This is a genomic window from Prosthecomicrobium pneumaticum (genome assembly GCF_014199915.1).
Classification (GTDB): Bacteria; Pseudomonadota; Alphaproteobacteria; order Rhizobiales; family Kaistiaceae; genus Prosthecomicrobium; species Prosthecomicrobium pneumaticum.
Genome location: NZ_JACHOO010000003.1, coordinates 277807 through 325590, shown reverse-complemented (window position 1 = coordinate 325590; position 47784 = coordinate 277807). Strand labels below are relative to the sequence as shown.

General features: G+C 70.7%; 47 protein-coding genes, 2 tRNA genes and 1 riboswitch (1 of these 50 only partly in view). Of the genes, 22 read left to right on the top strand and 27 right to left on the bottom strand.

Annotation, left to right across the window (positions count from 1 at the left end):
• Nucleotides 1–240: 240 nt before the first annotated feature.
• From GGQ63_RS08640 to mnmA, 3 genes are all read right to left on the bottom strand, one after another.
• Nucleotides 241–317, bottom strand: a tRNA-Met gene (locus GGQ63_RS08640).
• Between the two features lie 117 nt (nucleotides 318–434).
• A complete protein-coding gene (locus tag GGQ63_RS08635) occupies nucleotides 435–1118 on the bottom strand; it encodes a class I SAM-dependent methyltransferase (protein ID WP_183854708.1) in 684 nt (227 codons plus the stop codon).
• Between the two features lie 27 nt (nucleotides 1119–1145).
• Nucleotides 1146–2345: a tRNA 2-thiouridine(34) synthase MnmA gene (mnmA, locus tag GGQ63_RS08630; RefSeq protein ID WP_183854706.1), complete on the bottom strand. Its 1200-nt coding sequence runs from the start codon at nucleotides 2343–2345 to the stop codon at nucleotides 1146–1148.
• A 309-nt stretch (nucleotides 2346–2654) separates the two neighbouring features.
• Here mnmA and sciP point away from each other — a divergent pair, with 309 nt between their 5' ends.
• Nucleotides 2655–2933 carry a CtrA inhibitor SciP gene (sciP, locus tag GGQ63_RS08625; RefSeq protein WP_183854704.1) on the top strand — a complete coding sequence of 93 codons (279 nt, stop codon included), beginning with the start codon at nucleotides 2655–2657 and terminating at the stop codon, nucleotides 2931–2933.
• Between the two features lie 11 nt (nucleotides 2934–2944).
• On the opposite strand, the gene GGQ63_RS08620 is transcribed toward sciP, so the two are convergent.
• On the bottom strand, nucleotides 2945–4228 hold the full coding sequence (locus tag GGQ63_RS08620) for a chloride channel protein (protein WP_183854702.1): 1284 nt from the start codon (nucleotides 4226–4228) through the stop codon (nucleotides 2945–2947).
• Nucleotides 4229–4361: 133 nt separating this feature from the next.
• Complete coding sequence (locus GGQ63_RS08615) at nucleotides 4362–5063, bottom strand: metal-dependent hydrolase (RefSeq protein WP_183854700.1); 702 nt, start codon at nucleotides 5061–5063, stop codon at nucleotides 4362–4364.
• Nucleotides 5064–5200: 137 nt separating this feature from the next.
• Between GGQ63_RS08615 and GGQ63_RS08610 the strand changes: the two genes are divergently transcribed.
• On the top strand, nucleotides 5201–5803 hold the full coding sequence (locus GGQ63_RS08610; protein ID WP_183854698.1) for a YqaA family protein: 603 nt from the start codon (nucleotides 5201–5203) through the stop codon (nucleotides 5801–5803).
• A gap of 4 nt (nucleotides 5804–5807) precedes the next feature.
• Complete coding sequence (ruvX, locus tag GGQ63_RS08605) at nucleotides 5808–6347, top strand: Holliday junction resolvase RuvX (RefSeq protein WP_183854696.1); 540 nt, start codon at nucleotides 5808–5810, stop codon at nucleotides 6345–6347.
• On the opposite strand, the gene GGQ63_RS08600 is transcribed toward ruvX, so the two are convergent.
• Nucleotides 6326–7927: an acyl-CoA dehydrogenase family protein gene (locus tag GGQ63_RS08600; protein ID WP_343061115.1), complete on the bottom strand. Its 1602-nt coding sequence runs from the start codon at nucleotides 7925–7927 to the stop codon at nucleotides 6326–6328. The genes ruvX and GGQ63_RS08600 overlap by 22 nt on opposite strands.
• 216 nt (nucleotides 7928–8143) lie before the next feature.
• On the opposite strand from GGQ63_RS08600, the gene GGQ63_RS08595 reads away from it, so the two are divergent.
• From GGQ63_RS08595 to dprA, 4 genes are read left to right on the top strand one after another with little or no spacing between them, the layout of a single operon-like run.
• Nucleotides 8144–9091, top strand: a complete 948-nt coding sequence (locus tag GGQ63_RS08595) for an aspartate carbamoyltransferase catalytic subunit (RefSeq protein ID WP_183854692.1) — start codon at nucleotides 8144–8146, stop codon at nucleotides 9089–9091.
• 10 nt (nucleotides 9092–9101) lie between these two features.
• Nucleotides 9102–10403: a dihydroorotase gene (locus tag GGQ63_RS08590; RefSeq protein ID WP_183854690.1), complete on the top strand. Its 1302-nt coding sequence runs from the start codon at nucleotides 9102–9104 to the stop codon at nucleotides 10401–10403.
• Between the two features lie 36 nt (nucleotides 10404–10439).
• Complete coding sequence (gene plsY, locus GGQ63_RS08585) at nucleotides 10440–11051, top strand: glycerol-3-phosphate 1-O-acyltransferase PlsY (protein ID WP_183854687.1); 612 nt, start codon at nucleotides 10440–10442, stop codon at nucleotides 11049–11051.
• A gap of 4 nt (nucleotides 11052–11055) precedes the next feature.
• Nucleotides 11056–12195: a DNA-processing protein DprA gene (gene dprA / locus GGQ63_RS08580; RefSeq protein WP_183854685.1), complete on the top strand. Its 1140-nt coding sequence runs from the start codon at nucleotides 11056–11058 to the stop codon at nucleotides 12193–12195.
• Nucleotides 12196–12232: 37 nt separating this feature from the next.
• On the opposite strand, the gene GGQ63_RS08575 is transcribed toward dprA, so the two are convergent.
• Nucleotides 12233–12412, bottom strand: a complete 180-nt coding sequence (locus GGQ63_RS08575; protein WP_183854683.1) for a hypothetical protein — start codon at nucleotides 12410–12412, stop codon at nucleotides 12233–12235.
• Between the two features lie 239 nt (nucleotides 12413–12651).
• On the opposite strand from GGQ63_RS08575, the gene topA reads away from it, so the two are divergent.
• Together topA and rnr are read left to right on the top strand one after the other, a co-directional pair.
• On the top strand, nucleotides 12652–15327 hold the full coding sequence (gene topA / locus GGQ63_RS08570) for a type I DNA topoisomerase (protein ID WP_183854680.1): 2676 nt from the start codon (nucleotides 12652–12654) through the stop codon (nucleotides 15325–15327).
• A gap of 143 nt (nucleotides 15328–15470) precedes the next feature.
• Entirely contained in the window at nucleotides 15471–17750 is a 2280-nt protein-coding gene (gene rnr, locus GGQ63_RS08565) for a ribonuclease R (RefSeq protein WP_183855403.1), read from the top strand.
• 18 nt (nucleotides 17751–17768) lie between these two features.
• On the opposite strand, the gene GGQ63_RS08560 is transcribed toward rnr, so the two are convergent.
• Nucleotides 17769–18272 carry an HPP family protein gene (locus GGQ63_RS08560; protein WP_183854678.1) on the bottom strand — a complete coding sequence of 168 codons (504 nt, stop codon included), beginning with the start codon at nucleotides 18270–18272 and terminating at the stop codon, nucleotides 17769–17771.
• Between the two features lie 189 nt (nucleotides 18273–18461).
• Between GGQ63_RS08560 and GGQ63_RS08555 the strand changes: the two genes are divergently transcribed.
• The 3 genes from GGQ63_RS08555 to rpmG all read left to right on the top strand — a co-directional run bounded on the left by GGQ63_RS08555 (nucleotide 18462) and on the right by rpmG (nucleotide 20459).
• Nucleotides 18462–18899 carry a DUF983 domain-containing protein gene (locus GGQ63_RS08555; protein WP_183854676.1) on the top strand — a complete coding sequence of 146 codons (438 nt, stop codon included), beginning with the start codon at nucleotides 18462–18464 and terminating at the stop codon, nucleotides 18897–18899.
• Nucleotides 18900–18995: 96 nt separating this feature from the next.
• Nucleotides 18996–20171, top strand: a complete 1176-nt coding sequence (locus GGQ63_RS08550; RefSeq protein WP_183854674.1) for an MFS transporter — start codon at nucleotides 18996–18998, stop codon at nucleotides 20169–20171.
• A gap of 120 nt (nucleotides 20172–20291) precedes the next feature.
• Nucleotides 20292–20459, top strand: coding sequence for a 50S ribosomal protein L33 (gene rpmG, locus GGQ63_RS08545; RefSeq protein ID WP_183854672.1), 168 nt, complete (start codon nucleotides 20292–20294; stop codon nucleotides 20457–20459).
• Between the two features lie 456 nt (nucleotides 20460–20915).
• Here the strand turns inward: rpmG and GGQ63_RS08540 are convergent, their stop codons facing one another.
• Nucleotides 20916–21287, bottom strand: coding sequence for a response regulator (locus GGQ63_RS08540; protein WP_183854669.1), 372 nt, complete (start codon nucleotides 21285–21287; stop codon nucleotides 20916–20918).
• 121 nt (nucleotides 21288–21408) lie between these two features.
• Here GGQ63_RS08540 and GGQ63_RS08535 point away from each other — a divergent pair, with 121 nt between their 5' ends.
• From GGQ63_RS08535 to GGQ63_RS08525, 3 genes are read left to right on the top strand one after another with little or no spacing between them, the layout of a single operon-like run.
• Entirely contained in the window at nucleotides 21409–21708 is a 300-nt protein-coding gene (locus tag GGQ63_RS08535) for a DUF3572 domain-containing protein (RefSeq protein WP_246429690.1), read from the top strand.
• 34 nt (nucleotides 21709–21742) lie between these two features.
• The gene (locus tag GGQ63_RS08530; protein ID WP_183854667.1) at nucleotides 21743–22360 is read left to right on the top strand and encodes a GNAT family N-acetyltransferase; all 618 of its coding nucleotides are present in this window, start codon (nucleotides 21743–21745) and stop codon (nucleotides 22358–22360) included.
• A complete protein-coding gene (locus GGQ63_RS08525; RefSeq protein ID WP_246429689.1) occupies nucleotides 22357–23295 on the top strand; it encodes an aminotransferase class IV in 939 nt (312 codons plus the stop codon). The genes GGQ63_RS08530 and GGQ63_RS08525 overlap by 4 nt, the downstream gene beginning before the upstream one ends.
• On the opposite strand, the gene GGQ63_RS08520 is transcribed toward GGQ63_RS08525, so the two are convergent.
• Nucleotides 23251–23931 carry a cyclic nucleotide-binding domain-containing protein gene (locus GGQ63_RS08520; RefSeq protein ID WP_183854665.1) on the bottom strand — a complete coding sequence of 227 codons (681 nt, stop codon included), beginning with the start codon at nucleotides 23929–23931 and terminating at the stop codon, nucleotides 23251–23253. The genes GGQ63_RS08525 and GGQ63_RS08520 overlap by 45 nt on opposite strands.
• Before the next feature lie 105 nt (nucleotides 23932–24036).
• Between GGQ63_RS08520 and GGQ63_RS08515 the strand changes: the two genes are divergently transcribed.
• Nucleotides 24037–24834 (top strand): sulfotransferase-like domain-containing protein, encoded by a 798-nt coding sequence (locus tag GGQ63_RS08515; RefSeq protein ID WP_210308435.1) that lies wholly within the window; start codon nucleotides 24037–24039, stop codon nucleotides 24832–24834.
• Here the strand turns inward: GGQ63_RS08515 and GGQ63_RS08510 are convergent.
• Nucleotides 24822–25229 carry a flagellar export protein FliJ gene (locus GGQ63_RS08510; protein ID WP_183854663.1) on the bottom strand — a complete coding sequence of 136 codons (408 nt, stop codon included), beginning with the start codon at nucleotides 25227–25229 and terminating at the stop codon, nucleotides 24822–24824. The genes GGQ63_RS08515 and GGQ63_RS08510 overlap by 13 nt on opposite strands.
• Nucleotides 25230–25964: 735 nt before the next feature.
• On the opposite strand from GGQ63_RS08510, the gene ctrA reads away from it, so the two are divergent.
• Complete coding sequence (gene ctrA, locus GGQ63_RS08505) at nucleotides 25965–26666, top strand: response regulator transcription factor CtrA (RefSeq protein WP_183854661.1); 702 nt, start codon at nucleotides 25965–25967, stop codon at nucleotides 26664–26666.
• An 89-nt stretch (nucleotides 26667–26755) separates the two neighbouring features.
• Here the strand turns inward: ctrA and chpT are convergent, their stop codons facing one another.
• A complete protein-coding gene (gene chpT / locus GGQ63_RS08500) occupies nucleotides 26756–27442 on the bottom strand; it encodes a histidine phosphotransferase ChpT (RefSeq protein ID WP_425502068.1) in 687 nt (228 codons plus the stop codon).
• Between the two features lie 255 nt (nucleotides 27443–27697).
• Here chpT and GGQ63_RS08495 point away from each other — a divergent pair, with 255 nt between their 5' ends.
• Both GGQ63_RS08495 and GGQ63_RS08490 read left to right on the top strand, forming a co-directional pair.
• Nucleotides 27698–28270, top strand: a complete 573-nt coding sequence (locus GGQ63_RS08495; RefSeq protein ID WP_183854659.1) for a DUF1134 domain-containing protein — start codon at nucleotides 27698–27700, stop codon at nucleotides 28268–28270.
• Between the two features lie 145 nt (nucleotides 28271–28415).
• Nucleotides 28416–29858, top strand: a complete 1443-nt coding sequence (locus GGQ63_RS08490; RefSeq protein ID WP_183854657.1) for a coiled-coil domain-containing protein — start codon at nucleotides 28416–28418, stop codon at nucleotides 29856–29858.
• Between the two features lies 1 nt (nucleotide 29859).
• On the opposite strand, the gene GGQ63_RS08485 is transcribed toward GGQ63_RS08490, so the two are convergent.
• Both GGQ63_RS08485 and GGQ63_RS08480 read right to left on the bottom strand, forming a co-directional pair.
• On the bottom strand, nucleotides 29860–30657 hold the full coding sequence (locus tag GGQ63_RS08485) for a DUF1194 domain-containing protein (protein WP_183854655.1): 798 nt from the start codon (nucleotides 30655–30657) through the stop codon (nucleotides 29860–29862).
• A 100-nt stretch (nucleotides 30658–30757) separates the two neighbouring features.
• The gene (locus GGQ63_RS08480) at nucleotides 30758–32872 is read right to left on the bottom strand and encodes a GumC family protein (RefSeq protein WP_183854653.1); all 2115 of its coding nucleotides are present in this window, start codon (nucleotides 32870–32872) and stop codon (nucleotides 30758–30760) included.
• Nucleotides 32873–33031: 159 nt separating this feature from the next.
• Here GGQ63_RS08480 and GGQ63_RS08475 point away from each other — a divergent pair, with 159 nt between their 5' ends.
• Nucleotides 33032–33814, top strand: coding sequence for a metallophosphoesterase family protein (locus GGQ63_RS08475; RefSeq protein WP_183854651.1), 783 nt, complete (start codon nucleotides 33032–33034; stop codon nucleotides 33812–33814).
• A 2-nt stretch (nucleotides 33815–33816) separates the two neighbouring features.
• Here GGQ63_RS08475 and GGQ63_RS08470 read toward each other — a convergent pair whose 3' ends face one another.
• The 10 genes from GGQ63_RS08470 to GGQ63_RS08430 all read right to left on the bottom strand — a co-directional run bounded on the left by GGQ63_RS08470 (nucleotide 33817) and on the right by GGQ63_RS08430 (nucleotide 42132).
• Nucleotides 33817–34386 (bottom strand): LbetaH domain-containing protein, encoded by a 570-nt coding sequence (locus tag GGQ63_RS08470; protein WP_183854649.1) that lies wholly within the window; start codon nucleotides 34384–34386, stop codon nucleotides 33817–33819.
• Nucleotides 34383–35591 (bottom strand): glycosyltransferase, encoded by a 1209-nt coding sequence (locus tag GGQ63_RS08465; RefSeq protein ID WP_183854647.1) that lies wholly within the window; start codon nucleotides 35589–35591, stop codon nucleotides 34383–34385. Before GGQ63_RS08465 ends, GGQ63_RS08470 begins: the two co-directional genes overlap by 4 nt.
• Nucleotides 35588–36892, bottom strand: coding sequence for a hypothetical protein (locus tag GGQ63_RS08460; protein WP_183854645.1), 1305 nt, complete (start codon nucleotides 36890–36892; stop codon nucleotides 35588–35590). Before GGQ63_RS08460 ends, GGQ63_RS08465 begins: the two co-directional genes overlap by 4 nt.
• A gap of 57 nt (nucleotides 36893–36949) precedes the next feature.
• Nucleotides 36950–37948 carry an NAD-dependent epimerase/dehydratase family protein gene (locus GGQ63_RS08455; RefSeq protein WP_183854643.1) on the bottom strand — a complete coding sequence of 333 codons (999 nt, stop codon included), beginning with the start codon at nucleotides 37946–37948 and terminating at the stop codon, nucleotides 36950–36952.
• Nucleotides 37945–39183 carry a glycosyltransferase family 4 protein gene (locus GGQ63_RS08450; RefSeq protein ID WP_183854641.1) on the bottom strand — a complete coding sequence of 413 codons (1239 nt, stop codon included), beginning with the start codon at nucleotides 39181–39183 and terminating at the stop codon, nucleotides 37945–37947. The genes GGQ63_RS08455 and GGQ63_RS08450 overlap by 4 nt, the downstream gene beginning before the upstream one ends.
• 15 nt (nucleotides 39184–39198) lie before the next feature.
• A complete protein-coding gene (locus GGQ63_RS08445) occupies nucleotides 39199–39903 on the bottom strand; it encodes a sugar transferase (protein ID WP_183854639.1) in 705 nt (234 codons plus the stop codon).
• A 234-nt stretch (nucleotides 39904–40137) separates the two neighbouring features.
• Entirely contained in the window at nucleotides 40138–40269 is a 132-nt protein-coding gene (locus tag GGQ63_RS22205) for a hypothetical protein (protein ID WP_281380131.1), read from the bottom strand.
• 604 nt (nucleotides 40270–40873) lie between these two features.
• Nucleotides 40874–41266, bottom strand: coding sequence for a GFA family protein (locus GGQ63_RS08440; protein ID WP_183854636.1), 393 nt, complete (start codon nucleotides 41264–41266; stop codon nucleotides 40874–40876).
• 251 nt (nucleotides 41267–41517) lie between these two features.
• Nucleotides 41518–41593: transfer RNA gene (locus GGQ63_RS08435), tRNA-Glu, on the bottom strand.
• A 182-nt stretch (nucleotides 41594–41775) separates the two neighbouring features.
• Nucleotides 41776–42132, bottom strand: coding sequence for a DUF6476 family protein (locus GGQ63_RS08430; protein ID WP_183855461.1), 357 nt, complete (start codon nucleotides 42130–42132; stop codon nucleotides 41776–41778).
• Here GGQ63_RS08430 and GGQ63_RS08425 point away from each other — a divergent pair.
• On the top strand, nucleotides 42122–43195 hold the full coding sequence (locus GGQ63_RS08425; RefSeq protein ID WP_246429688.1) for an RluA family pseudouridine synthase: 1074 nt from the start codon (nucleotides 42122–42124) through the stop codon (nucleotides 43193–43195). The genes GGQ63_RS08430 and GGQ63_RS08425 overlap by 11 nt on opposite strands.
• 147 nt (nucleotides 43196–43342) lie before the next feature.
• On the top strand, nucleotides 43343–44254 hold the full coding sequence (gene rpoH, locus GGQ63_RS08420) for an RNA polymerase sigma factor RpoH (RefSeq protein WP_183854632.1): 912 nt from the start codon (nucleotides 43343–43345) through the stop codon (nucleotides 44252–44254).
• Nucleotides 44255–44283: 29 nt separating this feature from the next.
• On the opposite strand, the gene GGQ63_RS08415 is transcribed toward rpoH, so the two are convergent.
• The 3 genes from GGQ63_RS08415 to GGQ63_RS08405 form a co-directional block, all read right to left on the bottom strand.
• A complete protein-coding gene (locus tag GGQ63_RS08415; RefSeq protein ID WP_183854630.1) occupies nucleotides 44284–45234 on the bottom strand; it encodes an ABC transporter substrate-binding protein in 951 nt (316 codons plus the stop codon).
• 17 nt (nucleotides 45235–45251) lie between these two features.
• The gene (locus GGQ63_RS08410; protein ID WP_183855393.1) at nucleotides 45252–45986 is read right to left on the bottom strand and encodes an ABC transporter permease; all 735 of its coding nucleotides are present in this window, start codon (nucleotides 45984–45986) and stop codon (nucleotides 45252–45254) included.
• Nucleotides 45987–46076: 90 nt separating this feature from the next.
• Nucleotides 46077–46182, bottom strand: a riboswitch (TPP riboswitch).
• Nucleotides 46183–46451: 269 nt separating this feature from the next.
• Nucleotides 46452–47784, bottom strand: the 3' portion of a protein-coding gene (locus tag GGQ63_RS08405; RefSeq protein ID WP_183854627.1) for a hypothetical protein. Its footprint extends 392 nt past the window's final position; only the last 1333 of its 1725 coding nucleotides appear in the window; the start codon falls outside the window, past its right edge; it ends in the stop codon at nucleotides 46452–46454.

Genomic DNA, 47784 nt, shown 5'->3' with positions numbered 1-47784 from the left:
GACGGCCGGCCCAATGAGGACCCGGCCCGGGCTCTGCGCGATGGGTCCCGGGTCTCGGCGCTGCCTCGCGCGGGATGACGGGTGTGCGCGGTAGAACCGGCGCTCGAAGCCGCCCCGCCTCACGATTATGGACCCCGGCACGGAGGCCGGGGTGACGGATGCTCTGAGGTGGAGATGGAGACAGCGAAGAAAAGGTTCACCGGTGCCGCGTCCCGCTCCTCATCCCTCTCCAGGGATCAGTGGTAGCGGAGGAGGGATTCGAACCCCCGACACAAGGATTATGATTCCTCTGCTCTAACCGGCTGAGCTACTCCGCCCCATAAGGGTCGCCGTTACCGGCGCCGGGTGGCGCGCATATAAGGAGGTGGGCCGGACGGTGTCAAGCAAGCCGTCCGGCCGGAGGCGGGGCCGTCCACAGGCGCGGCGCGGCGGTCTCAGACGCGCTCGAAGACGACGAGGGAGAAGAAGCCGAGCGGGCCGATGCGGCGCGTCTCGACATGGCGCAGACGCGGATAGCCCATGATCCGGTCGATGGTGAAATCGGTGTGCCAGCCGAGCGAGGCCGAGAGCGGGGCGAGCGCCTCGCCGAAGGTCTTGCGCCAGCCGCGCTGGTCGGAGAAATGGCTGACGAAGACCACCCGGCCGCCCGGCTTCGTGACGCGGATCAGCTCGCTCATCACCGGCGCCACCTCGGGCACGACGGTGATCACGAACATCGCCACCGAAATGTCGAAGCTCTCGTCGGCATAGGGCAGCGCCGCGGCGTCCGCCTCGTCGAGCGCGTCGACATTTGCGAGCCGATCACGGGCGACGCGCTCGCGCGCGATCTCGAGCATGTCGGGGGAGACGTCCATGCCCGTGATGCGATGGCCGTCGCGATAGGCGGGCAGCGAAATGCCGGTGCCGACGCCGCATTCGAGCACGCGGCCGGGCGGGAGCTCGTTGATATAGGCGATCGCCGCGGCGCGGCCGGCGCGGAAGCCGGTGCCGAACACCCGGTCATAGACCGGCGCCCAGCGCGCATAGGCCCGCCGCACCGACGGCACGTCGACCCGGGCTTTCCGCCGCGGGGGCCGATTCTGCCGGCTCTTCAGCTTCTTGGCGACGTCGTCGAGCATGGCGGATCCCCGTTTCCAATGCGATCGTCAGATGGAGGCCGGCTGCGGCGCGTGGTCCCTGCCAACGCCGGAAGCCGGAGAATCGCTCCGCATTCCCCGCTCGATGAACCCGCCGCCGAGGACACGGGCGCCCGCGCCCTCGCCATCATAGAGAACGCAGGCCTGGCCCGGCGCGACGCCCGTCTCGCCGATCGCCAGCTCGACGAAGGCGCGGCCGCCTTCGCGGAACAGCCGCGCCGCCTGCGGCGGCCGCGTCGAGCGCACGCGCGCGAACAGCTCGATGCCCGCCTCCGGCAGGTCGCCGAGGCGCGAGCCACCGATCCAGTTGAGATCGCGCAGCGCCAGGCGGTGGGTGGCGAGCGCCTCGCGGGGGCCGACGACGACCCGCGCCGTTTCCGCCTCGAGCCGCACGACATAGAGCGCCTCGCCGCTCGCCACGCCGAGGCCGCGGCGCTGGCCGACGGTGAAGCGGAAGATGCCGTCATGGCGCCCGAGCACGCGGCCGTCGACATGGACGACCTCGCCCGGCCTGCCAGCATGCGGCTTCAGCTTCTCGATCACGTCGGAATAGCGGCCCTGCGGCACGAAGCAGATGTCCTGGCTGTCCTGCTTGTCCGCGACCGAGAGGCCGAGCTCGCGGGCGATCGCCCGGGTCTCGGGCTTGGTCAGCCCGCCGAGCGGGAAGCGCAGGAAGGCGAGCTGCTCCGGCGTGGTCGCGAAGAGGAAATAGCTCTGGTCGCGATCGAGATCGGCGGGGCGGAACATCCCCCGTCCGCCGCCGGGAAGCGCCCGGCTGTCGACATAATGGCCGGTGGCGAGCGCCGCCGCGCCGAGCTGGCGGGCGGTCGCCATCAGGTCGGAGAACTTGACCGTCTGGTTGCAGGCGATGCAGGGCACCGGCGTCTCGCCGGCGAGATAGCTCTCGGCGAAACGGTCGATCACCTGCTCGCGGAAGCGCGCCTCGTAATCGAGGACGTAATGCGGGATGCCGAGCGCCTCGGCGACGCGGCGGGCGTCGTGGATGTCCTGCCCCGCGCAGCAGGCGCCCTTGCGGTGCGTCGCGGCGCCATGGTCGTAGAGCTGCAGCGTCATGCCGACGACATCGTAGCCCTGGCGCTTCAGGAGGCCGGCGACCACGGACGAATCGACCCCGCCCGACATCGCGACCACGATCCGGGTATCCTCCGGGCGCCCCGGCAGGTCGAGACTGTTGAGGGTGTGAGCCATCGCGCGGCGGACTATAGCCGCGATCCCGTCATCTTCAAGGCGGGTCCGGTCTTTTGCCGCATCGCACCGGCGCGGCTGCGGACCGCGCGGCGCGACCTCGCCAACCCCATGGCCCGCCCGGGTTCCCGCATCGCGTGCGGTGCAGCGGGGGAGGTGCCGCAGCGGCATCCATGGGGAAGCGCCGGAGCCCCGCCGACGGACCGCGCGGGCGCTAAACCTTGAGGCGAATGAGAGAGTTCCGCTTAGGCAAATTTTAAAAGGACTTCTCTACGTTCGCCCCCATCGGTTCAGGACGAGTGTGAGTGTAGAATGACCGAACAGATCAGGCCGCGGGTCAAATATGTGATCGGACCCGACGGCAGCCCGCTGACGATCGCCGATCTTCCGCCGCGGGACACCAAGCGCTGGGTCATTCGACGCAAGGCCGAAGTGGTTGCCGCCGTCCGGGGCGGTCTCCTGAGCCTCGAGGAAGCCTGCAGCCGCTATACGCTGACCGTCGAGGAATTCCTCTCCTGGCAGCAGTCGATCGACCGTCACGGCCTCGCCGGGCTGCGCACCACGCAATTGCAGAAATACCGCGAACCCTGAGCGGACGCCGGTCAGCCCGGTGCGGCCGGCGGATCGGTGCGGCGGAAGGGCCGCGCCAGCCCGTGATAGAGCCGCTCCGGGCAGACGAGCGCGGCGACGCCTTCCGCGATCAGCGCCGTCGCGATCAGGATCAGCACCATCTGCCGGCTGCCGGTCATCTCCATGATGATGATCACGCCGGTGAGCGGCGCCCGAACGACGCCGACGAAATAGGCCGTCATCGCGATGAGCGCGACAGCGCCGAGCGGGCTGCCGGGAAAGAGCGGCGCGACGAGGCCGCCGAGCCCGGCGCCGATCGACAGCGAGGGCGCGAAGATGCCGCCCGGAATGCCGCTCGCGGCGGTGGCAAAGCCGGCGAGGAGCTTCGCCGGCGCGAACCAGAGCGGCTGCGCCTCCCCCTCGATCAACGCCTTGGCGGGCTCGTAGCCGGTGCCCCAGGTGAGCCCGCCGGTGGCGACGCCGATCGCCGCGACGAGGAGGCCGCAGCCGGCGGCGAAGAGAAGCGGGCGGCTGCGGACCCGGCGGACCAGCGCCGAGCCGCCGCCGAGCACCAATAGCAGCGCGCGCGAGAACCCGCCGCCGGCGAGCCCGCCGATCACTGCGACGACGGGCACGAGATAGAGCGCCTGCCGCAACGGCAGCGCATCGCCGATCGAGCCGAAATAGAGATAGTCGCCGGCGATGCCGAGGCTGACGAGCCCGCCGATCATCACCGTCGCCATGACGAGAAGGGCGAGCCGCTGCTCATAGGCGGCGGCGAGTTCCTCGATCGCGAAGGCGATGCCGGCGAGCGGGGTGTTGAAGGCGGCGGAGACGCCCGCCGCACCGCCGGCGATGACGACCGCGGCCGAGAGCGGCACGCGGAACGCCCGGTGCACGGCGACCATCAGCGCCGCGCCGACCTGGACGGTCGGCCCCTCGCGCCCCGAGGAGGCGCCGAGGGCGAGGCCCGCGACGGTGAGCACGAGCTTCGCCGCGGCGGTCGAGAGCGCGACGAGCGGCGAGCGCTCGGGCTCCGGCAGCGTCGCCGCCACCATCACCTGCGGGATGCCGGAGCCGCGCGCCTCGGGCAGGTAGCGCAGCGTGAGAAAGGCGAGAAGCGCGAAGCCCAAGGGCGTGACGAGGAGCGCGGCGAGCGGAAAGGCGGCGATCGCCCGGGCGAAGCCGCTCTGCGCGAGGTCCGCCGCGGCGGCGAAGCCGAGGGCCGCGAGACCGATCAGCACCGCGCCGACGAGGCTGGCGGCGCGGCGGCGCAGCGTCTCGGCGAGGATGGGATTGCGGGAGAAGAGGATCATCGGCGGGGAGCATCCCGGCGGGGAGGAACGCCCCTTCTAGGCGCCGCCGACGGCGGGGGAAAGGCAGCGCACCGGCTTTCGACCGGGACGGGACGCCGCGGGGGTGTCCCGTCCTTCGCCGGAACCCCGCGGCTCAGAGGTCGACCGGCACGCCGTTGTCGAGCACCAGCACCTTCGCCTCGGCGCCCCGCATGCCCTCGACGAAGCGCTCGGGCGTCGCGTCGATCAGCGGGAAGGTGCCGTAATGGCAGGGGATGACGGTTTCGAAATGGAAGAAGCGGCGCGCCGCCATGGCGGCGACGGTGCCGTTCATGGTGAACCGGTCGCCGACCGGCAGGATGCCGATCTTCGGGGCGTAGATCTCGTCGATCAGCGCCATGTCCGAGAAGATGTCGGTATCGCCGGCATGATAGAGCGTCTTCTCGCCTTCGGCGCGGATCACGATACCGTGCGGATGGCCGAGCGCATGCGAAACGCCGTTCTCGTCGACCGTCGCGGAGGAATGGTGCGCGACCGTATAGGAGACGCGGAAAGCGCCCTGATCGGTGGTGCCGCCGGTGTTCATCGGGTCGAGCTTCTGGACACCTTTGCGGCCCAGCCAGGAGCAGATGTCGGCATCGGCGATGATCTTCGCGCCGGTCTCCTTCGCGATCGCCGCGGCGTCGCCGAGATGGTCGCCATGGCCGTGCGTCAGCACGACATGGGTGGCGCCGGCGCTCGCCGCCCCGACGGTCGCCTTGAACACCGGATTGCCGGTCAGGAAGGGGTCGATCAGGATGACGGCACCGGCGATCTCGATGCGGAAGGCGGAGTGGCCATACCAGGTGAGCTTCATGGCGGGGTCCTTTCTGCGGTCGGAGGAATATGGATCGGCGAGGCGGCGCGGCGAGGGACGGGCCTCGCGTTGCGGCGCGGAAGCGATTGGGCGATAAGGACGGCCGGAACGAGATCGGTCAAGCGAGCGGGTGAGAGATGTCCGTGACGGCGCGGCGCGGCGCGATGCAGCGCCTGTTCGATCGCATCATGCTGATCGCCGCCGGGCGCAATGCGCTCTGGGTGCTCGCGCTCGTCTCCTTCACGGAGGCCTCCTTCTTCCCGATCCCGCCCGATCCGGTGCTCGCCGCGATCGTGCTCGCGCGGCGCGAGCGCTGGCTCGCCGCGGCGCTCGTCTGCACCGTCGCCTCGGTGGTGGGCGGACTGTTCGGCTATGCGATCGGCGCCGGGCTCTATGAGGCGATCGGCCGCCCGGTGATCGCCTTCTATCATCTCGAGGAGGCCTTCAATACCTTCCAGCAGCGCTTCAACGAATGGGGCGCCTGGATCATCGTGGCGAAGGGCTTCACGCCGATTCCCTTCAAGCTCGTCACCATCGCCTCGGGCGTCGTCCATATGGACCTGACCACCTTCACGGTGTCCGCCCTCCTCACCCGCGGCGCGCGCTTCCTCATCGTCGCGGCGCTGTTCTGGGCCTTCGGGCCGCAGGCGCGGGCGATCATCGACCGCCATTTCAACACGGTGATGATCGCGGGTATCCTCCTCATCGTTCTGGGCTTCGTCGCCGTCGTCTATATCTGACCCCATGGCCGCGACGATCCTCACCCTCGACGCCCTTGCGCCCGCTTTGCCGCCGGCGGCGGTCTTGTTCGGCCTCGATCTCGGGACGAAGACGATCGGCGTCGGGCTGTCCGATCTGTCGCGGCGTTTCGCCTCGCCGCTCACCACCATCATCCGCAAGAAGTTCACCGCCGATGCCGAAGCGCTGGCCGCGCTGATCGCCGAGCACCGGCCGGCGGCGCTCGTCATCGGCCTGCCGCTCAACATGGATGGCTCGGAAGGACCGCGGGCTCAGGCGACGCGCGCCTTCATCCGCAATCTCGCGCCGCGGCTCGACCTGCCGGTGGTGTTCTGGGACGAGCGGCTGTCGACGGTCGCGGTCACCCGCACGCTGATCGAGGCCGATACGAGCCGGAAGAAGCGGGCCGGACTGGTCGACAAGATGGCCGCCGCCTTCATCCTGCAGGGCGCGCTCGACCGGCTGCGGCGGATCGCCGAGGACGCGCGCGACGCCGAAGAGGACGCGGCTTCCGCCCGCGACGATCAGAGCTTCGGGCAGACATAATCGACGAAGGCCCGCGCATCGAAGCGCGCGTCGAGCATGCCATAGGTCGCTCGCCAGGGCTTGCCGAGCCGCGATTCGAGGAAGGCGTCGGCGACGACGGTCGGAAAGCGACGGCGGAGCGCCGCAGCCGCGACGGTCAGCCCGAGCTGTTCGACGAGGATGCGCGCGGAGCCCTCGTCGGCGAGCGCGACCGCGCCGGCGGCGCGCAGCACGTTGAGCGTCGAGCGGGCGGCCTGGCCGAGGCCGTCCTCGATCACCGCGAGCACGGCTTCGAGCGGATCGGACGAGCGGCGCAGCACCCGCACCACGTCGAGCGCCAGTATGTTGCCCGGTCCGTCGAGGACGGCGAGCGCCGGCATGGCGCGATAGGCGCGGGCGAGCGGCCCCGCCTCGTCGAGGCCGGCGGCGCCCATCGCCTCGATCGCCTCGGCGATCAGGGCAGGGCCGATCTTGGCCGTCAGATAGCGCACCACCGGCGCCATCAGCCGCGCGAAGGCGGCCTCGAGCGGCTCGTCATGCGCCCGGTCGATCGCCTCTGCGAGGCGGAAGGCGAGCGCGGCGAGCGCCACGACGTCGAGGGCCATGTCGGCGAGCACCCGCGTCATCAGCGTCTGGTCGATCAGCGGAGCGCCGAAGGCGCGGCGATGGCGGGCGAAATGAGCGGCCTCTGCGAGCCCCTGGCGGAGCAGCCCGGCAGCGATCAGCGCGCCGTCGAGGCGGGCGAAGGCCTGGGTGTCCTGAACCGTCACGAGGCCGCGGCCGACCTCGCCGACCGGCAGGCCGAGCGTGCCGGTGAACTCGATCTCGGCGGCGGGGAGCGCGCGGAAGCCGAGCGCCGGCTTCAGCCGGACGATGCGGAACGGGTTGCGCCGGCCATCCGGCGTGAACCGCGGCACCAGGAAGAGGGTCAGGCCCTCGAGCGTCTGCGCGGTGACGAGCAGGCCGTCGGCGGTCGGCGCGGCGACATACCATTTGTGGCCGACCAGCCGGTAGAGCGAATCCCCCGCCGTTTCGGCGCGCGTCGAAGCGGCGCGCAGGTCCGAGCCACCCTGCTTCTCGGTGGTGGCGAAACCGACGATCGCGCCGGTCTTCTCGGCGAGCGGCAGGCTGCGCGGATCGAACCGCCGCGACCGGGCGAGCGGCAGCCAGGCCTCGCTGAGCTTCGGGGCATGGGCGAGCGCGGCGAGCGCGGCATTGTTCGCGATGATGGGCAGGAGATGGCCGGGTTCGACCTGCGCCGCCATCATCAGCCGCGCCGCGCGGGCGACGGCACGGACACGCGCCTCCTCGCCGCCGGCATCCCAGATCGAGGCGTGAAGGCCCGCGCCGACGCTGCGCCGCATCAGGGCGTTCCAGGCCGGATGCGTCTCGATCGCGTCGAGCCGCGCGCCGCCGGCGTCATGGCTGCGCAGGACCGGCGGATTGGCCTCGAGCACACGGCCCAGATCGCGGATCTCCGCCGCCCCCCATTGCTGGCCGAAGGTCGACAGGCCGTCGACGACCGAGGCCGGCAGCCCTTCGACGAGGGCGCCGAGCACGGGATCGGACGACAGCAGGTTGCCGGCGGCGATGGCCGGCACCCGATTCGTCACCTCGTGTGTCTCGAACTCCGGCAGCACGCCGAACCCCCACGCCGCTCATGAATGAGGCCAATGGTCGACGGTCAAGGTTAACAGGGCGGAAATTCGGCCGCTGCGACGGTAAGAAAAGAGGCGAAGACGGACGGAGGAATCCTGTGCCGATCGTCCTCCGCCGCCTTGCCGCCCTCCCCGACTCCGCCTATAGGCGTCGCTTCGATGGACAGCGCATCGAAGACGCGCGGCTTCGCGCATCGCCACCTGCTCGGCATCGAGGGACTGACCCCGGCCGAGATCGTCACCCTTCTGGACCTCGCCGAGGAGGCCGTGGCGGTCAGCCGCCAGGTCGAGAAGAAGAAATCGGTGCTGCGCGGCCGCACCCAGATCAATCTCTTCTTCGAGGCCTCGACGCGGACCCAGTCCTCCTTCGAGATCGCCGGCAAGCGGCTCGGCGCCGACGTGATGAACATGTCGGTCGGCGCCTCCTCGGTGAAGAAGGGCGAGACGCTGGTCGACACGGCGATGACGCTCAACGCGATGAACCCGGACATTCTCGTCGTCCGCCATCATGCCGCGGGCGCCGTGCACCTCCTCGCCCAGAAGGTCGGCTGCTCGGTCGTCAATGCCGGCGACGGTGCGCACGAGCACCCGACCCAGGCGCTCCTCGATGCGCTCACCATCCGCCGCCACAAGGGGCCGATCCACCGGCTGCGAATCGCGATCTGCGGCGACATCCTCCATTCCCGCGTCGCGCGGTCGAACATCCTGCTCCTCTCCGCCCTCGGCGCCGAAATCCGCTGCGTCGGCCCCTCGACGCTGCTGCCGAAGGCGCTCGACCGGCTCGGCGTCGACATCTTCACCGACATGCGCAAGGGGCTCGAGGGCGCCGACATCGTCATGATGCTGCGGCTGCAGCGGGAGCGGATGGACGGCTCCTTCGTGCCGTCGGTGCGGGAATATTTCCGCTATTTCGGCCTCGACGCCGAGAAGCTGGCGCTCGCCGCGCCGGGCGCGCTCGTCATGCATCCCGGACCGATGAACCGCGGGGTCGAGATCGATTCGGAGATCGCCGACGGGCCGCAGAGCCTGATCCGCGAGCAGGTCGAGATGGGCGTCGCGGTGCGGATGGCGGTGCTCGAGGCGCTCGCCCAGCACCTGCCGAACTGAGGACGGGACGATGGACAGCCTCTCCCGCCCGATCGTCTTCGAGAATGCACGCGTCGTCGACCCCTCCCGCGGACTGGACGCGCCCGGCCGCGTCGTCGTGACGGACGGCGTGATCAAGGCGGCGGGCCCCGGCGCGACCGGCACGCCGGACGGTGCCGAGATCGTCGACGCCGCAGGTCGCATCGTGGCGCCCGGCCTCGTCGACGTCCGCGTCTTCGTCGGCGAGCCCGGCGCCGACCACCGCGAGACCTTCGCCTCGGCCGGCCAGGCGGCGGCCGCCGGCGGCGTGACGACGATCGTGACGATGCCCGACACCGACCCGGTGATCGACGATCCGGCGCTGGTCGATTTCATCGCCCGGCGGGCGCGCGACACCGCGGCGGTTCGGGTGCTGCCGATGGCGGCGCTCACCAAGCATCTCGCCGGCCGGGAGATGACGGAGATCGGCCTGCTGCGCGAAGCGGGCGCGGTCGCCTTCACCGACGGGCGGAGATCGGTCGCCAACCCGCAGGTGATGCGGCGCGCCCTCACCTACGCCAGGGATTTCGGCGCCCTGATCGTCAACCAGCCGACCGACGCCGATCTCGTCGGCGCGGGAGTGATGAACGAGGGCGAGACGGCGATGCGCCTCGGCCTGCCGGGCATCCCGAAAGAGGCCGAGATCATCGTCGTCGAGCGCGACGTGCGGCTCGCGGCACTGACCGGCGGGCGCTATCACGCGGCGCAGATCTCCTGCGCTGAATCGCTCGACGTCGTCCGTCGCGCCAAGAAGGCCGGGCTCGCCGTCACCTGCGGCGTGTCGGTCGCCCATCTGACGCTGAACGAGCGGGACATCGGACCCTACCGCACCTTCTTCCGCATGACGCCGCCCTTGCGCGCCGAGGAGGACCGGCAGGCGATGATCGACGGCGTCGCCGACGGCACGATCGATGTGATCGTGTCGAGCCACGACCCGCAGGACGTCGACACCAAGCGGCACCCCTTCGCCGAGGCGGCCGATGGTGCGGTTGGGCTCGAAACGCTGCTCGCGGCGGCACTGCGGCTCGTCCATGACGGCCGCACCGATTTTCTCACGCTTTTCCGCGCCCTGTCGACCCGTCCGGCCGAACTGCTCGGTCTTCCCGGCGGCCGGCTGGCGCCGGGCGCGCCGGCTGATCTCGTCCTCATCGATCCCGACATGCCCTGGATCTGCGCCGCCGAGGGCCTGCGTTCGCGCTCGAAGAACACGCCCTTCGAGGGCGCCCGCTTCTCGGGCCGGGTGCTTCGGACGCTCGTTGCCGGGCGGACCGTCTACCGCTACGCTCAATCCTAGGTCGCGGCGACGCGGGGGCCGCAAGAGGGGGACGCGATGTTCGCATCCGGCTGGACCATACCGCTCGAACAGATGCTGATGGCGCTCGCCTTCGGCTATCTGCTCGGCTCGATCCCCTTCGGCCTGATCCTCACCCGGCTCGCCGGGGCGGGCGACATCCGCCAGATCGGCTCGGGCAATATCGGCGCCACCAATGTGCTGCGCACCGGCCGCAAGGGCCTCGCCGCGGCGACCCTTCTAGGCGATGCACTGAAGGGAACGGCGGCGGTGGTGATCGCCGGCCGCTACGGGCTCGAGCCGGCGCTCCTCGCCGGCTTCGCGGCCTTCATGGGCCATCTCTTCCCCGTCTGGCTGCGCTTCAAGGGCGGCAAGGGCGTCGCGACCTTTCTCGGCGTGCTGATCGGCATCGCCTGGCCGGGCGCGATCGTCTTCGCCGTCGTCTGGCTCGCGGTCGCCTTCGTCACGCGCTTTTCCTCGCTCGGTGCGCTCGCCGCCTCGGTCGCGGTGCCGATCGCCCTCGCCCTGCTCGGCAGGCCGGCCGAGGCGCAGCTCTTCGCCGTGCTCGCGGTGATCGTCTGGATCCGCCACGCCGAGAACATCAAGCGCCTGCTGGCCGGCACCGAGAGCCGGATCGGCAAGAAGGGCTGAGCGGATGACGGCCGGTCCCGCAGAGCCCGGCATTCCCCTCGGCGCGGCGCAGCGCGTCGCCTGGCTGCGGCTGATCCGCTCCGAAAATGTCGGCCCGGCGACCTTCCGCGATCTCCTCAACCATTTCGGCTCGGCGGCGGCCGCGCTCGATGCTCTGCCGCGGCTCGCGCAGCGGGGCGGCCGGCCGATCCGGATCGCGAGTGCGGCCGATGCCGAACGCGAGATCGAGGCGCTCGACCGGCTCGGCGGCCGCTTCGTCGGCATCGGCGAGCCGGACTATCCGCCCTGGCTGCGCGAGGCGGACGGCGCGCCGCCCCTCGTTGCGCTGCGCGGCGGCACGGCCGGGTTGACCCGTCGCCCGGCCGTGGCGATCGTCGGGGCGCGCAATGCCTCCGTCGCCGGCCGCAAGATCGCCATGTCGCTCGCCCGCGGCCTGGGGATGCAGGGCTTTCTGATCGTCTCCGGTCTCGCCCGCGGCATCGACGCCGCCGCGCACGAGGCGAGCCTTTCGACCGGCACGGTGGCGGTTGCCGCCGGCGGGCTCGACCGGCTCTATCCGCCCGAGAATCTCGACCTCGCCGAGCGAATCCTCGCCGAGGGCGGCGCGCATCTCTCCGAGATGCCGCTCGACTGGGAGCCGCGCGCCCGCGATTTCCCGCGCCGCAACCGGATCGTCTCGGGCATGGCGGCGGCGGTCGTCGTCGTCGAGGCGGCGGACCGGTCCGGCTCGCTGATCACGGCGCGCCTCGCGGCCGAACAGGGCCGTCTCGTCTGCGCCGTGCCCGGCTCGCCGCTCGACCCGCGCGCGGCCGGCACCAACCGGTTGATCAAGAACGGCGCCCACCTCGTCACCGAGGCGGCCGACATTGCCGAACTGGTCGCGCCGCAGTTCGGCCGGCCGCTCGCCCCGCCGCCGGACTGGCGCGAAGAGGGCGAGGACGCGCTCGAACGGGCCGACGAGCCGGCGGCGGACGACCGGGCCCGGTTGATCGAGGCGCTCGGCCCCGCCCCGATCGGTATCGACGACCTGATCCGCTTCACCGGACTGTCTGCTTCGACCGTGCAGATCCTGTTGCTCGAGCTCGACCTCGCAGGCCGTATTGCCCGCCATCCGGGGCAGCGCGTCTCGTTGATCGAGCGGTAGCCGGCCGGCACTGCCGACGCGGCAGGCGGACCGCGGCTCAGCGGCGCCCGTGCGGCCCGTCGCCCGGCTGGCGGGCTTCCTGCTCGGCCATGGCGAGCAGATAGGCGAGCATGCCCAGACCCGCGCGGCTCGCCATCATCTTCAATTCGGCCGACAGGCTCGCGATATAGGCCGCAATGGCATGCCGATCGTCGCCGTCGCCGTCCGATATGTTCATCGTCCCCTGCCCCTGCAACCGAGGATCGCAGCGTCGAGGCAGAACTATATCTGATTGTCGTTACGCGATACAACACCTTCAGGTTGCATAGCGCGCAATGCGCGCGGAGCCTTGATTGACAGCCTCCCCGCTTTCCGGGATTGTCGCGCCCGTCGAGGGGTGCCGGGCGATGCCAGGGAGCGCCCCTCTTTCCTCTTTCACCGGCGCGCCGTCGGCGCCGCCGAGAGTTCAAGCCGCACATGCATCTCGTCATTGTGGAATCGCCGGCCAAGGCGAAAACCATCAACAAATATCTCGGTTCGGACTATCAGGTCCTCGCCTCCTACGGCCATGTCCGCGACCTCCCGTCGAAGGACGGCTCGGTGCGTCCGGATGAGGATTTCGCGATGGACTGGGCGGTCGACGGCAAGGCGCAGAAGCGCCTGTCGGACATCGCCGCCGCGGCACGCAAGGCCGACCGCCTGATCCTCGCCACCGACCCCGACCGCGAGGGCGAGGCGATCTCCTGGCACGTGCTCGAAGTGCTGCGCGAGAAGCGGATCGCCAAACCGGTCGAGCGCGTCGTCTTCAACGCGATCACCAAGCAGGCCGTGCTCGACGCGATGAAGAACCCGCGGCCGATCGACGGGGATCTGGTCGACGCCTATCTCGCCCGCCGCGCGCTCGACTATCTCGTCGGCTTCACGCTCTCGCCGGTCTTGTGGCGGAAGCTCCCCGGCGCCCGTTCGGCGGGGCGGGTGCAATCGGTGGCGCTGCGCCTCGTCTGCGACCGCGAGAACGAGATCGAGACCTTCCGGGCCCGCGAATACTGGTCGCTCGTCGCGACCCTCGCGACGCCGCGCGGCGACACTTTCGAGGCCCGGCTGGTCGGCGCCGACGGCAAGAAGATCGGCCGGCTCGATGTCGGCACCGCGGAGGAGGCGCAGGCCTTCCGCGCCGCGCTCGACGCCGGCCGCTATACCGTCGGAGCGGTCGAATCGAAGCCCGCGAAGCGCCATCCCTTCGCGCCCTTCACCACCTCGACGCTGCAGCAGGAAGCGAGCCGCAAGCTCGGCCTTGCGCCGAACCGCACCATGCAGATCGCCCAGCGCCTCTATGAGGGCGTCGAGCTCGGCGGCGAGACGGTCGGCCTCATCACCTATATGCGAACCGACGGCGTCGACATGGCGCCCGAAGCGGTCGCCGCGGTGCGCGACGTGATCGCAAGCGATTTCTCGCGCCGCCACCTGCCCGGCGCGCCGCGCCGCTATCAGGTGAAGGCGAAGAACGCACAGGAAGCGCACGAGGCGATCCGCCCGACCGATCCGCGCCGCCACCCGAAGGACGTTTCGCGCTTCCTCGACGCCGAGCAGGCGCGGCTCTACGAGCTGATCTGGAAGCGGACGATCGCCAGCCAGATGGAATCGGCCGAGCTCGAGCGGACCGTCGTCGACGTGCTCGTCGAAGCGGGCGACCGCCGGCTCGAGTTGCGTGCCAACGGCCAGGTCCTCACCTTCGACGGCTTCCTCGCCCTCTATAACGAGGACAAGGACGACGAAGGCGACGAGGACGAGGGCCGGCTGCCGAAGATCCTCGTCGGCGAGACGCTCGAGAAGCGCGAGCTGAAGGCGACGCAGCACTTCACCGAGCCGCCGCCCCGCTACACCGAGGCGACGCTCGTCAAGCGGATGGAAGAGCTCGGCATCGGCCGGCCGTCAACCTACGCCGCGACGCTCGGCGTGCTGCGCGACCGTGAATATGTCCGGCTCGAAAAGAAGCGGCTGATGCCGGAGGACAAGGGCCGGCTCGTCACCGCCTTCCTCGAGAGCTTCTTCTCGCGCTATGTCGAGTTCGACTTCACGGCGGGCCTCGAAGAGCAGCTCGACCGGATCTCGAACGGCGAGATCTCCTGGAAAGACGTGCTGCGCGAGTTCTGGCGCCAGTTCTCGCACGATGTCGACCAGACGAAGGAACTGCGCGTCGCCGAGGTGCTCGACGCGCTCAACGAGTTGCTCGGGCCGCACGTCTTCCCGCCGCGTGCCGACGGGGCCGACCCGCGCACCTGCCCGGTCTGCGGCACCGGCAAGCTGTCGCTGAAGCTCGGCAAGTACGGCGCGTTCATCGGCTGTTCGAACTATCCGGAATGCCGCTTCACCCGCCAGCTCGGCAGCTCCGGCGAGGAGGCGGCGGCGCGCGACGGCGAGGCGGGGCTGTCGGCCGACGGCACGCGCCTGCTCGGCACCGATCCGACGAGCGGGCTCGAGGTGACGCTCCGCTCCGGCCGGTTCGGCCCCTATGTCCAGCTCGGCGAGGCCGAGGGTAAGGAGAAGCCGAAGCGTTCCGGCCTGCCGAAGGGCTGGGACGCGGCGAGCCTCGATCTCGAACGGGCGCTCGCCCTGCTGTCGCTGCCGCGGACCGTCGGCAACCATCCCGAGACCGGCAAGCCGATCGAGGCCGGCATCGGCCGCTACGGGCCGTTCGTCGTCCATGACGGCACCTTCGCCAATCTCGATTCGGTCGAGGAAGTGTTCACGGTCGGGCTCAATCGGGCGGTCAGCGTGCTCGCCGAGAAGAAGGCTAAGGGGGGTCGCGCCGCCCGGCCCGGTGCCGAGGCGCTGAAGACGCTCGGCGAGCATCCGACGCTCGGCGGCCCGGTGACGGTGCGGGCCGGCCGCTACGGCCCCTATGTCAACCACGACAAGGTCAATGCGACCCTGCCGAAGGGCACGGAGCCCGAGGCGATGACGATGGAGGTCGCGGTGGCGCTCCTCGCCGAACGGGCGGGCCGTGCCCCGGCGAAGCCGGCTCGCGGCCGCAGCACCGGCGCGAAGACCGCGGCGAAGAAGACGGCGGCCGACAAGGGCCCGACCGAGAAGAAGGCGGCACCGGCGAAGAAGAAGCCGGCCGCCAAGGCGAAGCGCGCGGCCGGGGAGTAGCACCCGCCGGAACGGCGTGCTCCCATCGGACATTGCCGTCCGGCACGGAGTGGAGACAGGTGGCGAGGAAGGGCGGCGACGCGGACGGTGAGGACGGCGAGGCGAAGGCCCCGGCGGCGAAACGGCCGCGCCGGGCCAAGACCATGGCCGCGCCCCCCGCGTCACCCGCCAAGCGGAGCGGCGACGGCCTGCCCTCGCGGGAAGAAATCCTCGCCTTCATCGCCGGCCATCCCGGCAAGGCGGGCAAGCGCGAGATCGCCCGCGCCTTCGGCATCGCCGGCGCCGCGCGGATCGGCCTGAAGCAGCTCCTGAAGGACATGGCGGAAGACGGCGTCGTCGAGCGGCGCCGCAAGACCCTCAGCCGCGCCGGCGCGCTGCCGACCGTCAGCGTCTTGACGATCGTCGAGCGCGATGCGGACGGCGATTTCGTCGCCGAGCCGCACGAATGGGACGCCGAGGGCCGGCCGCCGCGCATCCTGCTCGTGCCGCAGCGCGGCCAGCCGATCGCCCCGGCGCCCGGCCTGGGCGACCGCGTGCTCGCCCGGCTGGCGCCGGCTGACGGCGAGGAGACCGACTTCGCCTATACGGCGAAGGTCATCAAACTGATCGAGCGGCGGCCGGCGGCGATCATCGGCGTGCTGCGCAGAACGCCGCAGGGCGGCCGTATCGAGCCGGTCGATCGCAAGCAGAACGAGATCGACGTCGACGAGGAGGATCTCGGCGCCGCGAAGGACGGCGATCTCGTCGAGGTCGAGGTGAAGCGGTTCGGCCGGTCCGGGCGGGCACGCGCCCGCGTCCTCGAGGTGGTCGGCGCGATGACGAGCGAGAAGGCGGTGAGCCTGATCGCCCTTCACGTCCATGGCATCCCGCACATCTTCCCGGCTCCGGTGCTCGCCGAGGCGGAGGCGGCGAAGACCGCTCCGCTCACGGCCCGCGAGGACTGGCGGACCCTCCCCCTCGTCACCATCGACCCGGCCGACGCGAAGGATCACGACGACGCCGTCCATGCCGAGCCCGATCCTGATCCCGAGAACCCGGGCGGCTTCCTCGTCACGGTCGCGATCGCCGATGTCTCCTGGTATGTCCGGCCGGGCTCGGCGATGGACAGGGAAGCGCTGAAGCGCGGCAATTCCGTCTATTTCCCGGACCGCGTCGTGCCGATGCTTCCCGAACGGATCTCGAACGATCTCTGCTCGCTGCGCGAGGGGGAGGACCGGCCGGCGATCGCGGTCAGGATGCGCTTCACGGCGGAGGGGAAGAAGACCTTCCATGTCTTCCACCGCGTGATGATGCGCTCGGCGGCGAAGCTCTCCTATGCGCAGGCGCAGGCGGCGATCGACGGCCGGACGGACGACAAGACCGGTCCGCTCCTCGAGCCGGTGCTGCGGCCGCTCTGGCGGGCCTATGAGGCGCTGAAACGGGGCCGTGACAAACGCCAGCCGCTCGACCTCGACATTCCCGAGCGCAAGGTGATCGTCGCGCCGTCCGGTGCGATCGACCGGATCGTGGTACCGGAGCGGCTCGATGCCCACCGGCTGATCGAAGAGTTCATGATCCAGGCGAACGTCGCCGCCGCGGAGACGCTCGAACGGCGCAAGACGCCGCTCGTCTATCGCGTCCACGATGCACCCTCGCTCGCCAAGATCGAGGCGCTGCGCGAATTCCTCGCCTCGCTTGAGCTCTCGCTGCCGAAGAGCGGCAATCTGCGGCCGGGCCAGTTCAACCACATCCTCGCCCGGGTGAAGGGAACGGAACACGAGACGCTCGTCAACGAGGTGGTGCTGCGCTCGCAGAGCCAGGCCGTCTACGACCCGCAGAACATCGGCCATTTCGGCCTCAACCTGCGGCGCTACGCACATTTCACCTCGCCGATCCGCCGCTATGCCGATCTGATCGTGCACCGGGCGCTCGTCCGCTCGCTCGATCTCGGCGAGGGCGGGCTCCCCGAGGGCATCGAAGAGCGGCTCGCCGACATCGCGACCGAGATCTCCGGCGCCGAGCGGCGGGCGATGGCGGCCGAGCGCGAGACGGTAGACCGGCTGGTGGCGCACTGGCTCGCCGACAGGATCGGCGCGAGCTTCGCCGGCCGGATCGCCGGCGTGACCAAGGCCGGGCTGTTCGTGAAGCTCGCCGAAACGGGCGCCGACGGATTCGTGCCGATCGGCTCGCTCGGGCAGGACTATTACGTCTATGACGAGGCCCGCCACGCGGTGATCGGCGAGCGGACGGGCGAGATGCACCAGCTCGGCGACGCGGTCGAGGTGCGGCTCGTCGAAGTGGCGCCGATCGCCGGCGCACTGCGTTTCGAGATGCTGACCGAAGGCCGGCGCCTGCCGAAGGGCGAGCGAAAGGTCCGCACGGCACCCGGCCGCAGCCGGACCGGCGGGCCGTCGCGGCGCGCGGGGCCACGCCGCGGCCGCTGACCGCTCAGGCGGGCCGCGTCAAGAAAGCCGCCGCGGATAGTCGTGGCGCGGCGGCAGGCGGTGGTGGAGCACGGCGAAGGCGATCAGGCTCGCGCTGCCGATCAGCACGACCGCGAACAGCGCGGCGGGTGCCGCCGGGGCCGCTGCGGCGACGATCGGGATGGCGCCCGCCGGCGGATGGGTCACGCGCAGCGCCAGCATCAGCGCGATGACGAGGCCGACCGCGATCGCGGTGGCGACGAGCGAGCCGGGAAAGGCGAGAACCGCGACGACCCCGATCGCCGCGGCGAGCAGATAGCCGCCGAACACGTTGATCGGCTGGGCGAGCGGGCTCGCCGGCTGGCCGAACAGGAGCACAGCGGTCGCCCCGAAGGGTGCGATCAGGAGCGGCAGATGGACGAGGGAGGAGAGTGCCCCGACGAGGCCCATGCCGAGCATCGCCCCCGAACCGGACTTGAGATGGAGGATGAGCCGGCCGCGCGGCTCGTGCCGGGCGAGAAAGGGCCGGATGTGACGACGCATGGGGCAACGCTCGCCAGGGACAGTGGATCGGCCGTCTGCATAGCCATCGGCGCGGTCGGATGGCAAATGCATCCGTTCCAATCGGAGGCCGTTTTGCGGAAAGCGCTTCCAGAAGGGCGCGGCCAGCCGCCGCAACGGCTTGCGCCCGCCGCGCCGGCACAGATATGGGAGGGCATGCTGGAGGGGACGATGAGCGACTGGACCGGGCGGACCGACGCCGCCGCGCCGCCGAAGCGCCCGCTGATGCCGGCCTTGACCAAGGGCTTTCTCTGCCGCTGTCCGCATTGCGGCACGGGGGCGCTCTTCGACGGCTATCTGAAGGTGGTCGACCGCTGCGACGCCTGTGGTGAGGATCTGTCGCACCAGCGGGCGGACGACGCGCCGCCCTATTTCACGATCTTCATCGTCGGCCATATCGTCGTTCCGCTGATCCTCGTGGTCGCCACCCACTGGCAGCTCTCGAACGCCACCCATCTCGCGATCTGGCTGCCGCTCACCCTCGTTCTCACTCTCGGCCTGCTGCGGCCGGTGAAGGGCGCCGTCGTCGGCCTGCAATGGGCGCTGCGCATGCACGGCTTCGATCCCGAGGGGGATCCGAACGATCCCGAGCCGAGCCGGTCGGCCTGACGGCTCCGGGGGTGGCGAGCCACCCTTCCGCCCTGTAGATGACGAGCCGCCGAGTCTTTTCTCCTCGCCCGAGCCATTCCCCTGCCCGAGGTGCCGATGTCGCATAGTGCCGAAATCGAGGCCGAGCCCTGCCGGAACGGCAGCCTCGTCGCGCCGCTCGCCTCGGTCGCCGCCGTCGGCCTCGGTTTCTCGATCGCCATGCCGCTGCTCAGTCTGACGCTCGAGGCGCGCGGCATTTCGAACACCTGGATCGGCATCAACACCGCGGCCTGGGGCCTCGCCTCGATGGCGATCACCCCCTTCGTCCCGCGCCTCGCCGCCTTCATCGGCACGTCGCGGCTTCTCGCCTTGTCGATCGCGACGATGGCGGCGGCCCTGCCGCTGTTCTGGCTCGCCGAGAATTTCTGGCTGTGGTTCCCGCTCCGCTTCCTCGCCGGCGCGGCGCTCACCGTCACCTTCGTGCTGTCGGAGTTCTGGATTTCGACGGTCGCCCCGCCCGCCCGCCGGGGCCTCGTCATGGGGCTCTATGCAACACTCCTGTCGCTCGGCTTCGCCTGCGGACCGCTGGTCCTGCGACTGACCGGGCTCAACGGCCTGCCGCCCTTCGGCGCCGGCGCGATCGTGCTCGCCCTCGCGGTGATCCCGATCCTCGCCGGCGGCAATGGCGCGCCGCGGCTCTCCGGCCATGCCCGGGGCGGCATGGGCCGCTTCCTCTTCCTCGCGCCGGTGGCCACCGGCGCGGCGCTGCTCTTCGGCATGATCGAGAGCGGCGCCTTCGCCCTCCTGCCGCTCTATGGCCAGGCGGTCGGCTTCGACCGCGACACGGTGATCCTGTTCGCGATCGCGGTGACGATCGGCAACATCGTCATGCAATTGCCGATCGGCCTGCTCTCCGACCGGATCGACCGGCGGGCGCTGCTCCTCGGCATCGCCGTCTGCGGACTCGTCGGCTCCGCGGTGACGCCGCTGGTGGCGCACGGCTTCTGGCCCTTCATGATCCTGCTCGGCCTGTGGGGCGGCTCGGTCGGTGCACTCTATACGGTGGGCCTCGCCCATCTCGGCTCGCGCTTCTCGGGCGCCGACCTCGCGACCGCGAATGCCGCCTTCGTGTTCTGCTATTCCGCCGGTGCGCTGGGCGGCCCCGCGGTGATCGGCGCGGCGATGGACGTCTGGCGGCCGCACGGCTTCGCGGTGGCGCTCGGCGCCTTCTTCCTCGCCTATATCGTGCTCGTTTTCATCCGGCTGACCACCAGGGCCGCCCAGAACGGCTGAACACCCGGGCGACCAGCCGCCGCGAGCCTTGACATTGCGGCGGGCTCGGCTAGGTTCCCGGCCAAATCGGCCGTTGGTCCTCGACCCGGGCCGCGCCTTTATTTCCGGAAGGTTCTCCCCATGGCCAAGGCCACCACCATCAAGATCAAGCTCGTGAGTTCGGCCGACACCGGCTTCTTCTACGTCACGAAGAAGAACTCGCGCACCATGACCGAGAAGCTGACGGTCAAGAAATACGACCCGGTCGCGCGCAAGCACGTCGAGTTCCGCGAGGCGAAGATCAAGTAAGCCTCATCCCGGAGGCTGGCGGAGACGAGGCGCCGTTCGCGGCGCCTTTTTTCTTGCCCGGCGTTCGGTTCGGCCTTCCGCGAACGGCGCCCCTGTGGGGGGCCCGCGCACGGGAACGTCTGCAGACATGTCGATGAAGGTGGCCGGCCCAGAACGGGTCAACGAGGAGGCCACTCTCGCCGTTCTGGGCCGAGCCGACCCCACATGCCAGGAGATGCGGCGGACCTGGGCATACGGGGTGTCACCGTGGCGCTCCGGTCGATTCCGAAGCGCCATCCGATCGCCATCACCATAGAACGAACCGTTCGCCAGCGGAATGGATCGAGCGGCTCTGCCGGCAGATTATTTCAAAATTTGATGTATTTTTTGACCGAAGATGCAGGCTCGACGGGACGATCCCCGATCGCTTCGATCACAGGTTGCGGCTCGACCTCGCCCGGCCCCTTCCTTCGCGACTCACCCGTCGCCGAGATAGGCCTTCACCGTCTCCAGGAACTTCGCGACGGAGATCGGCTTCGACAGATAGGCTTCGCAGCCCCCCTCCCGGATGCGCTGCTCGTCGCCCTTCATCGCGAAGGCGGTCACCGCGATCACCGGGATCGACTTGATCGAATCGTCTTCCTTGATCCATTTCGTCACCTCGAGGCCGGAGACCTCGGGCAGCTGGATGTCCATCAGGACGAGATCGGGACGATGCCGGCGCACCAGTTCGATCGCCTCCAGCGCATGGCGGGACTGGATGACGGCATAGCCGTGCGCTTCGAGGAGATCGTGGAAGAGCTTCATGTTGAGCTCGTTGTCTTCCACGACCAGGACCGTCTTCGGCATGATGCTTCTCCGTCCCGGCCCTGCCGCTTTCGGTCGCCCGAAGAGGGCGGCGCAGGCACGCGGCGCGCGAATGTGCGATAAGACTCTAGCGATGGAATCGTTTCGGAAAGGCAAACCCGCGATGCTGCGAGACCGCCCGGCGCGGATGACCGAAACCGAGGCGGAGACGCTCGCGGTCCGCGCCCTCGCCTTCATCGCCGGCGAACCCGAGGAACTCGGCCAGTTCCTGGCGCTGACCGGGATCGGCCCCGAGAGCATCCGCGCCGCTGCCGGCGAGCCCGCTTTCCTCGTCGGCGTGCTCGAATATATGCTCTCGAACGAACCCCTTCTGATCGCCTTCGCCGCCCGCGAGGCGATCCGCCCGACCATGATCGCGGCGGCCCGCCACGTGCTCGACGCCACCCTCCCCTTCGAGGGCTGAGCCCGTCCGCCTCTCAACCCGCCGAGCCCTTCGCATGCCCTTCCTTCCGCTCGACCTCGATGGCTATACCGATCTGCCGCCGGGCCGGATCGCCAATATGGTGACCTATCTCGAGATGCGCACCCCGCCCGCCTCGCCGCGCGGCGACCGGCCGGACCTGCGGGTGCGCCGCATCGAAAGGCCCGAAACCGCGAGCTATCGACAGCTCTATTCGCGCATCGGCGAGCGCTGGCTGTGGTTCTCCCGCGCCGTCATGCCGGAGGAGGAACTGCGCGCCCTGCTGTCCCGTCCGGACACCGAGACGCGCTATCTCGAGGACGATACCGGGCCGATCGGCCTTTCGGAGATCCATGTCGGCCGTGACGATGTGGAGATCGCGATGTTCGGCGTCGTGCCGGAAGCGGCGGGGCGGGGCGCTGCGGCGGTGCTGATGGACGCCACCCTCGCCGCCGCCTGGCGCCCCGGCATCGAACGGGTCTGGCTGCACACCTGCAGCTTCGATTCCCCGGCCGCCCTGCCCTTCTATGCGAAGTCCGGCTTCCGACCGTACAAGTTCGCCGTCGAGGTGTCGCCCGATCCGCGGCTGACCGGCCATCTGCCGCGCAGCGCCGGACCGCACATTCCGCTGATCGAGCCGGAGGAGAGGTCATGATGATGGCCGGGGAGACGCCCGCCACCGGCGTGCACGGCTATGTCGACGATCCGCGCAACGACCACATCCTGATCTCGGTCAACGGCAGGCTCGTGCCGCGCGAAGAGGCGGTGGTCTCGGTGTTCGATTCCGGCTTCGTGCTGGGCGACGGCGTCTGGGAGGGCTTGCGCGTCGTCGCCGGCGGTGTCGCCTTCCTCGAGCCGCATCTCGACCGGCTCTATGAGGGCGCGCACGCGCTGATGATCGACATCGGGCTCGACCGGGCTGCGCTGAAGCGGCGGCTGTTCGACTGCCTGAAGGCGAACGGCATGACGGACGGCGTGCACGTCCGGCTGATGGTGACCCGCGGCGTCAAGCGCACGCCCTATCAGGACCCGCGGCTCGCCATCGGCAAGGCGACGATCGTCATCGTGCCGGAATACAAGCTGCCGAAGCCGGAGACGGTAGAGAAGGGGCTGAAGCTCTTCACTGCCCATGTCCGGCGCACCGGGCCGGCCGAACAGGACCAGAAGCTCAACTCCCATTCGAAACTCAACTGCATCCTCGCCTGCATCCAGGCGACCGAGGCGGGCGCCGACGAAGCGCTGATGCTCGACGATCGCGGCTTCGTCGCGACCTGCAACTCGACCCATTTCTTCATCGTCCGCAAGGGCGAGATCTGGACCTCGACCGGCGGCTACTGTCTCGGCGGCATCACCCGCGGCAACGTCATCGCGATGGGCCGGGCGGCCGGCCTGCCGGTGTTCGAGAAGGATTTCAGCCTCGTCGACGCCTATGGCGCCGACGAGGCCTTCGTCACCGGCACCTTCGCCGGCCTCGTGCCGGTGCGCATCGTCGACGGAAGGCGGATCGGCACCGGCGCGACGCCGATGATCGAGCGGCTGCGCGGCCTATACCGCGATCTGGTCGCCGGCGGCCTTTCGCCGATCGACTGAGGGGCCGAGCGCGGAGCGCGCCGTCTTCGCCGCGAGATCGCGGTTCATCAAGCCGCGGAGCGCTATGTCGATCGCCCGCTCCTTCGCCATCAGCGTCCGCAGCGCGGCGACGTCCCAGGCGAGGCAGTGCGCATCTTCTGCGAGCCGGACGGAGGCGCTCGCCGTGCCGCCGGTCAGGAAGGCGATCTCGCCCAGGAAGATGTGCGGCCCGACCGCCAGCGTCTCGCCGTTCTTGCGCACCTCCGCCTCGCCCGACAGGACGAAGTAGAGCGCGCCCGGCCGCTTGCCTTCCTCGATCAGGGCTGCCGGCCCGTCGATCCGCCGCCCGGCCGCGAGGAGCCGGCGGAACTGGCCGTAGCTCAGCACTTCGAGCTGGTCATAGAGCGGCCGGGTTCGCGGATCGATGCCGTAGCCGATGCGGTCGCGGAAGAGGAGCACGATCATCCCGGCATTGAGCAGGAAGGTCACGGCCTTCCAGAACAGCGGGTTGTAGAGCGGCCCGCCGACGATGGTGAAGTAGTAGACCGACTGCAGCACCATCGACACGACAGTGATCGCCCGCAAATAGAGCTGGTCGCGGAACAGGAAGGCGAGAAAGGCGATCGCATTCGCGAGATGGAAGAGGACGAGGGACATGCGTCTTGCGACCGACCGAGGAGACCGGGATCATGGCGCCGCAGTGGGGCTTCCCCCGCGGACTGATTCTATGGGTTCCATATCATGGGGCGGAGGCGCCGCGCGATGTCATATACCGACACCGTCCTGTCATATTCCGGGACCGCCGACGATGGCGTCGCCCGCATCGCGATGTGGTCGGGACCGCGCAATATCTCGACCGCGATGATGCGCGCTTTCGGCAACCGGCGGGACGCCCATGTCGTCGACGAACCCTTCTATGCCGCCTATCTCGCCGCAACCGGCCTCGACCATCCGATGGCCGAGGCGGTGATCGCCGCCGGCGAGACCGATCCAGACGCGGTCGCCGCAGCGCTGACCGGACCGGTTCCGGCCGGCACGACGCTCTTCTACCAGAAGCACATGACGCACCACATGCTGCCGGGCTTTCCGCTCGGCTGGAGCGATGCGGTGCGGAACGCCTTCCTGATCCGCCGGCCGGAGAGCGTGCTCGCCTCCTATCGCGCCAAGCGCGAGACGGTGGCGCTCGCCGATCTCGGCTTCGTCCAGCAGGCGGAGATCTTCGAACGGGTGGCCGACCGGCTCGGTGCGGCGCCTCCGGTGATCGACGGGGCCGATGTGCTCGCCGACCCGGCCGGCGTGCTCGCGGCCCTCTGCGCGGCGCTTTCGCTCTCCTTCGAGCCGGCGATGCTCGCCTGGCCGCCCGGCCGGCGGGCGACCGACGGGGTCTGGGCGCCGCACTGGTACCATGCGGTCGAAGCGTCGACCGGTTTCGGCCCGCCGCGGCCGGAGATCGCCTTCGCCGATCTCGACGACTCGCTGAAGCCGATCGCCGAAGCGGCGCGGCCCCATTACGAACGGCTCGCCCGCTTTCGGCTCGCGGCGGCGGCTCAGCCGGCGTGAGAGGGGTGGCCGGCGCCGCGCCGGCGCCCGCCCGCGGGCGCCACGCCGGCTCTCGCGCCGCGATCCTGGCCGCGTTCGGCGATCAGTTCCGCGCGCTTCAATTCATCGAGCGCGGCGTCGAGGAGGCGCTGCGCGGCGTCGCGCTGGGCGCGCAGGTCGGCGGCCGATGTGATGAGATTGTCACGCCGCTGTGCGGCCGCGCGGGCGAAGGTCGGATAGGCGAAATGGCTCGTGTCGCGGATGCCGGAGCGTTCCTCCTCGGCGAGGATCTGGTCGTTCAGCTCCCGCGCCATGCGCTCGAATTCGGCGATCATCGCCTCGATCTGCTCGACCTGCCTGCGCTTTTCCTCCGCCTGGAACCGCTTCGAGCGGATCAGGCTGTCGCGCGACTTCATCGTCCTCGCTCCCCTTCAGAGCCGGCGGCAGGCGCGACAGCGATCGAAACGGAAGGACGGCGGCCCTTTCCCATGCGCGTCACCCGCCCTTCCCCGTGAAGTGAAGGCCCAGTCTCCGGCCCGGGGCACGAAAGGCCCCGTCCCCCCAGCACGCCCGGGTGGCGGCGGCTTCCGCTCGCCCGGATCAGTTCCCCGTCAGCGAGCGCCCCGAGGCGCGCCCCCCCGCGACCCGATGCACGGATCGGCACGAGCGGATGGCCAAAGGGGCGGTCGAGGCGGCCCGGCGAATGGGGTCTCGCGGCCCGGCGGCCGTTGTTGCCCACGGGCGGAATATCCCCGTTATCCCCGACCAGAGCGCCCACGCTTGTCAAAACCTTAAGCCGCCGACCCGCCGTCAACCTTTCCTTTACGTCTGCCGTTAAACATGACGCATGAGGCCTTAAGAGGGGGTAAACCCGAGGCTCGCGGAACGGCGGCGTTCCAAAATCGCGAGTCGGACGAGACGCTTACCGGATGGGATCGCGTTTCCCGGACCCGGTCCGACAGACCGGCCGAGCAGGCCGGGATGGACGAAGAGGCGGTGCCCGAGGCACCGAGATCTTAATCCTCTTGTCGGCCGGAATCGGGATTTGTTAACCATTGGGCGGTAGCGTCCGAATCGGGTTTTGACCCTTTCCTCGGCGCCGGGCGCTCTCCCGGCGCTCCAGGCCCCGGACAGGCACGAGGGGACAGGTAATGCGAGTTCTGCTGATCGAGGACGACAGCGCTACCGCGCAAAGCATCGAACTGATGCTGAAGTCCGAGAACTTCAACGTCTACACCACCGATCTGGGCGAGGAAGGCGTCGATCTCGGCAAGCTCTACGATTACGACATCATCCTGCTCGACCTCAACCTGCCGGACATGTCCGGCTACGAGGTGTTGCGGTCGCTGCGGGTGTCGAAGGTCAAGACGCCGATCCTGATCCTCTCCGGCCTCGCCGGCATCGAGGACAAGGTGCGCGGACTGGGCGTCGGCGCCGACGACTATATGACGAAGCCGTTCCACAAGGACGAGCTCGTCGCCCGCATCCACGCCATCGTCCGGCGCTCGAAGGGCCATGCCCAGTCGGTGATCAACACGGGCGATCTGACCGTCAATCTCGACACCAAGACCGTCGAGGTGAACGGCCAGCGCGTGCATCTGACCGGCAAGGAATATCAGATGCTCGAGCTGCTCTCGCTGCGCAAGGGCACCACGCTGACCAAGGAGATGTTCCTCAATCATCTCTATGGCGGCATGGACGAGCCGGAGCTGAAGATCATCGACGTCTTCATCTGCAAGCTGCGCAAGAAGCTCGCGACGGCGACGCAGGGCCACAATTATATCGAGACGGTATGGGGCCGCGGCTATGTGCTGCGCGAGCCGGACGATCGCGACCTGCGCGCCAGCGCCTGACCGCCGAACCTCTCGCCCCTGAAGCCCCGCCCCGGCGGGGCTTTCGCTTTTCCGGACGCCTGGGGCGGGTCGACGTAAGCGGGAAAACGTCAGGCCTTCGGCAGGGCGGTGATGACGACGTCGACGCCCGCGAAGACGGCGGCGACCGTCATGCCGCAGGCGCGGGCGAGCAGCCCCGCATAATAAGGCTGTACGGCATGGGCATCGACCGGCACCTCGCCGATCTCGCCCGGCACGAGCCGCTCGAAGGCGTGCGGGATGCGCGCGGTCGGACCGCTGCAATGAAGCGTGAAGCTCGGATTCTTCGGCTCGCCCTCGATCGTCACGGTGATCGAGCCGCCACGCGGCACCGCGGCGACGGCGAGCAGAACGAGGTTGAGCACCAGCTTGACCTGGTTCTTCGGCATCAGCGCCCGCGGCGCGATCCAGTCGAAGGACGCCTTCTCACCCTCCATATAGCCGCGCGCCACCTTCTCGGCGTCGGAGAGATCGATCTCCGCCCCCGCCGATCCGGCGGCACCGAAGGCGAGACGGGCGAATTGCAGCTTGGCGGAGGCCTGGCGCGCGCTCTTGCGGATGAGGTCGAGCGCGAAGGTCTTCATCTCCTCGCTGTTTTCTTCGTCGAGCACTTCGAGGCCGTTATTGATCGCGCCGACCGGCGAGATGATGTCGTGGCAGACCCGGCTGCACAGGAGCGCCGCGAGATCGAGCGCCGCGAGCTCCACAGTCTGCGTCTCGGGATGCTCCATCGCCGCCTCCGTCCGAATCGTCGCCATCGACCCCGCCTCGGATACCCCGCCCGCCGCGCCCTGCCAACCGAAGCCGGCGTGTGGCGCCCGGCGATCCTTGCGAAACGCCGCGCTGCCGCCGTTTTTGCCCTACACTCTGCGGCCGATTCGGTCTCCTGACGGCGATTTTCGCAGTTGCCGGAAGTCGAGTCTCGCGGCAGGGTCGAGAAGAAAAGCGGCAGGTTCGGCCGCAGCGGTACCGTTTCGAGGTGCCGCCGTGCCGAGAGAGAAGGAACGCGCCCGATGTCCGGCATTTTCCGGCCCCTGATCCTGGCGGCGCTGATGGCGCTCGCCATCCTCCCCATGGGACCCGCCGGGGCCCAACAATCGGGCAGTGGCTTCACCGTCGACGAGATCGTCGCGACCGGCCAGTCCTTCTTCGGCAATGTCTCGACCGGGCTCGCCACCGTGGTCGAACGTGCGGCATCGAGCTACGGCCTGCCGAACGGCTATATCCTCGGCGAGCAGGGCTCGGGCGCCATCATCGGCGGCCTGCGCTACGGCCAGGGCACGCTCTACACCCGCAATGCCGGGCAGCACACCGTCTACTGGCAAGGCCCCTCGATCGGCTGGGACTTCGGCGGCGAAGGCTCCCGGGTGATGATGCTCGTCTACAATCTGCCCTCGATCGGGGGAATGTATCAGCGCTTCGGCGGCGTCAACGGTTCGGCCTATCTGGTCGGCGGTGTCGGCATGACCGTGCTGTCGCGCGGCGACATCACCGTAGTGCCGATCGTGGCCGGCGTCGGCGCCCGCATCGGCATCAATCTCGGCTATCTGAAGTTCACCGACCGGCAGACCTGGAACCCCTTCTGACGGCGCAAAGCCGGCAAGCCGCTGGACTCCTCCGGCGCACCGGTGTCAATAGGAAGAGCGGCCCGCCGCGCATGCGGCGCCGACCCCGCCCGTGGCGGGAGCGCGCGTTCGACCGGCGGCGGCCGGTGCGTCCAGGGGACGGTGCTTGATCGAAGCGGTGATGTATTTCGCGCTCGGCGTGCTGTCGGCCGGCCTCGTCGGGCTGGTGCTGATGCCGCCCTTCTGGCGCCGCGCGCTGCGTCTCGCCCGCCGCGACATGGAGCGCAGCCTGCCGATGACGCCGGACGAGATCGCGGCGGAGAAGGACCAGATCCGCGTCGGCCACGCCCTCGCCATCCGCCGGCTCGAGACGACGCTCGAAAGGCTGGAAGCGAAGACCGCCGAGCAGACGGTCGAGCTCAACCGCCGCCGCGACCTCATCCATCGCCTCGCCGAGGCGCATGGCGGCTCGGCCGACGACCTCTTCGCGATCGAGCGGCGTGAGGCGGCCCTTGCGGCCGCGCTCGCCGCGCGCGATCAGCAGATCGCCGCGCTCGAGGCGGCGAGCGCCGAACTCGTTGACAAGAGCAAGGCGCTCCTCGCGGCTGAAGCCCGGATCGAGACGCTCGCCGGCGAGGCCGAGGCGCACAGGCTGGAGCGGATCGCGAGCGAGACCGAGCTCGGCAATCTGCGCGATGCGATGGCGGCGGCGAAGACCGGCGCGACCGGGGAGTCGGTCCGCCGCGCCGAGCTCGAGACGGAACTCTCGACCCTGCGCACCACCGTCGCACTCGAACGCCAGCGGGCGACGGCGCGCGAGGCCCGGCTCGCCGCCGCGGAGGCCGAGCTGGCCCGGCTCGCGCCCGAGGCCGCGCGGCGCGCCGGCGAGATCGCCGTGCTCAAGACCGATCTCGCGGCGGCACAGCTCGCCGCAGAGCGGGCCGCCCTGCAGCCCGCCGACGACGAGGAGGGCGGCGACAATCTCGGCAAGGCGATGGACGCCCTGCGGGCCGAGAAGGACGCGCTCGAAGCCCGGGTCGAGGCGCTCGAAGCGGAGACGGCGCGGCTCGAGACGGCGCTTTCCGCGGTCCCGCCCGCGGCGCCGTCCGCGCTCGACGAGACCCGCGCCGCAGCGCTTCGCGACAAGCTCGATGCCATCGCGGCGGCCGTGCTGCGGCTCGCCGGCCCGATGCCCGACGGCGGTTCGCCGCCGATCCCGGAAGCGCCCTCCGTCGGCGACCCGAAGGACGGAGCGGGCCGCGAGCCACCAGGGGGGGCATCGGAGCCCTCTCGCGTGGCCGTGCCCATCGCGGCGCCTGCGGCCCTGCCGGCCTCCGTTCCGCCGCCCCCTATCGCGTCAACGCCACCGGTCACGCGCGCCTTGCCCGATACCGGTCCGGCGGAGGCCGATGCCTATGCCCGGCTCGAGGCCGCGCTCGTCGAGACGATCGCCGCCACGGCGGCGCCCCTGCCCGCCCGCGCCGCGCTCCCGCCCCGCGCGCCGGAACCCGCGGTCGGCCCGCTGCCGGACCGGCCCTTTCCGCCCGGCACGACGCTGATGGAGCGCGTCCGCGCCCTGAGTGCCACGGCCGGGCCGCCCTCCCCGTGAGCTAACGATCATTCATCCAGTTGCGGCGGAGCTTCTCGCCGATCAGACAGTCGCTCGCCCCGAGGACGCGACGGTCGGCGGCGGGCAGGACGAGCGACGGACGCGCCGCGATCTCGAGCACCAGCTTGCGCCGCACCGCATCGGCGAAGCCTTCGAGCCCGACCACCGGAACGATGAAGGCGCCGGGTCCCCCGATGACGCAATCCGCGTAATAGACGTCGAGATCGGCAATGCCGTAGATGCCGATGCCGGCCGAGGGCCGCAGCATGATCGGCAGGCCGTTGACGACGATGCCCTCCGCCACCACCGCGTCGCGCGCGGGAGCGACCGGCGGACCGGAATTGTTCGGACCGTCGCCCGACACATCGATCGTCCGGCGTTCGCCGGAAAAGCCGTTGCCCTCGAAGAGACCGGCGGAGAAGACGAGGCTCGACGAAATCGATGTGCCGAAGCGGCCGTCGAAGGCGGCGGGCGCGATCCGCGCGGCGAAGACCGCCGCGCTCTCCGCCCCGTCGATCAGCGTCCAGGGCACGATGACCTGCTGGCCGACCGGGCTCGACCAGGCGACATAGGTCACCGCGATCCGGCCGAGGGGTCCGTCCTGGATCGCGGCAAGGACATCGGGATGCGTGATCGCCGCGGCATAGCCGTTGCGCTGCAGGGCCTGTTCCTCGGCATCCATCGAGCGCGAGACGTCGACGGCGAGCACAAGCTCGAGATCGACCGCGATGTCGGCGGCGTGCACCGCACCGGAGGCGAACACCAGAAGCGCGCAGGCGAACCATCTGAGGGCCGGCATGGAACTCGCTCCATCGTGATCGGGACCCTTGCTCAGGTAACGCCCGCGCGGCGGCCGGCAAGGCGGACCACGCATCGGTCGATGCGAACGGGCCTCGGGCTCAGATGGCCCGCTTCCGAGACTCGCCGATGCAGAGCGGCAAGAAACGGCCGAGACCGCGCTCGGCGCGGTTCAGGACCACGAGGACCGGCGTCTCCGGCGCGCTCCGCCCGAGCGCAGCGAGTGCGGCGCGCGCTGAGGGACGGCTCGTCCGTCCGCAACGAAGCACGAGAAGCACGAGATCGGCCTCCGCCGCGAGCCGACAGGGATCGACCGCGGCGAGCACGGGCGAACTGTCGAGGAGGACGAAGTCTGCGGCGCTTCGCGATTCTTCGATCAGGCCCGCGAGGCGGGGCGACTCGGCGAGCGCCTCGGAGGCGGCGCGACGGCCCGCGGAGCCGAGCACCAGGCGGAGCGGGCTCGCGGGGTCGGTCGCGCGCATCGCCGTGCTCGCCTCGGGGTCCGCGCCGCTCAGGTGGTCGGCGAGCCCGCGCCGCGGGGCGAGCCCTACGAGACGATGCAACGCCGGCCGCCGGAAATCGCCGTCGACGAGCAGAGCCGCGCGGCCCGCCCGGGCGAAGGCGCGCCCGAGGGCCAGCGCGACCAGACTTTTACCCTCCTCGTGCTCGGCGGAGGTGACGAGCACGACCCGACCACGGCCCGACCGCATGCCGACCCGCCGGCCGCCTTCGAGCGCCGCCCGCAAGCGCCGGACGGCCTCGCCGAACACCATCTCCGGGCCGCCGAAGGCCGCTCCGAGAGCCTCGCCGGTGAAGCCGGCCGTCTCCGGCAAGAGCGCGATCACCGGTGCGTCGAGCCCTTCCGCATCGGCATCGACGAAGCCGCCGGCGTGCCGCTCGCGCAGCACCGCCGCGCCGATGCCGAGCGCCAGCGCGCCGAGCCCCGACAGGGCCAGCACGAGCGGCAGATCGGGCGAGGCCGGGCGGCCGGGCACCAGTGCGGGCGAAACGATTCGGCTTTCCGGAAGCTGCGCCGCCCGCTCGACGGCGAAGGCGGTCGAGCCGGCGAGCGCGCGCGCATAAAGGTCGCGATTGCTCGCCGCGGCCTGGCGCAGCTCGAAGAAGCGCTGCAAGAGAGGCGGCGTCAGCGCGCTCGCTTCGAAGGCCTCCGCGAGCCGAGCACGCAGCGCCTCCTCTTCGCTCCGCCGTGTTTCGAGCCGCAGCCGCAGGTCGGCCGCCGCCGCGCGGTATTCGGTGTCGAGCTGCCGCTCGAGCGCGGCGAGGCGGAGCCGCAGATCGACCGTGCCGCGCGCGGCACTCAGCCGGTTGAGGAGGTCGATCCGCTCGGCGACGAGCGAGGACAGCCGCGCCGAACTGATCCGCGCGGCGAGACCGGACCAGTCGCGCCGGCCGGCGAGATCGGCCGTTGCGGCGATCGTCGCACCGAGGCCGGTGCGAGCCGCCTCCGCGTCGTCGATTTCGGCGAGCATCATCTCGAACCGCGATCGCGCTGCGGGGTCGGGCAGTGACCGGACGGCCTTCTCGACGAAGGCGTCGAGCCCCGCCTCGACGCGGGACAGCGCCGACGCGGCGGCCTCCGCGGCCCGGTCGAAGGCGCGCTGCCCCGCTTCGAGCGCGCCGACCCGCGCGGCGAGACGCATCTCGAGGTGCGCTGCGGCGAACGCGTTGGCGAGCCGGGCGGCCGCAGCCGCCTCATCGGCGCGCGCCGAGATCTCGATCAGCCGGGTGGCCCCCTTGCGCAGGATGAAGACATCGGCTTCGAGCCGGTCGCGCGCCCGCTGTTCCGCTTGCTCCGGCGAATCGGCGGCGACCCTCGTGCCGAATGGACGGAAGAGGTCGACCACCGTGCGGCGCGGGGCGAAGACCGGATCGGCGAGGCCGAGATCGGCGATCACGAGGCCCGCCGTTGCCGGTGCACGCAGCATCTCGACCTCGCCGTCGATCCGGCCGCCATCGTCCTGTGGCGGGTCGGCTGCGCCGGCCATGGCGAGCGGACTGCGCTCGGCCGCCTCGACGAGGATGAGCGTGCGGGCCTCGTAGCGCGGCGGATGCGCGAGCGCGAGGAGGAGCACGAGGAAGACGGTCGCCGCCGCGACGCCGAGAATGAGCCGCCGCTGCCGCCGCAACAGGCCGATCGCTCGCCGCAGCTCGGCCCCCGGCTCGTCCGCAAGGGACGCAGCCCGCGTGCCGCGCATCTCCGATGGGGGCGGACTCTGGCGTTCCGCAGCGGCAGGACCTATATCGGCGCGATCGAAGCACCAACCACAGGTCGCACCTGCCGGCCGGCGTGGCCATCGCCGTGCCGCATTCGCCGGCTCGTGTTCCCACGCGCACGAAGAAGGACAAGCAGACGCATGCTCGGCGCGATCAGGCGCGGTTTCGGTTTGGCGCGGCGCATCGGCGTGCCCGAACGCCGCCTTTCGATCCTGAGGCCGGAGGCGGACCTCGTCTACGCGATCGGCGATGTGCATGGCTGCCTCGATCAGCTGATCGCGCTCGAGGCGATGATCGCGGCGGATGCCGCCGCCCTGTCGGCCGAACGGCGGCTGATCGTGCTGCTCGGAGACCTCGTCGATCGCGGGCCGGCCTCGGCCGGCGTGATCGGCCATCTGCTCGCGCCGCCGCCGGCCGGATTCGAGCGGCTCGTGCTGCGCGGCAATCACGAACTGGCTTTCCTCGCCTTCCTCGACGCGCCGGAGCGGACCGCCTTCTGGCTCACCCAGGGTGGGATGGAGACGCTCGCCTCCTATGGTCTTTCGCCGGGGAGCCGATTCGCCGGCGCGGGGCTGCGCGGACTCGCCGCCGCGGCGCAGTCCGTGATCCCCGCCGAGCATATCGCGTTCCTCCGCGGCCTGCCGGTGGCCGCCCTGTGGGACGGCTTCGTCCTCGTCCATGCCGGCTTGCGGCCGGGCGTGCCGATCGAGGCCCAGAGCGAGCGCGATCTCACGGAGATCAGGGAGCCCTTCCTCTCCGCCACCGAGCCGCTCGGTGCCGTCGTCGTGCACGGCCATACGCCGCAGCGCGAGCCGTCCTTCGACGGCCGCCGCATCGGCATCGATCTCGGCTGCTTCGCGACCGGCCGGCTGTGTGCGGTGCGGCTCGGCGACGGACCGCCCCGGTTCTTGGTCGCGGAATAGCGTCATCGCGCGAACCGCGGGCGCGGGCGCACGGGCCGGGCCGGATTGCCGACATGGACGGTCCACGGCGCCAGATCGCGGAAGGCGACGCCGCGCGCGCCGAGCACGGCGCCCTCCCCTACGGTCACACCGGGTCCGACAAGGGCGCCGGAGGCGATCCAGACGTGATCGCCGAGCACGATCGGCGCCGCCGAAAGGCCGAAATCCGGATCGTCGAGGCGGTGCGTGCCGGTGACGAGATGGGCATACTGCGACACCGTCGCGAGACGGCCGATGGTGACGGGCGCCATCGTGGTGCAGACGACATGCGGTCCGAGCACCGCGCCCGCGCCCATTGCGAGATGCGGCGGGTACCAGATCCGGGCCGAGCCATAGACCCGGGCGCCCGCACCGAGCCGGGCGCCGGCGAGCCGCAGCAAGAGGCGCCGCCAGCCGTGCAGCGGCGGCGGGGTCCAGGCGGCGAACACCAGCCAGGCGAGCGCCCAGGCGGCACGAAAGCCGATATGGCCCCAGGTGAAATTGCGGCGGCTGCCGGCATGGCGGGCGGGCAGCGCGGCACGGAGACCCTTCATGAGGCGTTCTCCGCCGGCATCCGGGCTCGATCTGCAACGGCCCGATACAGCGCCGCGATGCTCGCCGCCACCGCCGCCGCGGAGAAGCGCGCGGCGACGAGGGCCCGGCCCGCCGCCGCCATCGCCGCCCGCTCCTCCGTGCTCAGCCGGTCGGCGACGCGCAGACCCTCGGCGATGGCGGGCGCGTCCTCGCCTATCCGCAGCGCGGCCCCGGCGGCGAAGCCCTCCGGCAGACGGCAAGCCTCGGTCATCAGCACCGGCGTACCCGCCGCCCAGGCTTCGAGCACCGTCATCGGCATGCCCTCGCTCTTCGAGGGCAGGACGAGGAAATGCGCGCGGGCGAGCAACGCCGCCTTCTCGGCGCCGAAGCGCGGCCCGACAAAGAGCGCATTGCCGTGCCGCAGGCCGAGCGCCGCGACGCGGGCCGGCACATCGCCCGGGCCGTCCGGCCAGCCGCAAACGACGAGCGCGGCGCGGCGGGCGAAACCGGCGTCGAGACAGACCGCGTCCCAGGCGTCGCAGAGCTCGGCACATCCCTTCTTCTCGTGCAGCCGGCCGAGAAAGAGATAGATGCGCCGCGCCGCCAAGTCCGGCAGCCACACCTCCGGCAGCCACACCTCCGGCGGCCAACCGTCCGGCACCGGTCCCGGCCTCTCGGCCGGCTCCGGCGCCGCATTGGGGATCACATGACGGCTGCGCCGGCCCGAGGCGTCAGCGAGTTGCCCGCCCTCGACGTCCGTCGTCACCTGCACAGCCGATGCGCGCCGGAGCAACGCGGTCTGATAGAGCCCGCCGACCAGCGCCTTGGCGCGGCGCGACCGGCGCAGAATGAAGGGCTCGAGCATGCCGTGCGGCGTGACGATGTGCGGCAGCCGGCGGAGCCGCGCAGCGAGGAAGACCGCGAGGCCGGGCGCGGTCCAGAGGCCGTGCAGATGAAGCAGGTCGGCCTGAACCGCGAGGAGATGGCGGATCAGCCCGGGCGAGAAGCGGTAACGCGACGAGCCGACATAGCGGAAGGTGCGGATCGGCACGCCCGGCCAGTCCGCCGGATCGAAGGCGCCGCCATCCCGCGGGGCGACAACCGCGAGGGCGATCTCCGGCCGGCCGGCGAGGCCGAGCGCCAACCGGCGCGCCGCCTCGGTGACGCCGCCGCCCTCCGCTGTGACCGAGGGCAGAACAAGGAGGACGCGGAGCCGCGCGTTCACGGCAGCCCCCGCGCGGGCGAGGATGCGATGTCGGGTGCCGCAGAACGCCTCGTGGACATATCGGTGCACCGCGTGAGCACGACGATGGCATAGCCGAGCCAGAGGAACTTGAGCGCCGAGCGCACCGGATAGGCGAAGCCGACGAAAAGCGTCGCGAAGAGGAGAAAGTTGACGGCCAGAAAGGCGACCGGGCTCGCCCGCCGGAGCGTGAAATGGGCGCGCACAAGGCCATAGACGAGAAGCAGGACGAGCGCTGCGGGCAGCAGGCCGAAGCGCCACAGCTCGGTGACCGCCGCCATCGGCACATAGGCGTGCAGCCGCACCTGCTGCGGCAACACATCCACGAAGCCGTCGGCGAGCGAGGGGAGCGGCGACAGCGACAGCCAGGTGTAGGCGGCACCGAAGCGGGCCTCGAGCCCGAAGCCCTCCGCCACGACGAAGATCCCTTCGCACAGATTGGGCAGCAGATGCAGCGCCGCCGCCGCACCGGCCGGCGACCAGACGGCGGCGAACGTGTCGGGCAGCATGGCCAGGCCCTCGGCCGGCGCTTCCCGCCCGAGCAAGGCATTGAGGAGCGCATAGACGACGAGAAGCCCGGATGAGAACGCGATCGCCATAGCGCCGCGCGGGCGAAGGCCGAGCGCGCCGAGTGCGAGGATCGCCGGCCCGAAGGCGGCGGTCCGGGTGTTGATACTGAGAAGGTAGAGATAGGAACAGGCCGAGAGCAGGCCGAAGAGAAGCGCCAGCGCACGCTGGCGGAGGACGAGGAAGGCGACGAGCAGAGCCGCGAGGAGCGCGGCGAGGAACGGGCAGAGCCGGTGCAGGGTCGCCGCGAGCGGTGCGCCGAAGCGGTGCACGAAGCCCTGATCGAAGGCGACGTTCAGATAGCCGGCATGAGCGATCGCATGATGCCTGTCGATCGACCAGACGGTGAGCCCGGCGAGCAGAAGCGCGACGCCCGCCCCGAGGCGCAACAGGAGGGGGAGCGGTTGCGGGGCGCGCTCCGCCGGTACGACGGGAGCGGCACCGGCGCCGTGGCACGCGAAGAACGTGAAGAGCGCCGCCGCGTCATAGACGAGGAGGGTGCGCTCGAAATGCAGGCGCGTGCCGCCGCGCCCGAAGAGCGCCAGATGTGGATAGTCGATGGTCCCCGCCGCGACGAGGGTGAAGACGAGCTGCGAAAGGAAGAGGATCACGGCGAGGCCCGTCGGGAACGGCAGGAGGCCGAAACGGACCACCGCCCTGAGCGCCAGCAGACCGCTCGGGACGAGATGGGGCAACGCGGCGAGGGAAAAGCTCATGGCCGGCGCACCCCCGGGCCGATCGTGGTCCGGCGGGCCGGGCGGCCGACGCTCGGCTCACTCGAAGTCGGCATGTTCGGATGTCCTGCGCCAATCGGCGAGGGCCGTCTCGAGTTCGAAGCGCGGCCGGAAGCCGGCCTCGATGAGCCAGCGCGGCACGACATGGGTCGAGCGGGTGAGCTTGTCGATCCGCCCCCTATGGAGCGGATTGCGCAGGCCCGCCCGGTCCGCGAGTTCGAAGGGCAGCACCGCGGCCGAGAGGAGCGGCGCCGGCACGGCCAGGCGGACCGGCCGGTAGCCGGCGACCCGGGCGATCGCGCCGCAGACCGCCTCGAGCGTCGGCGGCTCGGGATGACCGAAATTGTAGACGATCTCCGGCTCCCGCCTGTCCAGCGCAAAGGCGATCGAGGCGACGAGGTCCTCGACATAGCCGCAGGCCTTGATCGCGTCGCGGCGGCCCGGGTAGACGAACCAGCCGCGCCGCATCAACCCGGCGAGGCGGGTGAAATTGCCGCGCTCGCCGCGGCCATAGACGAGCCCGGGCCGCACGATCACCAGCCGGCGGCACTCCGCCTCGCGCCGCCACAGACGGTGGATCTCCTCCGCGGCGAGTTTCGAACGGCCATACGCCGTTTCGGGCCGCAGCGGGGCATCTTCGGAGAGCGGCGTCTCGGAGGGACCGTAGACGGCGATCGAGCTGGTGAACACAAGGGTGCGCGCCGCCACCGCACGCGCGAAATCGCAGATGCGCAGCGCCCCGACCACGTTGGTCCAGTAGTACGCACCGTCCGGATGGCCGGGCGTCCTGTGCAGCGCGGCGAGGTCGTAGACCTCATCGGCATCCGGACAGAGGTCGGCGGCAAGCGGCGCGGTGACGTCCGCGATGCGGTAGCGAACTCCCGCGACCGGCCGAACCGGGGGAGCAAGGTCGACCGAGACGAGCGTGCGGTACGCGCCCGATGCGGCGAGGCCCGCGAGCAGATGGCCGCCGATGAAACCGGCGCCGCCGAAGACGACGGCACTCCGCGTCCCGAGGCGCTCCGCCTCGGGCCTCACAGCACGAGCTCCGCATAGCGCGGCAGCACGAGCGCAGCCTCCATGTGCGCGCCGATATGGGCGCGGCCGGCGCGCCCCATCGCCTCGAGCCGGGCACTGTCGGCGAGCAACGCCTCGACGACGGCGACGAGCGCTGCAGGATCACCGGGCGGGACAGCGACGCCGCCGCCCGACCGCTCGGCGAGATGGGCGAGCGGCGACCCCGGCGGCGCCACCGCAATGAAGGCGCGGCCCGCAGCCATGATCGACAGCGCCTTCGAGGGCAGCGCGTAATCGGCGACGCCGGGCGCCTGCGGCACGAGATGGAGATGGGCCGCCTGGAGGGCGGCGGCGAGCCGGCCGGCCGGCACGAGATCTTCGAAGGCGACATTACCGAGCCCGGCGAAGGCGGCGCCGAGGCGGCGGCGTTCCGCTCCTTCGCCACGCAGGACGAGCCGCGCCGCCGGGAGACGAAGCGCGAGCGCGCGGGCGAGCGGCACCAGGGTCTCGAGTCCATGTTTGGCGCCGAAGCTGCCGCCATACCCGAGCACCGGTCTGTCGAGCGGGGGTAGGGGCGCCGGCGGCGCCGACCGCGCCCAGAGCGGCAGGATGTCGATCGCGCCGCGGCAACCGAGCCGGCGGAGCGCCGCCGCCATCGGCTGGGTCGGCACCACGCGACGATCGGCAGCCGCGAGGCCGAAGCGCTCCACCGCCCGCAGGAGCGCCAGCAGCACCGGTTGGCGCATCAGGCCGGTGGCGGCGGCGAGACCGCTCTCGACATCGTGCACCACGGCGATCAGACGGGCGCCGGTCCGCCATTTGACGAAGGCCGCAGCGGCGAGCGCGAGCGCGCTCGGGACGAAAACGAGGATCGCCTGCGGCATCGGCCGCGGCGGCCGCAGAGCCATCGAAGCGACCGCCGCGGCATAGCGCAGATCCTTGCGCAGACGCGCGGCCGCACCGCCTCCCGCCCTTCCGGGTGTGGGCACGCGCCGGATCGCAACGCCGTCGCGCCATTCGACGTCCCGGGATCCATCCGCCCAGGCGACGAAGGGCGCCGGATCGGGATAGTGCGGCCGCAGTGCCAGAACCCGCACCGGATGCCCGCGTGCCGCGAGCACTCCGGCGAGGTCGGTGCAATAGGGCGCCGAACCGATCGCCTCCGGCCAGTAATAGGGGGCGAGCATCAGAACCGGACATGCGGCGGGCGCGGTGCCCACCGGCCCGGGAGGGGGGCGAACGGGCTCGGGCTCCATGCGCCACCCTCCCCCTCAGATGCCGGTGCCGCCGCGCGCCTCGCGCAGCAGCGTGACGAGGAGAATGCGCAGATCGAGGAGCAGGCTGAAGCGCTCGACATAGGCGATGTCCTGCTCGATCCGGCGCGCGGCGAGCGCCGGATCGGCCGTCCGCCCGCGCAGCCCCTTCACCTGCGCGAGCCCGGTCATGCCGGGGCGCATGCCGTGCCGTTCGTGATAGCGCGGCACCAGCTCCTCATAGGGTCGGCCCGCCGCGAGCATGCCGATCGCGTGACAGCGCGGCCCGACCAGCGACATGTCGCCCTTCAGCACGTTCCACAGCTGAGGCAGTTCGTCGATGTTGTGGCGGCGGAGCCATGCGCCGGTGCGGGTCACCCGGGGATCGTTTTCGACCGTCTGGTCACGTCCGCTCGGATCGCACCGATCGACGTGCATGGTGCGGAACTTGACGACCCGAATCGGGCGCAGGTGACGGCCGAAACGCGTCTGCACGAAGAAGATCGGCCCGGGTCCGTCCAGCCGGACCGCCATCGCGACGAGAGCGAGGAGCGGCGCGAGGAGCAGCAGCGCAACCGCCGAGATCACGATGTCGAGCAGCCGCTTGAAGCACAACTGAATATGTCGGCGCCGGCCATGTGCCGTGTTCCGCGCTTCGAAATGTTCCGACCGGGTGAAAACGGCGCTCCGCGGCACCTTGTCGAGCAAAATTATGTTGCTCATCGTTTCCCCGCCCCCGCAGGAAAAGATTTTACATCCGTAGAAGACTACAAATTCTTGAAAATATCATAACATGACTCTCATAAAGAGCAATACCTCTCCATAATACACTTATAAGTAGAATTTCTTCGACGGAATCGGACTATCGGAGGTTGCTTTGTTTGAATACGCATGTCCTCCGCGCGACGGGCGCCAGGCCCGGCCTTGCCGCTGTCGGGGAAGGCCGGGCCGACGTCGTCAGGTCGCCAGCAGATCGCCGGCGATGATCCCGAGGGTGATCAGGACCGTGACGATCCAGAACACCCAACGCACGAGCCGCTCCGTCCGCGGCGTCTGCGGCGGAACATACGCGGACTTCTTCTCTTCCACGTTCGTCTCCCAAGGCTGATGCGACGTGCGGACCGTCGAGGTCCGCGCGGAATCAGCGGGCGGGAGGGGCGCGGGCTTCGAATGCGGAGGCGCCGGAACGTTCGAGCCGGGTGCCCGCGGCGGCGGGACGCCACGGCCTCTGCGTCGCCGGGAACAGGGGCAGGCGCGGCGCAGCCGGAGGCGTGGCCGACGCACCGCCTTCGCCGCGCGGCTCGGCGGGCTTTCGAGCGGGATCGACGCGCTCCAGAAGGGCGAGTGAGGGCCGGTGGTCCGCCCCGTTCCATTCGACCCGGCCGCTCGCCGGATCGTAGCGCAGCGGCGCGGCGGGATCGGCAACGAGAAGGAGGGCGAAGAGCGGCGCGAGGAGGAGCGCGGCGAGCGCGCGGAGCCTCCGGCCCGCGGACCCTCGAGCCGATTCCTCCGCCGCATCGCCTGCGGCGGCCCGCGCGGAGGAAGGGGGCTCGCCGTCCGTCATCATCGCCGGAACCCTAGAGCCTCCACTCTGGCGTGTCCACCCGGGTCGCGCTCGAAGCCGCGGCCGTCGGTTCGGGCCTCCGCAGGAGCGGCGCACGGGTCGCCCTCGCCGGTGCCCGCCACGCCGACGTCACGTCTCGAACCGTCCCTCGCTCTCGCGGTCCCGCGCGTAATGGCGCGCGAGCGGAAAGGCCGGCAGCCAGGCCTCGCGGCGAATGATCCAGCTCTCATAGCTCGGCCGGAACTGGTCCGGCGCATCGAACGATCCGAGATGGAGTTCGACCTCGTCGCCGCTGCGGTTGAACACCGACGAGCCGCAGCGCGGGCAGAAATGCCGGCCCTCATAATGCACCGGCGCGCCCGTCACCGTCACGGCCGTCTCGGGGAAGATGGCCGAGGCGTGAAACAGCGCGCCATGATACTTGCGGCAGTCGAGACAATGGCAGAGGCCGACCCGATAGGGCTCGCCCTCCGCGGCGAACCGCACCTGACCGCACAGGCAGCCACCGAGACGGTTTTGCATCGATCCTCTCCTCCCCGATCGGCGGCAACGCCAATTCCCGGCGGCTCCGCCTCAAGTCCAGGCACCACGTCCGCGCACCAAGGAGGACACGGGGCGCAGCGTTCCCGGACTCGTGCCGCGCAGGGGGCCGCTCATGGCCTGCAGCCGTGGTGCCGGCCCGACCGAGCCCGACGACGAAGCCTGCGACACCCGCACGCCGTCGAACCGACGATTCGAGCGGGCGGAGATACAGCCGATGCGCACGAGAAAAGTGGCGCTCCCTAGGGGACTCGAACCCCTGTTTTCGCCGTGAGAGGGCGACGTCCTAGACCGCTAGACGAAGGGAGCAGCGGGCGGCGAACCGCCTGGACCGCGGCGATATAGACGGCCCCGCCGGGCAATGCAAGGGGAAGTTCGGCCCCCTGTTCATCCACAGGCACGCTGGCCCGAGCACGGCCGGCAGCGCCCGATGCGGACCGCCGGACGCCCGGTCCGGGGCGGAAGACGCCGGAGGCGGACGGCAGGCCGGTTCATTGCCGGCCGAGCGCCACCGTGCGGGCGAGCCTGCCGGCGGCGAGGTCGATCACGAGCACGCGCGTCTCGCCGCCCGTCTCGATCGTCAGCGCCAGGCGGTCGCCGTCGAGCGCCTGGGCGAGCACGCGCGCATCCGCCGGCAGCACCGCGGCGATCGTCGCGTCGCCTTGCGATTTGCCACCGTCCCGGTTGATCCGGTAGATGACGGCGACGAGTACGGCGGCGATGCCGAACAGCATGGTGAGCGTCGAGACCATGACGAGGCGGCGCAGCTTGACCCGCAGCCTTTCGAGCGCCGGGTCGAGCGGCGTCTCTTCTTCCTCGTCGCCGAGAGACGGACGGATGGACGGCACTGTGGGCGAAGCTCCCGAAGAATGGCGCGATGGCGCCGAAGACGAGCCGGCGGACGACGAGGCGGCGGAAACCGCCCGGCCGGTCGAGGTCGTCGTCCCCGCCGAGGCCGCCGGCCGGCGGCTCGACGCCTTCCTCGCCGGTGCGATCGCCGAACTGTCGCGCAGCCGGCTGAAGGCGCTGATCGAGGAGGGGCACGTCCGGATCGGCGGCGCGACGATAGGGGAGCCGAAAAGGCCGGTCAACGCGGGGGAACATATCGAGGTCGACCGGCCACCTCCGGTGGCCGCCGAGCCGGAGGGCGAGCCGATCCCGCTCGATGTCGTCTATGAGGACGCCGACCTCCTCGTCATCGACAAGCCGGCCGGGCTCGTCGTTCACCCCGCCGCCGGCAATTGGACCGGCACGCTCGTCAATGCGCTGATCGCCCATTGCGGTGCGTCGCTGTCGGGGATCGGCGGCGTCCGCCGGCCGGGCATCGTCCACCGGCTCGACAAGGACACGACCGGCCTGATGGTGGTGGCGAAATCGGATGCCGCGCACAAGGGTCTCGCCGCACAGTTCGCCGATCACGGCCGCTCCGGCCCGCTCGAGCGCGGCTATCGCGCCCTCGTCTGGGGCGTTCCTTCGCTGCCCTACGGTTCGATCGACGCCCCGATCGGCCGCTCGACCAGGGATCGCCAGAAGATGGCGATCCGCAAGGACGGCGGCGGCAAGGAAGCGGTGACGCATTACACCCTCGAGGATCGCTACGGCGACGCCGCCGCGCCGATCGCGAGCCTCGTCGACTGCCGGCTCGAGACCGGCCGCACGCACCAGATCCGCGTCCATTTCGCGGCGATGGGCCATCCCCTCATCGGCGACCCGCTCTATGGCCGGGGCTTCGCGACCAAGGCGGAGAAACTCGCCGAGCCGGCGCGCTCGGCCGTCATCGGCTTTCCGCGTCAGGCGCTGCACGCCTGGCTGCTCGGCTTCGAGCATCCGGTGACGGGCGAGACGCTACGCTTCGAATCGGAGCTGCCGGAGGACCTTGCGGAGCTCGTCGCCGCCTTCGAGGCGCTGTGACGGAACCGTGACCGGGGCGCTCCTGTTAACCCCGTCCGACGCCTCCTATATATCGTAAGCGTCCGTGGCGGGCCTCTCGGTGGCCGCCGGCGAAGCCTGCCTCGAAGGAGGAGGCCGCGCGACGAGGACGCAGGAAGGAAGGGGCACATGGCCGCCAGAACCAGTCTTCCCGCGATCGCGTCCGGCGAAGCCGGGCTTGCGCGCTATCTCGACGAGATCCGCAAGTTTCCGATGCTCGCGCCCGACGAGGAATACATGCTCGCCAAGGCCTATCGCGAACATGGCGACCGTGACGCCGCGCACCGGCTCGTCACCAGCCATCTCCGGCTCGTCGCGAAAATCGCGATGGGCTATCGCGGCTATGGCCTGCCGATCGGCGAAGTGATCTCCGAAGGCAATGTCGGCCTCATGCAGGCGGTGAAGCGGTTCGAACCCGAGAAGGGTTTCCGCCTCGCCACCTATGCCATGTGGTGGATCAAGGCCGCGATTCAAGAATATATCCTGCGCTCGTGGAGCCTCGTGAAGATGGGCACGACGGCGAACCAGAAGCGGCTGTTCTTCAATCTGCGCAAGATGAAGGGCCAGATCCAGGCGCTCGAGGAGGGTGATCTTCGCCCCGATCAGGTGCAGGAGATCGCCACCAAGCTCGGCGTCACGGAAGAGGACGTCGTGTCGATGAACCGGCGGCTCGGCGGCGACGCCTCGCTCAACGCGCCGCTCAGGGCCGATTCCGAATCCGGCGAGTGGCAGGACTGGCTGGTCGACGACAGCGACAATCAGGAAACCGTGCTCGCCGATCAGGAGGAGGCGGAGAACCGCCGCCGCCTGCTGCGCGACGCGATGGGGGTTCTGAACGATCGCGAGCGGCGCATCTTCGAGGCGCGCCGTCTGGTCGACGATCCGGTGACGCTCGAGGAGCTCTCCACGGAGTTCGGCGTCTCGCGGGAGCGGGTGCGCCAGATCGAGGTGCGCGCCTTCGAGAAGGTGCAGAAGGCGGTGCGGCGCGGTGCCCGCGAGATGGAGCGCGCGCCGGCCGAAGAGCTCGCCGCGGAGGCCTGAGCCCCCGCGGCCGGGCGTCGTCCCTTCCCTTACTGCGGCGCGACGGCGTAGCTGTCGACCGGCGGAACCGTGTCGAGCAGGCCGCGATCCTTCAGGAACGCGGCGAAGCGCTGGTAGCGGCCGACATCGAGGGCGGCGGGGCGCTTGGCGAAGCGCGGCAGGGTGAGCGTGAAGGCTTCGCGATTGAGCCGGTCGTCGAGATCGGGGTGGCCCTCGAGGAAGAGCGTCAGCGCCTCCTCCGGATGGTTGGTCAGCCAGATCGTCGCCTCCTCGACCGCGGCAAGGAAGCGCGGCAGGCGCGGATCGTCCTTCAGCGCCGTGCGGGTGACGTAGATCAGCTCGTCATAGGGCGGGACGCCGTGCTCCTCGGGGAAGAAGGCGACGCCCGGCCGGCCCTCGATCGCGAGCTGGGTCAGCTCGAAATTGCGATAGCCGTCGATCACAGCATCGACCTGGCCCGACATCAGCGCGCTCGACAGGGCGAAATTGACATTCACCATCTCGACATCCGCCGCCGTCAGCCCGGCGGAGGCGAGGATGGCGCCGATATAGGCCTCCTGCAGGCTCGCCACCGAATAGCCGACCTTCCTGCCTTTCAGGTCCGCGAGCGTCTTGATCGGCCCGTCCTTGAGCACGATCAGGCAGTTGAGCGGCGTCTCGACCAGCGTGCCGAAGCGGACGAGCGGCAGGCCCTCCTTCACCTGGAGCAGGAGATCGGGCTGATAGGTGACGGCGACGTCGCCCTGGCCCGCGGCGACGAGGCGGGGCGGTGCGCTCGGGTCGGCCGGCGCGATCAGCTCGACGTCGAGCCCGTGGCGGGCGAAATAGCCGCCCTCCTGCGCCACGACGAGCGGCGCATGGTCCGGATTGACGAACCAGTCGAGCAGCACGGCCAGCTTGTCGGCGGCCGAAGCGGGCGCGGCGAGCAGCGCCAGCGCGGCGAGCGCCGCGGCGAGGGGCCGGAGGAGGGAGCGGAGCATCGGAGGCCTTTCTGTCGTCAATCGCGAAGATCGAGGGTCTCGGCCGCCCAGGGGGCGAGCGGCCGCGTCGCCGCATCGACCGCGGCGCGCAGCAGCACCGCCATGGCGGCGAGGAGGAGAAGCGCGGCGAAGACGACATCGGTCTGCGACCGGCCGTTCGCCTGCAGCATGGCGTAGCCGAGGCCGGAGGACGCGCCGACCCATTCGCCGATCAGCGCGCCGACCGGCGCATAGACGGCGGCGACGCGGAGCCCCGACCCGAGCGCGGGCAAGGCCGCCGGCACCCGGATCAGGAGGACTTCCTGCAGCCGGTTCGCCCGGTGCAGACGGGCGAGATCGACGAGGCCGCGGTCCGTCCGCGACAGGCCGTCATGGAAGGCCGAGGCGATGGGGAAGAAGATGGCGATCGTCGCCATCACGATTTTCGAGCCGAGGCCGAAGCCGAACCACAGCACGAGGAGCGGGGCGAGCGCGAAGACCGGCAGCGCCTGGCTCACCACCATCACCGGCAGGAGGACGCGCCGCGTCGGGGGGAAGAAGGCGAGGACGAGCGCGAGCGCCATGCCGAGCGCCGCGCCGGTCGCGAAGCCGAGCAGCGTCTCGACGAGCGTCGTCACCGCGTCGCGGGTTATCAGTTGCGGCCGGGCGAGTAGTGCGGCCGCGACGCGAGCGGGCGAAGGCAGCATGAAGGGCGGCGGCGCGAGGACGAGCACGAGGCCCTGCCAGACGACGACGAGGCCGAACGCGACCATCGCCGCCCGCGCCAACAAGCCAAGCTCCCGTTTAGGACGCGCCAAACCGCCCCTCCGTCACCTCGAGGACGGGCATGCGGACGAGGAATAGGGATCGCACGTTCCCGTCCCTTCGCCGGCATGACCCGGATCAGGTTCGAAGGGTTCGGCCCATGGCCATCTCAGCTCGCGATCGCGAACACCCCTCGGAACAAGGCCGAGCATAGGCGAGGAGCGGCGGGATGCAAGCCCGAAGGGGGCGACAGCGCGAGGGCCGCAACGGGTCGGCAGCCGGCCGACCGGGCTGATGTGCACTCGATGCCGCTCCGCCACCCGCCGCCAGTCGGGCGAGACACTGCGCGTCGTGGCCGCCACCGCAGCCGACCCAGGAGGAGAGGATCCTGCAGGGCGGGCGCCGGCCTAAACGGCTCGGGGCGCCGAAGGCGCCCCGAATACGAAACACCCCTGCGGCGGACGCGCTTTCCGTCAGCCCCAGGCGGCGAGCGCCTGTTCGAAGGCGCGCTGGCCGGGCGAGCCCTTCTCGAAGGTCAGGATCGCGCGCTGGTCGTTCTCGTAGACGATCGGCAGGTCGATCCAGTCGCGTTCGCGCATCAGAGCGACATTCTGGCTCATCAGCCGCTCGTCGTTCGAGAAGGCGATCCAGAAGAAGCCGTCGGCGACCTTCGCCGCGGCGCCGTCGAGCGGCGTGCCGCGGGCGGCCTCGGTCGGCTTCATGACGAAGGCCGGCACGCTCTTCACACCGCCGGCGGCGAAATCCGACGGCGTGTCGACGATGATCTCGACGAGATGGCTCGCCGGCAGCGCCTGATCGGTGTTCTTGCGGATGTTGACCGTCACCTTCATCGAGCGGTTCGGCACATCGACGATCGCCTGCACCTCCGGCCCGTTCGGCGAATCGGCGTTGAACCGCCAGGTCACGCGCGCATCGATCGCCTGCACGCCGGCACCCGCGGCGGTCGGCTGTTCGTAGAGGATGGCCTTCTGCGCGACGAGCGCGCCGCCGGCGTCGTCGGCGGAAGGAGCGGGCGCCGGGCTCGTATCGGCCGGCGGGGTCGCCGAGGCGATCGAATCGTCCTGCGCCAGCGGATCGGTCTCGCCGCTGTCTGTTGCCGGGTCGACGGTCCGCACCGGACGGGCCTGGCTCGGCGCCGGCGCGGCATCGCCGAGCCGGTCGTCGTTCTTGGCGGGCGCGGCGCCCGTGTCGCCGGCGCTCGGCGCGCCCTGCTCGGAGAGGGCGGGCGCGGGCTGCGAGCTCTCGATCGAGGAGATCATATCGCCGATCACATCGCGGAAGATGCCGCGCTGCGACAGGACATAGGCGCCGGCGCCGAGCGCGATCACGACGAGGAGGCCGAGGCTGAGGCCGAGCGGCAGGCGCCGGCGCGGCGCCGCGGCGGCGCGCCGCGCCGGGGGACGGGCCTCGCGCGGCCGGCGCTCGCGGCGGGCCGCGCGCGGCGTCTCTTCCGGCTCGCCGAGCGGCTCCGACCAGTCCGGCTCGGCGCCATAGCTCGGCGCGAGCGCCGGATCGTCGTCGAGCGGCCCGAGCGTCGGCTCCTGGCGCAAGCTCGGCTCCTGCCGAAGATTGGGGTCCTGACGCAGGCTCGGCTCCGCCCGCATCACCGGCTCCTGCCGGCCGACCGCCTCACCGCGAACCGGCGAGACCTCCGGAACCGGCGGCATCGCCATGCGCTGCGGCGGCTCCGGCTCGCGGCGCGGCGGCGGGGCGGCCGGCACCGGCTCGGGCATCGCCCAGGAGGCGGAAGGCTCGACCACCGGCGGCGGCGGAGCCGGCTGCGAA

Coding starts and splice junctions, on each gene's coding strand:
- GGQ63_RS08410 (WP_183855393.1), bottom strand. CDS start 45,986: ATGGTCGCGTTCGGCCTCGTCGTCGTCTGGCAGGGCCTCGTGCTCGTC.
- GGQ63_RS08575 (WP_183854683.1), bottom strand. CDS start 12,412: ATGAACATATCGGACGGCGACGGCGACGATCGGCATGCCATTGCGGCC.
- dprA (WP_183854685.1), top strand. CDS start 11,056: ATGACGGCCGGTCCCGCAGAGCCCGGCATTCCCCTCGGCGCGGCGCAG.
- GGQ63_RS08535 (WP_246429690.1), top strand. CDS start 21,409: ATGCTGCGAGACCGCCCGGCGCGGATGACCGAAACCGAGGCGGAGACG.
- GGQ63_RS08425 (WP_246429688.1), top strand. CDS start 42,122: ATGGACGGCACTGTGGGCGAAGCTCCCGAAGAATGGCGCGATGGCGCC.
- sciP (WP_183854704.1), top strand. CDS start 2,655: ATGACCGAACAGATCAGGCCGCGGGTCAAATATGTGATCGGACCCGAC.
- GGQ63_RS08610 (WP_183854698.1), top strand. CDS start 5,201: ATGTCCGTGACGGCGCGGCGCGGCGCGATGCAGCGCCTGTTCGATCGC.
- GGQ63_RS08440 (WP_183854636.1), bottom strand. CDS start 41,266: ATGCAAAACCGTCTCGGTGGCTGCCTGTGCGGTCAGGTGCGGTTCGCC.
- GGQ63_RS08615 (WP_183854700.1), bottom strand. CDS start 5,063: ATGAAGCTCACCTGGTATGGCCACTCCGCCTTCCGCATCGAGATCGCC.
- GGQ63_RS08635 (WP_183854708.1), bottom strand. CDS start 1,118: ATGCTCGACGACGTCGCCAAGAAGCTGAAGAGCCGGCAGAATCGGCCC.
- ctrA (WP_183854661.1), top strand. CDS start 25,965: ATGCGAGTTCTGCTGATCGAGGACGACAGCGCTACCGCGCAAAGCATC.
- GGQ63_RS08475 (WP_183854651.1), top strand. CDS start 33,032: ATGCTCGGCGCGATCAGGCGCGGTTTCGGTTTGGCGCGGCGCATCGGC.
- GGQ63_RS08525 (WP_246429689.1), top strand. CDS start 22,357: ATGATGATGGCCGGGGAGACGCCCGCCACCGGCGTGCACGGCTATGTC.
- GGQ63_RS08495 (WP_183854659.1), top strand. CDS start 27,698: ATGTCCGGCATTTTCCGGCCCCTGATCCTGGCGGCGCTGATGGCGCTC.
- ruvX (WP_183854696.1), top strand. CDS start 5,808: ATGGCCGCGACGATCCTCACCCTCGACGCCCTTGCGCCCGCTTTGCCG.
- GGQ63_RS08470 (WP_183854649.1), bottom strand. CDS start 34,386: ATGAAGGGTCTCCGTGCCGCGCTGCCCGCCCGCCATGCCGGCAGCCGC.
- mnmA (WP_183854706.1), bottom strand. CDS start 2,345: ATGGCTCACACCCTCAACAGTCTCGACCTGCCGGGGCGCCCGGAGGAT.
- topA (WP_183854680.1), top strand. CDS start 12,652: ATGCATCTCGTCATTGTGGAATCGCCGGCCAAGGCGAAAACCATCAAC.
- plsY (WP_183854687.1), top strand. CDS start 10,440: ATGTTCGCATCCGGCTGGACCATACCGCTCGAACAGATGCTGATGGCG.
- GGQ63_RS08560 (WP_183854678.1), bottom strand. CDS start 18,272: ATGCGTCGTCACATCCGGCCCTTTCTCGCCCGGCACGAGCCGCGCGGC.
- GGQ63_RS08550 (WP_183854674.1), top strand. CDS start 18,996: ATGTCGCATAGTGCCGAAATCGAGGCCGAGCCCTGCCGGAACGGCAGC.
- GGQ63_RS08415 (WP_183854630.1), bottom strand. CDS start 45,234: ATGCTCCGCTCCCTCCTCCGGCCCCTCGCCGCGGCGCTCGCCGCGCTG.
- GGQ63_RS08540 (WP_183854669.1), bottom strand. CDS start 21,287: ATGCCGAAGACGGTCCTGGTCGTGGAAGACAACGAGCTCAACATGAAG.
- chpT (WP_425502068.1), bottom strand. CDS start 27,442: ATGGCGACGATTCGGACGGAGGCGGCGATGGAGCATCCCGAGACGCAG.
- GGQ63_RS08510 (WP_183854663.1), bottom strand. CDS start 25,229: ATGAAGTCGCGCGACAGCCTGATCCGCTCGAAGCGGTTCCAGGCGGAG.
- GGQ63_RS08515 (WP_210308435.1), top strand. CDS start 24,037: ATGTCATATACCGACACCGTCCTGTCATATTCCGGGACCGCCGACGAT.
- rpmG (WP_183854672.1), top strand. CDS start 20,292: ATGGCCAAGGCCACCACCATCAAGATCAAGCTCGTGAGTTCGGCCGAC.
- GGQ63_RS08460 (WP_183854645.1), bottom strand. CDS start 36,892: ATGAGCTTTTCCCTCGCCGCGTTGCCCCATCTCGTCCCGAGCGGTCTG.
- GGQ63_RS08520 (WP_183854665.1), bottom strand. CDS start 23,931: ATGTCCCTCGTCCTCTTCCATCTCGCGAATGCGATCGCCTTTCTCGCC.
- GGQ63_RS08485 (WP_183854655.1), bottom strand. CDS start 30,657: ATGCCGGCCCTCAGATGGTTCGCCTGCGCGCTTCTGGTGTTCGCCTCC.
- GGQ63_RS08450 (WP_183854641.1), bottom strand. CDS start 39,183: ATGGAGCCCGAGCCCGTTCGCCCCCCTCCCGGGCCGGTGGGCACCGCG.
- GGQ63_RS08590 (WP_183854690.1), top strand. CDS start 9,102: ATGGACAGCCTCTCCCGCCCGATCGTCTTCGAGAATGCACGCGTCGTC.
- GGQ63_RS08445 (WP_183854639.1), bottom strand. CDS start 39,903: ATGAGCAACATAATTTTGCTCGACAAGGTGCCGCGGAGCGCCGTTTTC.
- GGQ63_RS08595 (WP_183854692.1), top strand. CDS start 8,144: ATGGACAGCGCATCGAAGACGCGCGGCTTCGCGCATCGCCACCTGCTC.
- GGQ63_RS08555 (WP_183854676.1), top strand. CDS start 18,462: ATGAGCGACTGGACCGGGCGGACCGACGCCGCCGCGCCGCCGAAGCGC.
- GGQ63_RS08620 (WP_183854702.1), bottom strand. CDS start 4,228: ATGATCCTCTTCTCCCGCAATCCCATCCTCGCCGAGACGCTGCGCCGC.
- GGQ63_RS08480 (WP_183854653.1), bottom strand. CDS start 32,872: ATGCGCGGCACGCGGGCTGCGTCCCTTGCGGACGAGCCGGGGGCCGAG.
- GGQ63_RS08530 (WP_183854667.1), top strand. CDS start 21,743: ATGCCCTTCCTTCCGCTCGACCTCGATGGCTATACCGATCTGCCGCCG.
- rnr (WP_183855403.1), top strand. CDS start 15,471: ATGGCCGCGCCCCCCGCGTCACCCGCCAAGCGGAGCGGCGACGGCCTG.
- rpoH (WP_183854632.1), top strand. CDS start 43,343: ATGGCCGCCAGAACCAGTCTTCCCGCGATCGCGTCCGGCGAAGCCGGG.